The 54,539-nt window shown below is 61.0% G+C and carries 57 protein-coding genes and 1 pseudogene; 33 read left to right on the top strand and 25 right to left on the bottom strand.

Going from position 1 to position 54,539, the window contains the following annotated elements; translation table 11 throughout:
- Positions 1 to 229: 229 nt before the first annotated feature.
- The gene (locus QWJ46_RS26070) at positions 230 to 1,603 is read right to left on the bottom strand and encodes a sensor histidine kinase (RefSeq protein WP_302754888.1); all 1,374 of its coding nucleotides are present in this window, start codon (positions 1,601 to 1,603) and stop codon (positions 230 to 232) included.
- 213 nt (positions 1,604 to 1,816) lie between these two features.
- Here QWJ46_RS26070 and QWJ46_RS26065 point away from each other — a divergent pair, with 213 nt between their 5' ends.
- The 6 genes from QWJ46_RS26065 to QWJ46_RS26040 all read left to right on the top strand — a co-directional run bounded on the left by QWJ46_RS26065 (position 1,817) and on the right by QWJ46_RS26040 (position 8,085).
- On the top strand, positions 1,817 to 2,698 hold the full coding sequence (locus tag QWJ46_RS26065; RefSeq protein ID WP_302754886.1) for a Crp/Fnr family transcriptional regulator: 882 nt from the start codon (positions 1,817 to 1,819) through the stop codon (positions 2,696 to 2,698).
- A 349-nt stretch (positions 2,699 to 3,047) separates the two neighbouring features.
- The gene (locus QWJ46_RS26060; RefSeq protein WP_302754884.1) at positions 3,048 to 3,806 is read left to right on the top strand and encodes a FadR/GntR family transcriptional regulator; all 759 of its coding nucleotides are present in this window, start codon (positions 3,048 to 3,050) and stop codon (positions 3,804 to 3,806) included.
- Positions 3,807 to 3,830: 24 nt separating this feature from the next.
- Entirely contained in the window at positions 3,831 to 4,805 is a 975-nt protein-coding gene (locus QWJ46_RS26055; RefSeq protein ID WP_302754883.1) for a sialic acid TRAP transporter substrate-binding protein SiaP, read from the top strand.
- Between the two features lie 252 nt (positions 4,806 to 5,057).
- Positions 5,058 to 5,630 carry a TRAP transporter small permease gene (locus tag QWJ46_RS26050; RefSeq protein ID WP_184459938.1) on the top strand — a complete coding sequence of 191 codons (573 nt, stop codon included), beginning with the start codon at positions 5,058 to 5,060 and terminating at the stop codon, positions 5,628 to 5,630.
- Between the two features lie 4 nt (positions 5,631 to 5,634).
- The gene (locus QWJ46_RS26045) at positions 5,635 to 7,041 is read left to right on the top strand and encodes a TRAP transporter large permease (RefSeq protein WP_302754879.1); all 1,407 of its coding nucleotides are present in this window, start codon (positions 5,635 to 5,637) and stop codon (positions 7,039 to 7,041) included.
- Positions 7,042 to 7,050: 9 nt separating this feature from the next.
- Positions 7,051 to 8,085, top strand: a complete 1,035-nt coding sequence (locus tag QWJ46_RS26040; RefSeq protein WP_302754877.1) for an L-idonate 5-dehydrogenase — start codon at positions 7,051 to 7,053, stop codon at positions 8,083 to 8,085.
- Between the two features lie 67 nt (positions 8,086 to 8,152).
- Here QWJ46_RS26040 and QWJ46_RS26035 read toward each other — a convergent pair whose 3' ends face one another.
- From QWJ46_RS26035 to QWJ46_RS26020, 4 genes are all read right to left on the bottom strand, one after another.
- Positions 8,153 to 8,566: a curlin gene (locus tag QWJ46_RS26035; protein WP_302754875.1), complete on the bottom strand. Its 414-nt coding sequence runs from the start codon at positions 8,564 to 8,566 to the stop codon at positions 8,153 to 8,155.
- A 170-nt stretch (positions 8,567 to 8,736) separates the two neighbouring features.
- On the bottom strand, positions 8,737 to 9,135 hold the full coding sequence (csgH, locus tag QWJ46_RS26030) for a curli-like amyloid fiber formation chaperone CsgH (protein WP_302754874.1): 399 nt from the start codon (positions 9,133 to 9,135) through the stop codon (positions 8,737 to 8,739).
- Between the two features lie 62 nt (positions 9,136 to 9,197).
- Entirely contained in the window at positions 9,198 to 9,635 is a 438-nt protein-coding gene (locus QWJ46_RS26025) for a curlin (RefSeq protein ID WP_302754871.1), read from the bottom strand.
- 213 nt (positions 9,636 to 9,848) lie between these two features.
- Complete coding sequence (locus tag QWJ46_RS26020; protein WP_302754869.1) at positions 9,849 to 10,742, bottom strand: alpha/beta fold hydrolase; 894 nt, start codon at positions 10,740 to 10,742, stop codon at positions 9,849 to 9,851.
- 300 nt (positions 10,743 to 11,042) lie between these two features.
- On the opposite strand from QWJ46_RS26020, the gene QWJ46_RS26015 reads away from it, so the two are divergent.
- The 3 genes from QWJ46_RS26015 to QWJ46_RS26005 all read left to right on the top strand — a co-directional run bounded on the left by QWJ46_RS26015 (position 11,043) and on the right by QWJ46_RS26005 (position 14,052).
- Positions 11,043 to 11,447 carry a hypothetical protein gene (locus QWJ46_RS26015; protein ID WP_302754866.1) on the top strand — a complete coding sequence of 135 codons (405 nt, stop codon included), beginning with the start codon at positions 11,043 to 11,045 and terminating at the stop codon, positions 11,445 to 11,447.
- A 778-nt stretch (positions 11,448 to 12,225) separates the two neighbouring features.
- The gene (locus QWJ46_RS26010) at positions 12,226 to 13,206 is read left to right on the top strand and encodes an alpha/beta fold hydrolase (protein WP_302754864.1); all 981 of its coding nucleotides are present in this window, start codon (positions 12,226 to 12,228) and stop codon (positions 13,204 to 13,206) included.
- Between the two features lie 159 nt (positions 13,207 to 13,365).
- On the top strand, positions 13,366 to 14,052 hold the full coding sequence (locus QWJ46_RS26005; RefSeq protein WP_302754862.1) for a gamma-glutamylcyclotransferase: 687 nt from the start codon (positions 13,366 to 13,368) through the stop codon (positions 14,050 to 14,052).
- A gap of 52 nt (positions 14,053 to 14,104) precedes the next feature.
- Here the strand turns inward: QWJ46_RS26005 and QWJ46_RS26000 are convergent, their stop codons facing one another.
- From QWJ46_RS26000 to QWJ46_RS25985, 4 genes are all read right to left on the bottom strand, one after another.
- Positions 14,105 to 15,004, bottom strand: a complete 900-nt coding sequence (locus tag QWJ46_RS26000) for a LysR family transcriptional regulator (protein WP_302754860.1) — start codon at positions 15,002 to 15,004, stop codon at positions 14,105 to 14,107.
- A gap of 145 nt (positions 15,005 to 15,149) precedes the next feature.
- Positions 15,150 to 16,496: an FAD-binding oxidoreductase gene (locus QWJ46_RS25995; protein WP_302754858.1), complete on the bottom strand. Its 1,347-nt coding sequence runs from the start codon at positions 16,494 to 16,496 to the stop codon at positions 15,150 to 15,152.
- Positions 16,497 to 16,498: 2 nt separating this feature from the next.
- The gene (locus tag QWJ46_RS25990; protein ID WP_184459926.1) at positions 16,499 to 17,386 is read right to left on the bottom strand and encodes a dihydrodipicolinate synthase family protein; all 888 of its coding nucleotides are present in this window, start codon (positions 17,384 to 17,386) and stop codon (positions 16,499 to 16,501) included.
- 67 nt (positions 17,387 to 17,453) lie between these two features.
- Positions 17,454 to 18,149: a GntR family transcriptional regulator gene (locus tag QWJ46_RS25985; RefSeq protein WP_302754856.1), complete on the bottom strand. Its 696-nt coding sequence runs from the start codon at positions 18,147 to 18,149 to the stop codon at positions 17,454 to 17,456.
- A 219-nt stretch (positions 18,150 to 18,368) separates the two neighbouring features.
- On the opposite strand from QWJ46_RS25985, the gene QWJ46_RS25980 reads away from it, so the two are divergent.
- Positions 18,369 to 18,569, top strand: a complete 201-nt coding sequence (locus QWJ46_RS25980; RefSeq protein WP_184459924.1) for a hypothetical protein — start codon at positions 18,369 to 18,371, stop codon at positions 18,567 to 18,569.
- A 108-nt stretch (positions 18,570 to 18,677) separates the two neighbouring features.
- Here QWJ46_RS25980 and QWJ46_RS25975 read toward each other — a convergent pair whose 3' ends face one another.
- A complete protein-coding gene (locus tag QWJ46_RS25975) occupies positions 18,678 to 19,979 on the bottom strand; it encodes a GGDEF domain-containing protein (protein ID WP_302754852.1) in 1,302 nt (433 codons plus the stop codon).
- Between the two features lie 152 nt (positions 19,980 to 20,131).
- On the opposite strand from QWJ46_RS25975, the gene QWJ46_RS25970 reads away from it, so the two are divergent.
- The 3 genes from QWJ46_RS25970 (at position 20,132) to QWJ46_RS25960 (ending at position 22,469) form a co-directional block, all read left to right on the top strand.
- Positions 20,132 to 21,820 carry a sensor histidine kinase gene (locus tag QWJ46_RS25970; protein WP_302754850.1) on the top strand — a complete coding sequence of 563 codons (1,689 nt, stop codon included), beginning with the start codon at positions 20,132 to 20,134 and terminating at the stop codon, positions 21,818 to 21,820.
- A 2-nt stretch (positions 21,821 to 21,822) separates the two neighbouring features.
- On the top strand, positions 21,823 to 22,179 hold the full coding sequence (locus QWJ46_RS25965) for a response regulator (RefSeq protein ID WP_302754848.1): 357 nt from the start codon (positions 21,823 to 21,825) through the stop codon (positions 22,177 to 22,179).
- A gap of 104 nt (positions 22,180 to 22,283) precedes the next feature.
- Positions 22,284 to 22,469: a hypothetical protein gene (locus tag QWJ46_RS25960; RefSeq protein WP_302754847.1), complete on the top strand. Its 186-nt coding sequence runs from the start codon at positions 22,284 to 22,286 to the stop codon at positions 22,467 to 22,469.
- A 40-nt stretch (positions 22,470 to 22,509) separates the two neighbouring features.
- Here the strand turns inward: QWJ46_RS25960 and QWJ46_RS25955 are convergent, their stop codons facing one another.
- The 4 genes from QWJ46_RS25955 to QWJ46_RS25940 form a co-directional block, all read right to left on the bottom strand.
- Positions 22,510 to 23,028, bottom strand: coding sequence for a hypothetical protein (locus tag QWJ46_RS25955; RefSeq protein WP_302754845.1), 519 nt, complete (start codon positions 23,026 to 23,028; stop codon positions 22,510 to 22,512).
- A gap of 74 nt (positions 23,029 to 23,102) precedes the next feature.
- On the bottom strand, positions 23,103 to 23,645 hold the full coding sequence (locus QWJ46_RS25950) for a GXWXG domain-containing protein (RefSeq protein WP_302754943.1): 543 nt from the start codon (positions 23,643 to 23,645) through the stop codon (positions 23,103 to 23,105).
- Positions 23,645 to 24,142 carry a metallophosphoesterase family protein gene (locus tag QWJ46_RS25945; protein WP_184459918.1) on the bottom strand — a complete coding sequence of 166 codons (498 nt, stop codon included), beginning with the start codon at positions 24,140 to 24,142 and terminating at the stop codon, positions 23,645 to 23,647. Before QWJ46_RS25945 ends, QWJ46_RS25950 begins: the two co-directional genes overlap by 1 nt.
- Before the next feature lie 47 nt (positions 24,143 to 24,189).
- A complete protein-coding gene (locus tag QWJ46_RS25940) occupies positions 24,190 to 25,011 on the bottom strand; it encodes a DUF1206 domain-containing protein (RefSeq protein ID WP_302754843.1) in 822 nt (273 codons plus the stop codon).
- 97 nt (positions 25,012 to 25,108) lie between these two features.
- Between QWJ46_RS25940 and QWJ46_RS25935 the strand changes: the two genes are divergently transcribed.
- Complete coding sequence (locus QWJ46_RS25935) at positions 25,109 to 25,582, top strand: NUDIX domain-containing protein (RefSeq protein ID WP_302754842.1); 474 nt, start codon at positions 25,109 to 25,111, stop codon at positions 25,580 to 25,582.
- 103 nt (positions 25,583 to 25,685) lie between these two features.
- Here the strand turns inward: QWJ46_RS25935 and QWJ46_RS25930 are convergent, their stop codons facing one another.
- On the bottom strand, positions 25,686 to 26,684 hold the full coding sequence (locus tag QWJ46_RS25930) for a LacI family DNA-binding transcriptional regulator (protein WP_184459915.1): 999 nt from the start codon (positions 26,682 to 26,684) through the stop codon (positions 25,686 to 25,688).
- A gap of 444 nt (positions 26,685 to 27,128) precedes the next feature.
- Between QWJ46_RS25930 and denD the strand changes: the two genes are divergently transcribed.
- From denD to QWJ46_RS25900, 6 genes are all read left to right on the top strand, one after another.
- A complete protein-coding gene (denD, locus tag QWJ46_RS25925) occupies positions 27,129 to 28,115 on the top strand; it encodes a D-erythronate dehydrogenase (protein ID WP_302754840.1) in 987 nt (328 codons plus the stop codon).
- Positions 28,112 to 28,885 (top strand): SDR family oxidoreductase, encoded by a 774-nt coding sequence (locus tag QWJ46_RS25920; RefSeq protein WP_302754837.1) that lies wholly within the window; start codon positions 28,112 to 28,114, stop codon positions 28,883 to 28,885. Before denD ends, QWJ46_RS25920 begins: the two co-directional genes overlap by 4 nt.
- A 65-nt stretch (positions 28,886 to 28,950) precedes the next feature.
- The gene (locus tag QWJ46_RS25915) at positions 28,951 to 30,018 is read left to right on the top strand and encodes an ABC transporter ATP-binding protein (protein ID WP_302754835.1); all 1,068 of its coding nucleotides are present in this window, start codon (positions 28,951 to 28,953) and stop codon (positions 30,016 to 30,018) included.
- A 191-nt stretch (positions 30,019 to 30,209) separates the two neighbouring features.
- Positions 30,210 to 31,514, top strand: coding sequence for an ABC transporter substrate-binding protein (locus tag QWJ46_RS25910; RefSeq protein ID WP_064807389.1), 1,305 nt, complete (start codon positions 30,210 to 30,212; stop codon positions 31,512 to 31,514).
- Positions 31,515 to 31,698: 184 nt separating this feature from the next.
- Entirely contained in the window at positions 31,699 to 32,625 is a 927-nt protein-coding gene (locus QWJ46_RS25905; RefSeq protein WP_302754832.1) for a carbohydrate ABC transporter permease, read from the top strand.
- 10 nt (positions 32,626 to 32,635) lie between these two features.
- Positions 32,636 to 33,535 carry a carbohydrate ABC transporter permease gene (locus QWJ46_RS25900; protein ID WP_302754829.1) on the top strand — a complete coding sequence of 300 codons (900 nt, stop codon included), beginning with the start codon at positions 32,636 to 32,638 and terminating at the stop codon, positions 33,533 to 33,535.
- 170 nt (positions 33,536 to 33,705) lie between these two features.
- On the opposite strand, the gene QWJ46_RS25895 is transcribed toward QWJ46_RS25900, so the two are convergent.
- From QWJ46_RS25895 to QWJ46_RS25865, 7 genes are all read right to left on the bottom strand, one after another.
- A complete protein-coding gene (locus QWJ46_RS25895; protein ID WP_302754827.1) occupies positions 33,706 to 34,752 on the bottom strand; it encodes a hypothetical protein in 1,047 nt (348 codons plus the stop codon).
- The gene (locus QWJ46_RS25890; protein WP_184459908.1) at positions 34,749 to 35,510 is read right to left on the bottom strand and encodes an ATP-binding cassette domain-containing protein; all 762 of its coding nucleotides are present in this window, start codon (positions 35,508 to 35,510) and stop codon (positions 34,749 to 34,751) included. The genes QWJ46_RS25895 and QWJ46_RS25890 overlap by 4 nt, the downstream gene beginning before the upstream one ends.
- 1 nt (position 35,511) lies before the next feature.
- The gene (locus tag QWJ46_RS25885; RefSeq protein ID WP_184459907.1) at positions 35,512 to 36,534 is read right to left on the bottom strand and encodes an ABC transporter permease; all 1,023 of its coding nucleotides are present in this window, start codon (positions 36,532 to 36,534) and stop codon (positions 35,512 to 35,514) included.
- A 69-nt stretch (positions 36,535 to 36,603) separates the two neighbouring features.
- Positions 36,604 to 37,545: a substrate-binding domain-containing protein gene (locus tag QWJ46_RS25880; protein WP_184459906.1), complete on the bottom strand. Its 942-nt coding sequence runs from the start codon at positions 37,543 to 37,545 to the stop codon at positions 36,604 to 36,606.
- 95 nt (positions 37,546 to 37,640) lie between these two features.
- The gene (locus QWJ46_RS25875) at positions 37,641 to 38,477 is read right to left on the bottom strand and encodes a 3-methyl-2-oxobutanoate hydroxymethyltransferase (RefSeq protein WP_302754823.1); all 837 of its coding nucleotides are present in this window, start codon (positions 38,475 to 38,477) and stop codon (positions 37,641 to 37,643) included.
- The gene (locus QWJ46_RS25870) at positions 38,474 to 38,785 is read right to left on the bottom strand and encodes a MocE family 2Fe-2S type ferredoxin (protein ID WP_184459904.1); all 312 of its coding nucleotides are present in this window, start codon (positions 38,783 to 38,785) and stop codon (positions 38,474 to 38,476) included. The genes QWJ46_RS25875 and QWJ46_RS25870 overlap by 4 nt, the downstream gene beginning before the upstream one ends.
- 46 nt (positions 38,786 to 38,831) lie before the next feature.
- Positions 38,832 to 39,977: a fatty acid desaturase family protein gene (locus tag QWJ46_RS25865; protein ID WP_302754821.1), complete on the bottom strand. Its 1,146-nt coding sequence runs from the start codon at positions 39,975 to 39,977 to the stop codon at positions 38,832 to 38,834.
- A 426-nt stretch (positions 39,978 to 40,403) separates the two neighbouring features.
- Here QWJ46_RS25865 and QWJ46_RS25860 point away from each other — a divergent pair, with 426 nt between their 5' ends.
- Positions 40,404 to 41,429: a LacI family DNA-binding transcriptional regulator gene (locus QWJ46_RS25860; protein ID WP_302754819.1), complete on the top strand. Its 1,026-nt coding sequence runs from the start codon at positions 40,404 to 40,406 to the stop codon at positions 41,427 to 41,429.
- 77 nt (positions 41,430 to 41,506) lie between these two features.
- Here QWJ46_RS25860 and QWJ46_RS25855 read toward each other — a convergent pair whose 3' ends face one another.
- Positions 41,507 to 41,995: a 2,4'-dihydroxyacetophenone dioxygenase family protein gene (locus QWJ46_RS25855; RefSeq protein ID WP_184459901.1), complete on the bottom strand. Its 489-nt coding sequence runs from the start codon at positions 41,993 to 41,995 to the stop codon at positions 41,507 to 41,509.
- A 15-nt stretch (positions 41,996 to 42,010) separates the two neighbouring features.
- Positions 42,011 to 42,715 (bottom strand): SDR family NAD(P)-dependent oxidoreductase, encoded by a 705-nt coding sequence (locus tag QWJ46_RS25850; protein WP_302754816.1) that lies wholly within the window; start codon positions 42,713 to 42,715, stop codon positions 42,011 to 42,013.
- Between the two features lie 334 nt (positions 42,716 to 43,049).
- Between QWJ46_RS25850 and QWJ46_RS25845 the strand changes: the two genes are divergently transcribed.
- The 12 genes and pseudogenes from QWJ46_RS25845 (at position 43,050) to QWJ46_RS25790 (ending at position 53,311) form a co-directional block, all read left to right on the top strand.
- Positions 43,050 to 43,964 carry a metal ABC transporter substrate-binding protein gene (locus QWJ46_RS25845; protein ID WP_184459899.1) on the top strand — a complete coding sequence of 305 codons (915 nt, stop codon included), beginning with the start codon at positions 43,050 to 43,052 and terminating at the stop codon, positions 43,962 to 43,964.
- Between the two features lie 62 nt (positions 43,965 to 44,026).
- Complete coding sequence (locus QWJ46_RS25840) at positions 44,027 to 44,932, top strand: manganese/iron ABC transporter ATP-binding protein (RefSeq protein WP_302754814.1); 906 nt, start codon at positions 44,027 to 44,029, stop codon at positions 44,930 to 44,932.
- The gene (gene sitC / locus QWJ46_RS25835; RefSeq protein WP_302754811.1) at positions 44,929 to 45,789 is read left to right on the top strand and encodes an iron/manganese ABC transporter permease subunit SitC; all 861 of its coding nucleotides are present in this window, start codon (positions 44,929 to 44,931) and stop codon (positions 45,787 to 45,789) included. The genes QWJ46_RS25840 and sitC overlap by 4 nt, the downstream gene beginning before the upstream one ends.
- Positions 45,786 to 46,631, top strand: coding sequence for a metal ABC transporter permease (locus QWJ46_RS25830; protein ID WP_302754808.1), 846 nt, complete (start codon positions 45,786 to 45,788; stop codon positions 46,629 to 46,631). Before sitC ends, QWJ46_RS25830 begins: the two co-directional genes overlap by 4 nt.
- A gap of 355 nt (positions 46,632 to 46,986) precedes the next feature.
- Positions 46,987 to 47,871, top strand: a complete 885-nt coding sequence (locus QWJ46_RS25825) for a dihydrodipicolinate synthase family protein (RefSeq protein WP_302754806.1) — start codon at positions 46,987 to 46,989, stop codon at positions 47,869 to 47,871.
- Positions 47,872 to 47,878: 7 nt separating this feature from the next.
- Complete coding sequence (locus QWJ46_RS25820) at positions 47,879 to 48,556, top strand: GntR family transcriptional regulator (protein ID WP_302754805.1); 678 nt, start codon at positions 47,879 to 47,881, stop codon at positions 48,554 to 48,556.
- 54 nt (positions 48,557 to 48,610) lie between these two features.
- Positions 48,611 to 49,939, top strand: a complete 1,329-nt coding sequence (locus QWJ46_RS25815) for an ABC transporter substrate-binding protein (protein WP_064807397.1) — start codon at positions 48,611 to 48,613, stop codon at positions 49,937 to 49,939.
- Complete coding sequence (locus tag QWJ46_RS25810; protein ID WP_064807399.1) at positions 49,939 to 50,877, top strand: carbohydrate ABC transporter permease; 939 nt, start codon at positions 49,939 to 49,941, stop codon at positions 50,875 to 50,877. Before QWJ46_RS25815 ends, QWJ46_RS25810 begins: the two co-directional genes overlap by 1 nt.
- The gene (locus QWJ46_RS25805; protein ID WP_302754799.1) at positions 50,877 to 51,692 is read left to right on the top strand and encodes a carbohydrate ABC transporter permease; all 816 of its coding nucleotides are present in this window, start codon (positions 50,877 to 50,879) and stop codon (positions 51,690 to 51,692) included. The genes QWJ46_RS25810 and QWJ46_RS25805 overlap by 1 nt, the downstream gene beginning before the upstream one ends.
- A gap of 18 nt (positions 51,693 to 51,710) precedes the next feature.
- Positions 51,711 to 52,700, top strand: coding sequence for a sugar kinase (locus QWJ46_RS25800; protein WP_302754798.1), 990 nt, complete (start codon positions 51,711 to 51,713; stop codon positions 52,698 to 52,700).
- A gap of 92 nt (positions 52,701 to 52,792) precedes the next feature.
- A complete protein-coding gene (locus QWJ46_RS25795) occupies positions 52,793 to 53,032 on the top strand; it encodes a type II toxin-antitoxin system ParD family antitoxin (RefSeq protein ID WP_302754797.1) in 240 nt (79 codons plus the stop codon).
- Positions 53,029 to 53,311: pseudogene (locus tag QWJ46_RS25790) on the top strand (type II toxin-antitoxin system RelE/ParE family toxin). Before QWJ46_RS25795 ends, QWJ46_RS25790 begins: the two are co-directional and overlap by 4 nt.
- Positions 53,312 to 53,811: 500 nt before the next feature.
- Here the strand turns inward: QWJ46_RS25790 and QWJ46_RS25785 are convergent.
- Positions 53,812 to 54,060, bottom strand: a complete 249-nt coding sequence (locus QWJ46_RS25785; protein WP_302754796.1) for a hypothetical protein — start codon at positions 54,058 to 54,060, stop codon at positions 53,812 to 53,814.
- Positions 54,061 to 54,539: the final 479 nt, after the last annotated feature.

Below are 54,539 nucleotides of genomic sequence, written 5' to 3'. Positions count from 1 at the left end.
GCCGGACGACTTTCGGTGGATCTCCGGCTCTCGATCGTCTGCTTCGCATGGTCAGCGCTTCGGCTTACCGATTGCCAAGCGCATGACGAGGATCGGGAAAGCGGATCCTGCTTCTAGTCATGCCTTTCGCAGATACGATCAGGAGTGCCGATTAGCAAGGCGCCGGATCGGCAGGCCGGTCAAACGTTCGTATTCCCGCCCGGCACATCCTTCAAGAGCAAAAACTCCATCACCCCTCCCTCGGCAAGCGGATCACGAACCCCGTACCGGGCGCCCGATCCTCGATATTCATCTCCGCCTTCAGCTGCTGCACGAGCGCGCGCACGATCTTCATTCCCAGGCTTTTCCCATCGTTTTCGAAGGACAGCACTTCCGCTGGCAGACCCCGTCCGTCGTCGGCGACCTCGAGGCGGATCTCATCGCCAATATCGCGGGCGCTGACCGCGACGGCGCCGGAGACGTCGGGATAGGCGTGCTTGAAGGCGTTGGTCACCAGCTCGTTGACGAGGAGAGCGATCTGGATCGCCCGGTCGGCATCGACCATGCATGGATCAGCGTCGACGGAGACCGCGTGGCGGGAGGTCGATTGCTGCAGGCGCTGGCAGAGGCTGAATAGGAAATCCGCCAGATCTACCGTTTCGATATCCGGCTGACGCCATAATTGATCGTGCACCTGGGCGATGGTTCCGACACGCGCTTCGGCATCGCGAAGCGCCTGTCCGACCTCCTCCTGTTTGGTCGAACGGGCCTGCATGGCAAGCATGGCCGCGACGAGGCCCAGACTGTTCTTGACGCGATGGCTCATCTCTCGCAGCATGATCTGCTGGTGTTCCTCGGCAAAATGACGCTCCGTATCGTCCCGAAGCACTTTGAGGTACCCGGCGCGCTGGGAGCGAAGCGGCATAGTCAAGCCGCTGCCCCAGAATGTCGAGCCGTCCTTGCGTAAGTGAAACCGCTCGTTCTCGGCGCGGCCACGCTCGGCGGCCGCCTTCATCTCGCGTTCCAGTGCGCCCTCGTTGCGGTCCTCGGGAACGAAGAGAATGCGGGCGTCGCAACCGAGAATCTCGTCTTCCTCATACCCGAAGATTCGGCAGGCGCCGGTGTTCCAGCTGATGATCTGCCCATCCCGGTCGAAAGCGAAGATCGCATAGTCGATCGCGCTTTTGAGAATAAGCTGGAGACGCTCTTCGCCGGCGCGCCGAGTTTCGTCCTCATGAAGCATCTGCGTTCGGTCGCGGACGATTTTCAGAAGGCCGTAGGTCTCGCCGGCATCGTTGCGAAGCGGCATCATCAGTCCCGACGCCCAGAACGAACTGCCGTCCTTTCTCACATGCCAGCGATTGTCGTCGGCGCGTCCAGTGGTCAAGGCAAGCCTGATCTCCTTGAGCATCGCCCCGGCAAGCTGATCCTCGAACGTAAAGATGGCGGCACTGCTCTGTCCGATGATTTCGGGCGGCGAATAGCCGAAGAGATTTTCCGCGCCGGCGCTCCACGTCACGACAGTGCCGTCGCGATCCATCGCAAAGATTGCATAGTCCCGGGCGCTCTCAACGATGTGCCGATAGATTTCCGCCTCGTCGCTCGAAAGGGGATATTGATCCATGCCTTCGCCCTCATGGAATTGCCGCCAGCTACATTAGCACTTACTACAGTAACTTCTCAACCGAGTGCGCTTGCGTACAAAAGTGGCCTACGGAACCTTCTGTCGATAATAGGAGTTTATGGCCAGGTGCCTTGCAATCGCCCATCCCCGGGTTCATAGTTTTGGTAGGTCGAGCGGGCCTTGTGACGCTGGCGGCCGGAAGACAGTGTCCTCTTGCCAAACAAGGGCAGAGCGATGCGAGCGTTCGAAAGCGAAAATCTCATTCTGTCGCAGTTGGCGGATCCGGAGCTGGTGGCTCTGGAGCGCATACTGGAACCGCTTCTTCTTCCACGCGGTTTCGCGCTCGTCCATTTGGGCATGCCGGTCAGCCATTATTATTTCCTGGAAACCGGCATTGCTTCCATGATGGCGACGAGTCCCGAGGGCAGGAAAGCCGAGATCGGCGTGCTCGGCAGGGACGGAATGTCGCCGCCGGCCCTGACGGTGGACGCGGAGCAGTTTTCATTCGACGTCATGATGCAGGTTGGCGGTCACGGGCGCCGTGTGGAAGCCGGGGCGCTCGCATGCTTCCTCGCCGCCCGCCCCGCCATCCGCCAGCTGCTTTCGCATTTCCTCCATACGTTTTTCGCGCAGGTCGCCAACACCGCGCTGTCCAACGCCGTTCACAAAATCGACGTTCGCCTGGCGAAATGGCTTCTGATGTGCCATGACCGCCTCGATGGTGAAGAGATTGAAATCACTCATGAGTACATGGCCACGATGCTGGGAGTCCGCCGCTCCAGCGTCACGGATGCCTTACACATCCTTGAAGGTAAGCATCTCATTTATTCCACCCGCGGCCTGGTAATCATCCGCAACCGCGCATCCCTCGAAGCCTTCGCAGCAGACGCCTACAATGTCCCCGGCGTAACCGGCCGCGACTGGCCGGTGATTGACCGGCCGTCTCTGGCACTGAGGCACGTCACGCACCGTGGTCGACGATCTCTCAAGCGTCACTTTCCCGGCAGATCAGTTTCGGTCGCCGCAGCCGCCGGAAGGCTATCCTGCGACCCCTCTCTATCGGACGCGCGCAAAGGAGTTGTGGGCGCCTGTTGAACATGAATGCCGAGTCCGAGCGCGCCGATGGCCACCATAAAAGCGCCGGCGACGGCGGCGACCGATCGTCGTCCGTCCTGCTTGATCATTCCGAAAGCAAGAGCAATTCCGAGAAGGCCGCCCCTCCCGATACTGCAAAAAGCCAGAGATAATTCGTCACCATGCTCCCCCAATGTCGGGCCTCCGAATCCCTGAGGATGGTGAAGGTTCCCACGGTTGCCGACGCCGAGGGACCGCCGGCTGGAATTTCATGCGACGCATTGACGCACAACTGACGCAGTGGTACGTATCAAATTGGTCAGGCCAGTTGACCAGCTGCGCTTGAGGAGAAGCCGCCGGGGAGGCCAGAATGTTTTCGCCCGTTGAATCGCGCCGTCTCTACAGACAGGTAGCGGATCAGATTCGTTCGATGATTGCCGGCGGCGAGCTTGTCGTCGGTCAGAAGCTGCCGGCCGAGCGCGATCTTGCGGAGCAACTGTCGGTCTCACGCCCGACGGTGCGCGAGGCGCTCATCGTCCTGGAGGTCGAGGGCCTCGTCAACATCCGCATGGGCTCCGGCATCTATGTGGTGCGCCGGCAGGGCATCAGCATGGCGACAAGCGAAAGCGAGCCGGTGGAGGGGCCTTTCGAATTGCTGCAGGCGCGCGCCATTATCGAATGCGCCATAGCCGAAGAGGCGGCAACCCGGGCCAGACCTGAAGACATCGCCGTACTCGACGAGGCGCTGATGCGCATGAGCGGCGGCGTCAATGATGCGGGCACCGTGCTCGCCGCCGACCGCGCCTTTCACACCGGAATTGCCGCCATTGTCGGCAATGCAACGTTGACCCGCGTGACGGGCGAGATGTTCGACATGCGCATGACCCCTTATTTCGCCAGGCTCGCCAGCCATTTCGAGGGGCCGACGACATGGCGCAGAGCCGTGGACGAGCACCAGGCGATCCGTAATGCGATCGCCGCCGGCGATGCGGCGGGCGCGAAGGCTGCAATGCGCAGCCATCTCATCCTATCGCAGAAAAGATTTTCCGAGAGCTTCGGGGAGGAGTTCTCGGGAGAGGAGGAACGCGGCCGTGACAAGGCGGCCGCGAAAGGAACCACCAAGACTTAAACCCGAGCTCGGGAGGAGAGAGCAATGAAGATGAGACTGGCAACGATACTGTGCACCGCAGCCGCGATCATGGCGACGACGGCGGTCGCGCATGCGCAGACGGTATTGAAATGGGCGCATGTCTACGAAACCTCGGAGCCGTTCCACACGGATTCCGTCTGGGCCGCGGAAGAAATCGCCAAGCGCACCGACGGACGCTACAAGATCGAGGTCTATCCGGCCTCGCAGCTCGGCAAGGAAGCCGATATCAACCAGGGCCTCAAGCTCGGGACGGTCGACATCATCATTTCCGGATCGAGCTTTGCCGCACGCGACTACAAGCCGATCGGCGTCACCTACTTTCCCTATATCTTTCGCAATCCCGATCATCTGATCGCCTATACCAAGAGCGATGTCTTCAAGCGTCTCGCCAAAGGTTACGAAGACAAGACCGGCAACCACATCGCCGCCGTCAGCTATTACGGCACGCGCCATACGACCTCGAACAAGCCGATCGCCAAATGCGCGGACATGCAGGGCCTGAAGATCCGCGTGCCCGACGTTCCCGCCTATCTGGCGATGCCGCGCGCCTGCGGCGCCAACACCACGCCGATCGCCTTTGCCGAAGTCTATCTCGCTCTGCAGAACGGCACGGTCGAGGCGCAGGAAAACCCGCTGACGACGATCGAGGCGAAGAAGTTCTACGAGGTCCAGAAGAACATCATCCTCACCGGCCACATCGTCGACCACCTGAACACCGTGATCTCAAAGCAGCTGTGGGCGAAGCTTTCCGACGAGGACAAGGAGATCTTCGGTGAAGTGATGCAGCAGGCCGCCGAGCGCACGACCAAGACGATCGCCGGCAAGGAGAACAGCCTCGTTGCGACCTTCAAGGAAAAGGGCCTCAACGTCACCGAGGTCGACAAGAGCGATTTCGAGAAGAACGTGATGGAAAAGGTGAAATTTGAGGACTTCGGCTACGAGAAGGCCGATTGGGAAGCGATCCGGGCGATTCAGTAAAGGTCGCTCACTGCCTTCTTTGTGCCCCTCACCCTAACCCTCTCCCCGCGCGCGGGGAGAGGGGACGTGCCCTGCGAGAGCAAGCGGGGAACGGAGAGGTCGAGGCATGTCCCTTCTCCCCGCGAGCGGGGAGAAGGTGGCGGCAGCCGGATGAGGGCCGTGCCGCCGAGCAACGAACGAGATCCGTCGACACATAAAGGTCGCGCAGCCCAAGCGCCGCTCCCTTCTTCTCCAACCGCAACAAGGCCGATCATGTCGCAAGAAATTCACACGCCAATCACGGCCGAAGAAATCGGTCACGAATTCGAAGGGCATGCGCCGACCGCGAACGTCTCGGACTATGCCGTCGAGGACTGGATTACGCTGATCGTCTTCTGGCTGATGGCGGGCTGCGTCTTCCTGCAGTTCTTCACGCGTTATGTGCTGAATGACAGCTATGCCTGGACCGAGGAAATCGCCATCAACTGCCTGATCGGCGTCGTCTTTCTCGGCGCCGTCATGTGCGTGCGCACCTCGCGGCATATCCAGGTGGATGTGTTCTATCACTATATGCCGGCAGGGCTGGCGCGCGTGCTCGCAACCTTCGTCGATATCGTCCGCATCGGTTTCTTCGCCTATGGCTGCTATTTGATGTGGCGTTACGTCGACATCGTCGCCGACGAACAGATGGTCACCATCGACCTGCCGCGCAACATCGTCTTTTACTCCGTTCTCGTCGCCTTCGTGCTGATGCTGATCCGTGCGGTCATCGTCTTCATCGCCAATATGCGCCGCGGCTACTCCGTCCTGGAGCGCCCGGAAGAATTCCAATCCGTCGAAGGATGACCCGATGCTGCTGCTTCTTGGCTCGTTTCTGCTGCTGATGCTGGTCGGCGTGCCCGTCGCCATCTCGATGGCCGTCGCCTCCGTGCTTTACATCGTCCTTTACGGCGTGGCGCCAGACATCATCGTCGCCCAGCGCATGATCGCCGGCGTCGAGAGTTTTCCGCTGCTCGCCGTGCCCTTCTTCATACTGGCCGGCAATCTGATGAATTCCGCCGGCGTTACGGGCCGTATCTATTCCTTCGCGGTCGCTCTCGTCGGCTGGATGAAGGGCGGGCTGGCGCAAGTCAACATCATCGGCTCCGTCATCTTCTCGGGCATGTCCGGCACCGCGCTCGCCGATGCCGCCGGCATCGGCACGATCGAGATCAAGGCGATGAAGGACCATGGCTATCCGGTCGAAGCGGCCGTCGGCGTCACGGCCGCCTCGGCGACACTCGGGCCGATCTTCCCGCCGTCGCTGCCCTTCGTCATCTACGGCATGATGGCGAACGTCTCGATCGGCGCACTCTTCATGGCCGGTATCCTGCCCGGCATTGTCATGACGCTGCTGATGATGATCACCGTCGCCGCCTTCGCCTATCGCAAACGCTGGGGCTCCGACGCGCCGTTCAATGTGCGCGAGCTCCTGTCGGCCGGCATGGAAATCCTCGTCGTCCTGATGGTGCCTGTGGCGATTTATCTGATGATGCGCGCTGGCGTCTCGATGAATGCAGCGGCGGGCATTGCCCTTCTCGTGCTTCTGGCGCTCGACTGGTATTTCGGCTTCTCCGCCGTCATGGCGCTGATGACTCCCGTCATTCTGATCGGCGGCATGACGATGGGCTGGTTCACGCCGACAGAGGCAGCGGTCGCGGCTGTGCTCTGGTCGCTCTTCCTCGGCCTCGTGCGCTACCGCACGATGACGCTCTCGACACTCGCCAAGGCGAGCTTCGATACGATCGAAACGACGGCGTCGGTGCTCTTCATCGTCACCGCCGCATCGGTCTTCGCGTGGCTCTTGACGGTCAGCCAGGCCGCGCAGCTGCTCTCTGATGCAATCCTTTCGATCACCGACAATAAATGGGTGTTCCTGATCCTGGTGAACCTGCTGATGCTCTTCGTCGGCTGCTTCCTGGATACGATCGCGGCGATCACCATCCTCGTGCCGATCCTTCTGCCGATTGTCGCGAAGTTCGGCATCGATCCCGTTCAGTTCGGCCTGATCATGACCTTGAACCTGATGATCGGCTTGCTTCACCCGCCGCTCGGCATGGTGTTGTTCGTGCTGTCGCGGGTCGCGAAGCTTTCGGTCGAACGCACGACGATGGCGATCGTGCCCTGGCTGGTGCCGCTGTTCCTGGCGCTGATCCTGATCACCTTCATTCCCGCCGTATCGCTCTGGCTGCCGCAGCAGCTCGGACTGTTGAGATAGGAGGATAGGATGCAGACGCGGCTGGCGCGGCTTTATCAAAAAGGCGATCTCCGAGTCGAAATGGACACAGTTCCGGCTCCCGGTCCAGGCGAGGTGCTTCTCAAGATGGCGGCCGCCGGCATCTGCGGCTCTGACCTGCATTATTATCAGGACGGCGGCTTCGGGCCGGTCAGGGTGCGGGAGCCGATCATCCCCGGCCACGAGGCCTCGGGCAGGGTGAATCAGGCAGGCGAGGCGGTTGCGATCAAAGCCGGCACGCTGGTCGCGGTCAATCCGAGCCAGCCCTGCGGCCATTGCGAATATTGCGTGAAGGGGCTGCCGATCCATTGCCTCGATATGCGCTTCATGGGCAGCGCCATGCGCCTGCCGCATGAGCAGGGCATGTTCCGGGAATGGCTGGTGGTGCCGGCCCGCCAATGTTTCGAAATGGGAGCCGAGACGACCGCCGCGGAAGCTGCCTGCAGCGAGCCGCTCGCCGTCTGCCTGCATGCCGCATCGCGCGCCGGCGATATCTCGGGCAAACGCGTCCTCGTTACCGGCGCCGGCCCCATCGGTTGCCTGATGGTTGCCGCCGCCCGTCATCATGGCGGGGCCGAGATCGTGGCGACCGATCTTGCCGATGCGGCGCTCGCAAGGGCCAAAACGATGGGCGCCAGCCGCACGATCAATGTTTCCCGGGATGCGGCATCACTTGCCGAATTCGAGGCGGGGAAAGGCTATTTCGATCTCGTCTTCGAATGCTCGGCCGCCGCACCCGCGATCCGCAGCGCGATCGCCGCCATTCGGCCGCGCGGCACGATCGTGCAGGTCGGCGTCACGGGCGAGATCCCGGTCCCGCTCAACGCCATTGTCGGCAAGGAGCTGCATATCCACGGCACGCAGCGGTTCCACGAGGAATTCATCACTGCCGCCAAGCTGATCGCAAGCCGCAAGATCGATGTGCGGCCGATCATCAGCCACAGCTTACCCTTGGAAGAAGCCGCCGCCGCCTTCACCCTTGCCGGCGACCGTGCGGCCGCCTGTAAGGTACAGCTTACATTTTAGGGGCTTAATACTCGCCTTAGAGATTCCGTATGGGCGCTGACTGGTCGCGCCCGGCTTGTGAACTGCCTTACCAGCCATAGCTGAAGGTAGCACCACTGCCGTTATCCCCATCCTGCACGACGTCGGTTTCAGTATTTCGCCCATACTGGAAAATGCCATAGGCATTGTTGTTGCCGTTCTGCCGCAAGGTCGCGGAATGACCATTGCCCCGTTGCCTGACGAAGCCGAGGTTGCCGCGGCCAGCCTGAGCGATACCAGCCGCGTTACCCCGACCCAGCTGCCGGATGTCAGCGTCTTTCAGACCTCGGTAGAGCGAATAGACGCGCAGGCCGGTTGAAAAAAGTCCGGCATCCTGGGCATTGTCCGGTGCGAGGTTGAACGAGATCCGGCCGCCGGCATAGGCTGGCGCAGACAAGGCTACTTGGCCGAGGCTCCCGGCAAGAAGGGTGACGGTAAGGATCTTAAATACGTTGCGGGTCATTCTGATCTCCATTTCCGGCTGCCTCAGCCGATGATCAACTTTCACATCTTGCAGCTGAACCCAGTGGGAATTGCCCGTTCAGTTGTCGTTCAGTCGTTTCGGCCTGATTGAATGCGAAAGGGCGCCGGAAACGGCGCCCTTTCAGGAAAACTCTAGAATGTGGTGACCGATCAGTTGCCGCCAATCTGCTTCGCGCAGCTGAAACTCTCATCCCCGACGACGACGTCCAGCGTGGCTTTGTATTTGGCTCCTTTCGAGTCGAGCGAGACCGAACCAAGGATTGCCGCATGTCCCTCGACGGCTTCAAAATCGCCACTCTGGTTGATCGTGGAGCTTCCGCCGTCTCCCACTTTTTCGACATGGAAGGTATAAGTCCCGCCGACATGCTTGTCGGCGTGGACGAGCGCGTCCAGTCTCACCATACCTGCCCCCGGGGTTGCTTTGATTTCGCAAAGCTGCACCCGGTCAGGTTGGTTGGCTGTCGTCATGGCGGAAACCGCGCCGACGGGAAGCAGGACCAGCGCGAGAATCGTCATCGCGCGGCGCGGATGTTTGATGTTATTTGGCATGGTCGATTCCCCTGGTGGTCTGCTGTGCGATCCTGACCTGTTTCACGGCATCCTGCAGCCGCTTACGGGCAGGCCTGAACGAAAGCGGCGACATTGCCGTTGCCGCCCTGGCTGACATTGGCGCTGCAGCCGTGGCCGACCTGGACGCCGGCCGCGATGTTGCCATTGCCATCCTGGGTAAGGATGGTCGTATGGCTGGAGCCGAATTGGCCAATGCCCGCTACGTTGCGGTTGCCGCGCTGATAGGTGGCGCCATAGTTATCGTTGCCTTCCTGACCGACAGCCGAAAGATTGTGGCGGCCATATTGACGGCCGAGAATCCGGTTGTAGCCACCGTTCTGGTAGGTTCTGATCCGGTTTCCGTATCCTTCCTGTGCCCCACCGGCAGAGTTCGACCAGCCATATTGTTCGATACGAACATCATTGGCCATGGCGGGGGCTGCGGCGGTAATGCCGACGAGAGCGACGAGTGCGGTTGCAATGATAGACGTGCGGATCATGAATATGTCTCCTCAGGCGGATAGGACCGCGGTTGAACGTCTTTCTTCTAGACGCTCCCTTCGGAACGGAAGCTGAAGGCACCATTCAGTCCGGGTTCATTCGCGGAGATCGGCGCGGTGTCCGCCATGGGTGATGAACGGCCGCCACGTCTTTCAGAGAGATTGTGCGCCGCATCCCGCTCGAGAGTTGAGGCGAGGGATAGGAGCGCCCACTCACGCGACACCAGCCAAAGGCTGCCGCTTAGAAGATTGCTGTACTCGCTCCCTCGCAAGGTCGCTCAGCATCTGTCGGGCTACGGCTGGCACAACATGATGTGGAAGGTGGCCGACGCCGTCGATCACCCTGATCATCGGCCTCGGATGCTTCTGCCGAAGGCCATCGATATGCCAGGCCGGCTGAACTATGCGATCCTCCGAACCGAACAGGACGTGTAATGGAAGATTGCCGGGCAGCTTCGGCAGAAGTTCCATGTCTTTGTTGAAGGCCCGCAGCTCGTTAGCCATTGTTTCAATTGCGCCCGGCTTGACCATATGAGCGGCCGGCAACACCGACAGCTGGGGAGGCAACGTGTTTGGAAAGGATGACGACCGGAGACCACGGTCGAGAAAAAACGCTGCCCATCGGCTGATTACATGCTGGCGGATCAAGGATCCTACCACCGGGGCAACGGACGCCCGGAGGATGGGCAGCGGTTTCGGTGGGACGGGCCTGCAGCACGGCGAAATCAGAAGCAATCCGTTCACCAGCTCCGGCCGGCGCGCTGCCAGATGAAGTGCCGGCGCGTTGCCGATAGAGTGGGCTACGATCAAGACACAATGCAGGTCCATTGCATCGATTAGGCGCTCGAGCCAAAAGGATTGGCCTATCGGTCCTCGTTCAGCAAGAGGAAGAGGGCTGCTGAAACCGTAGCCCGGGCGATCGGGGGCCACCATTCGGAACGGGCTCTGAGCAAACGGAAGCAGAACCTCTTCAGCCAGGCTCCCACAGCCATGGAGGACAAGGACCGGTCTTGCGTTCAAGTCGCCGCTCTCCAGAACATGCACCTGGTGCTTGTCAATCTGGTAAATAGTGCCGATCCGGGGGCGAAATGCCTGCTGCTTCAACATGATCCAACAAACGCCCGCGGTTGGTTCTCGGTTCCGCGACGCTTGTGGCTTAGTTCAACCGACCTCTTCTACCCGGAGCGTGCCTGCGGCAAGCCGCCGTAACAAGTTCCCTTGAAACGTGCCATCCGGGTTAACCTGGTTCGCCCGCCGGCAATGTTGTCTAGTGTCGCCACGCTTCCCGGCAATATTTCTATTGTAACATCGGCAACAGTGCTGGACGCCCCAAAGATCTTCTGATGTGCTCGTTCTCAGAAGCTTGAAAACATGCTAAGTTTCGTCGGCAACAGAGGGGGAAAACCAATGCCACGCATCGCAAATCTTTACTTCAAGACCGCCATCATCTTCCTGATCGCCGGCATCTCGGTCGGCCTTCACATGTCGATCTCAGGGAATCACGCACCGACCGGGGCCCATGCCCACGCCAACCTGCTCGGCTGGGTCACCATGGCGCTCTTCGGCGTTTACCACGCGCTCAATCCAGACAAGGCCGAGAAGCGCCTGGCGATGATCCAGTACGCCGTCTACACCTTCGGTGTCGCGTTGCTGATCCCGTCCCTTTATCTGCTGCTTTCCGGAAACACGGCGATGGAACCGATTGTCGCCATTTCCTCGCTCATCGCCTTCGCCGGCGTGCTGATGTTCGCGGTCATCATCTTCTCCGGCAGCGAGGCTTCGAGTCCGGCCGGCGTCTCCCGGGCGCGCTGATCCAATCGGGAAAGAGCGACTATCTCGGTTGCCAAGTTGCGTGTTCGAATTTTCTTAGCGCATCTCGTGCTTTTGCACTGAGATTGATCAGGAGTTTCGGGCCTGGCTTGGCAACGTTGATCGACGCGGTCAAATGCGGATCGTGCCAGGTTGCGAACGTCTTGGATTCAGCCGATCGCTGTCACATCGGCTCCACGAGAGTGGAGATCCGCTAGAATGCTCTGAGGCCCGTTCAGCAATCCCATCGACAGGATGGATGAACGCGTTCGCGCCTGCCGGCAGGCCTGCGATCCGTCCGATCGGATGGGCGCGCAGTTTGTTCATATCGATAAGCTCGGTTAGTGAGACGATGCCCTTGGCGTAATTTCCTCGCCAAGCTTGGCTATCTCTTTGCTTTTTCGAACGTTGTGGAGCTCATCGAAATAGGCACAGATCGGTCCGATGCGGCGGTGAAGATCAAGCAGATAGGTTATTGCAGCGGCGTCGACAGAATTGACCATCTCCATGGTCACTGTTTTTGCATGGCCTGCACTTCGCCGTCGGCGGCGGGCGTCTTCACGTCCTCGCTAATCAGCAACAGCTTCAGCAAAAACAAATGGCCGCCTAACTGGACGGGACACGTCAGGCCCGGGCCCAGGTCTTCCCATTATTTCATGGGAGGCAATAAATTCGAAATTATTCTCGCAATTGTGGATGTGTGGGTCCGACGGCAATATCGCCGCTGTCAGACGAACACTGTGTCGCCTGAACTTTTCAATGACGAAATCGCAGAACGGAGATGACCCAGCCTCGCTATTCCATAACCCGCCGAGACGCGCTGTTGTCCATCGGCGCCGCAGCAGCGGCCATGGCCATTTCACCCTCTCTCAGTTTCGCAGCCAATGCGGCTCCCATCATCAACCTGATCGAAGGATCCAAGAACATGCCAAATGTAACCACCAAAGACGGCGTCGAAATCTTCTACAAGGACTGGGGCCCTAAGGATGCCCAGCCGATCATGTTCCACCACGGATGGCCGCTGTCGTCCGACGACTGGGACGCGCAGATGCTGTTTTTTCTGTCGAAAGGTTTTCGCGTCGTCGCCCATGACCGCCGCGGCCATGGCCGATCCGCCCAGGTGGCCGACGGTCACGATATGGACCATTACGCAGCCGATGCCTTTGCCGTCGTCGAGGCGCTCGGCCTGAAGAATGTCGTCCATATCGGCCATTCCACCGGTGGCGGTGAGGTCGCCCGTTATGTGGCCAAGCATGGCGAGCCTGCCGGCCGCGTCGCCAAGGCGGTTCTCGTTTCGGCCGTGCCGCCGCTGATGCTCAAGACCGAGGCCAATCCCGAAGGCCTGCCGATGGAAGTGTTCGACGGTTTCCGCTCCGCACTTGCCGCCAACCGCGCGCAGTTCTTCCGCGACGTTCCAGCCGGTCCGTTCTATGGGTTCAATCGAGATGGCGCCAAGGCGCAGAAAGGCGTGGTCCAGAACTGGTGGCGTCAGGGCATGATGGGCGGCGCCAAGGCCCATTATGACGGCATCAAGGCCTTCTCCGAAACCGACCAGACGGAGGACCTGAAGGCGATCAGCGTTCCCACTCTCGTCTTGCATGGTGAAGACGACCAGATCGTTCCGATTGCGGACTCGGCGCTGAAGTCGGTGAAGCTTCTGAAGAACGGTTCGCTGAAGACCTACCCCGGCTTCTCGCATGGCATGCTGACCGTCAATGCCGATGTGCTGAACGCCGACCTTCTCGCCTTCGTGAAGGCTTGAGCGGTCCTGGCGACGAGTGCGGCCTCCCACGCACCCGTCGCCTCACCAACCATAAGATCCACAAGCGCTCGGCGCGATGGTCTCCCGGCTGCTATCTCGTCGAAACGGTTTCCCAACATGCGAAAAATACCCATTGCCAAGACAGGGGTACCTATTGCCATGCACCTGACCCCCGACCTCGTAGCCAAAACCTTCAAGCTAGTCGAGGACGAGGGCCCAGAGCCTAACCGGACGCCGATCTCGTCTCAGCAACTCGATGAACTCGTCAGCAGAGTCGAGCAGGAGGCCGGGGACAAGGAGATATGGGTGTTCGCCTATGGATCCTTGATGTGGAACCCGGGCTTTGAAGTGGCAACAAGTGAAGAGGCCGTTGCATACGGGTGGCATCGTGCGTTCTCGTTGAGGATAGAACGGCTGAGGGCCACCTCCGATGCGCCGGGTCTGATGTTGGCGCTTCGGCCGGGAGGGAGTTGCTCTGGCCTCGTCCTGAAGCTCCCCTGCGCGACGAAAAGGCAGGATCTGTGTACGCTTGTGGCGCGCGAAATCCGATATGCCGAGGTGTGCGACATGGTGCGATGGGTTTTGGTCAAGACGACGACGGGTACACGCCGCGCACTCACATTTTGGGCGAGCACGAAGCGATCACGGCTCACGGAGAAGATACCGCTCGATGACGCCGCAGTGTTGATCGCTCAGGCATGCGGGCCGGCGGGATCCTGCGCGGAATACCTGCATCGGACGGTCTTGGATCTGGCGGACCGGAACATCTTCGATCGAAACCTGTGGCAGCTGCAGCAAATGGTCGCCACAAGACTACGGGCCCTTTCACAGAACGGTTCGATCTGAGAGAAGGTGCACGGCTCTCCTGAAGATCCGTGATGATGCGCGGCGGCGTATGTCAATCCAGCATGACCATCTGCGCTGAGACTTGCTCTTCGAAGAATTTCGAGAATGAAGCGATGCGAGGTGGAAGCACTTGGTACGGCGGGTAAAACAGCGTCAGCCACAGGTCCGGCGGCGCCCATCTCTTGAAGACGTGGACGAGACGACCGCTCCTGATGTGATCGGCGATGTTGAATCCCGGGAGCAGCGCGACACCTGCACCGTCGGCGGCGATGTCGGCCAGTACCTCGCCACTGTTGGCGCTGAAGGCCCGGCCTGCCGAAATCGTGATGCTTGAGCCGCCGTCGGACAATACCCAGCTCTCGCGCCGGCTCTCGCCACTATAGGCGAGGCAGTCGTCTGGCTTTAGTTCGCTGGGATGTCGCATATCGGCGAAACGGCTCCCTGGGGCCGCGACCAGGATACGCGGCACTACCCTGATCTTTCTCCAGATCGTGTACTTGTCCGAGGGCTGTGATGAGATGCGGATCGCCAGATCGTAGTCGTCATCGACGATATTCACCAAACCGTCGGACAAGGAGACCTCGAAGCTCATCTTCGGATAGCGTTCCTTGAAACCTGACAGGATCGGCGGCAGCACGGTCTTGCCGAACCATGTCGGCGCACTGATCCGCAGCCGGCCTTCGTCCGCCTTGTGTGCATTCATCACATCCCGTCGCGCTTCTTCCAACGTCTTCATCGCTGGCTGGATCTGCGCGGCAAAGATTGCGCCATCAGTCGTCAGCGAGACCTGCCTCGTCGTGCGCACGAATAGCTGCACGCCAAGTTCCGCCTCGAGTGCTGCGATCGCGCGCGTGACGGCCGCCGGCGTCATGTCCAACTCGCGGGCGACCTGGGCGAAATTTCGCTTCTCGGCCGCGAGCAGGAAGGTTCTGAGGGCTTTGTAATCGTTCATGCCATTGTTTCAGGATTTGCAATTCAATCGAGAGGAATATTGCAATACCGGATGGCGATCAACGGGTGAAGTTTTGAGACGATCGCTGCCTTTATTGGGGGACCAGTCATGAACCCGCGCCGCCATCAAGTGACTAGGCCACCACTCATTCCGCCCCCGCACGCCATTCGCGATAGGCGAGATGGATCTTCGCGCCGATCGTTGTCAGCGGCTGCGGCGGCAGTGATACCGGCGCCGCGAGGCGACTGTAGACGCGGCCGAGTTCGGAGTCGTGCCCCAGCACGCGTTCGGCCGCGGCGATGCCGGCGGCGGTGGAGTTGGATGCGCCGAGGCCGTTGCAGCCGCAGGCGGCGAAAACACCGCACTCGACTTCTCCGAAGGCCGGCACATGATTGTGCGTCAGCGCCATCGCGCCGCCCCAGCGGTATTGCATGCCGATACCGGCAAGATCAGGAAAGCGATGGGCGAATTTGCCGTCATGAAGGCGGCCGGCGCTGCGGAGGGCGCCATCGCTGATTGCGATGCCGGGATTGTAGCTGTAGCGCGACCGCACCAGGATGCGGTCGCCGCCCGCAGTGTTGATGCGCCGCACCGTCGTCCCCATCGGCAGGGCAGGGGTGGCCGCCCATTTCCTTTGGCCGCCGAGCCTTGCCGGATCGAATTCCCGCGTCATGGACGCGTAGGTGAAGACATGGAGGAGGCGTCTGCGGAAGAAGCCGAAGCTTTCGGCGTGGCCGTTATTGGCCATGATGATCTTCGCCGCCCGCACCGATCCCTTCGGCGTCTTCACCAGCCAGCCGTCGCCGGAGCGTTCGAAGGAGAGAGCAGGCGTCTGCTCGAACAGCCGCACCGTCTCCTTCAGACAGTCCGCCATTCCGCTTATATAGGCGGCCGGCTGGATGATGACCGTCCCCGGCGAGAACAGGCCGGAGGTAAAGGCCTTCGATCCGGTCACGGCCTCGATTTCATCGCGTTTGAGCAGTCGATGCGGCTCGCCCATCTTCGAAAGCTGCTGCGAGTAAGCGTGCAGATGTTTGTCGCCTTTCGCGCTCATCGCAATGCTGTAGCGGCCGCACGGATCGAACAGATCCTTTCCCCAGCCGTTCTCGGCAGCCAGTTCGGTGGCAAGAGTGATGGCCGAACGCTGCAGGAGCACGGAATCGCGGAACCTGCCTTCCGACTCGCCGCTGAAATCGTCCGAGGAGACCTCATGCGGCAGGTCGATGATGAAGCCGGAATTGGCGCCGGCCGGACCTTCGCCGACGATGCCGGCTTCGAGAATCGTCACCCGGAGGGTCGGATCGAGCCGCGAGAGGCGGTGGCCTGCGGAGAGACCGGCAAAACCGCCGCCGATGATCGCGACATCGACGCTGATCGCTTCGCTCAAGACCGGCCGCGATGTGCGCGGGGCAAGTGTGGCCACCCATCCCGATATGCCCGCACGTTTGGGAAGCCTGGATGCGACGAAGACGTTCTTAGCGGTCCGGCTCACGGTCAAATCGCCTCCCGCTCCATGAGCGCTTCAAGGGAGCGGCGCAGCGCGGGAAGCTTCTCGGGAGCCAGCGCGCGCAACGGCTTGCGCGGACCGCCCGCGCCATAGCCGATGAGATCGGCGGCAGCGTAGACGGACTGCACGTAATCGCCTTCCCAGATCAGCCCCATTGCCGGTTCCAGGATCTTCCAGAGCGCGCGCACCTCATCCCATTTGCGCTCGGCCGCCGCCGCCACGAGAGCGACGCAGGTTTTCGGAGCGAAATTCGCGCCGCCCCAGATCAGGCCGTCGCATCCGGCATAAAGCGCGTAGGGCACGAGCGGATCGGCGCCGTTCATCACGAAACGGCCGGTGCGAATGAGCGCCGCTTGCTTGCTGAGGTCGCCGCCGCTGTCCTTGACGGCGCAGAAGCCGGGAATCTCGTTCAGCCTGTCGAGGAGCTCCGGCGTGATGGCGACGCCCACCGCCTGGGGCACGTTGTAGCCGATGACGGGAAGACCTGATCTGGCGACCTCGGTGTAGAAATCGAGAATACCCTGATCGTCGGTCGGGCCTTCGAAGAAAGGCGGAAGCACCATGACGCCTTCGGCGCCGGCATCGCGGGCGCGTGCCGTCCGCTCTACGACGTCTTCGACGAGGAGCGCCGAGGTCTGGGCGATCACCTTGGCGCGGCCGTTGACGATCCGGGCGCCGCGGCGGATCAGTTCCTCGGATTCCGCCTTGGAGAGATAGACATGCATGCCGGTGCCGGAGCTGAACAGGAAGCTTCTGACCCCGGCGGCAAGATAGCGCTCGACATTGTCTTCAAGCCTGCTGTAGTCGATGCGGCCGGCATCGTCGAACGGCGTGGTGATTGCGAGGTTCAGTCCCGGAAACGGAAATGCGGTCACTGGATGAAATCCCTTACACTGGAGCGAGCCGGATTGGCTTGAGCTGCGTATCTTGTTTCTGGCCGGCCTAGAGGGTCGGCGCTTCCATTCCCTCGGGGGCCGCGTACATGGCCATGTTGCGCCGGGAAAGTTCGAGATGGAGCCGCGCCAGCTCACCAGAGGCTTCGGCATCGCGCCGCTCGATCACCTCGATCATCTCGTCATGCTGCTGCGCCGCCAGTTCGAGCTCTTCCTGCATGCGCGGTGTGTTCGGATGTTTGTAGAAGATCTTGCCGATACGGGCATGGTCGATCTGCAGGCGACGCAGGCTCGGGACCACATAGACGTTATGGGCCATCTCGCCCACCTGCCGGTGGAACCGGTCGTTCTGGAACACCCGGTCTTCGACGTCGCAATCATCCACCGCTTTGCGGAAGGCGCGCTGGATTTCCTTCAGAGCTTCGAGCTCCGCTTTCGTTCCGTTCTCGGCTGCGAGCTTGTTTGCGGTGATGTAGATCATCGGCGCAAGCAGGAAGAAATCGCGCAGCGACTGGTAGCTCATGGAACTGACGCGGGCGGCGCGGTTTGTCTCGAGCTCGATATAACCCTCGCCAGCCATCTGTCGCATCAGCTCGCGCACCGGCGGGCGGGAAAGCCCGAACTCTTCGCTCAAGGCTACTTCATCAAGCACGGCTCCCGGAGGCAGCTCCATCGTCAGAATGCGTCTGCGCAAAGCGAGCTCAAGGCTGCCCTTGCGATCCGGACCTGCGGTCTCTGTGTTCATGTCGACAGCCACCATAATTCTTAACGTAGACATTAAGTAGACAAATCCAAAACGTCAAGGGACGGCGATTGGAAGGGATGTCCTGAAGCTGCGCGATGAGGTTCGCAAAGTGGGAGCGCGATGCTGCGCGGAAACAAAACGGCGGCTGTGTTGTTACTGATAGGAACGCGCAGGAGCGTTTGCCTTGCGAAGGAAAGTAGCCGTAACGGGAGCAAGACGATGGACACAGCAACACATTGGGCGCTTCTCCTCGGCATATTGACCTTGGCGAGCTGGTTAGCCGGAGGCTTCGCGGCGGTGCTTGGAAACGTGGAGCTTGGCCATCATGGGCAAAAGACAGCCGAATATCTGACATTCGGTCTGAGCGTCACCGGCTTCATCTCCGCCGTCGCGATGGTATTGATCCTGGTGATCCGATGACATCGATCACCCGAGTGCCCATAGATCCAACCTTCCCGCAATCGTCGATCTTGGCTGCGAGCTGGATGATCGTTCGGGAGAAGGAGCTCTGACCGATCTGCCTATCCGCTACCCCTGTCGTCGCGCGGCGGCCTGCCCGGCAGCGGCAGGCGGACGACGAAAGATCGAGACCTGGTTGCGTCCGGCTTCCTTGGCGCGATAAAGCGCCATATCGGCTTCGTGCTGGAGATTGGCCAACGAAACATCCGTATCGACAGCCGACTTAAACGCCACGCCGACGCTCAGCGTCACCGAGGGCCCGACGCTGGAGGCCGGGTTTGGCAGAGCGGCCGCTTCCACGCTCTCGCGTATTCGCCTGGCAACCGCGACGGCCTCTTCTTCATCGACATCCGGAAGCACGATGAGAAACTCCTCGCCGCCATGTCGCGAGACGAGATCGCGATCGGCGCGCACGCAGCTCTGGATGATGCCGGCAACCTTGACGAGGCAGCGATCGCCTTCGCTATGGCCAAGCCGATCGTTCAGCGCCTTGAAGTGATCGATGTCGCACATCAGCATGGCTGCGACGACGCCGGTTTCGCGGCCGTTGCGCCAGAGGCCCTCGAGCGTTTCCATCATCCAACGGCGGTTGGCGATTCCGGTCAGCGGGTCGGTTCTGGCCAGCCGCTCCAATCGGGCGTTCGCGTCGGCAAGCTCCGCGACACGGCGCTGATCCCTGCAGTCCAGGAGAAATGTCTTCTGCGCCAGGATATTCATCGTTCGCCTGGCGACCACCGTCGCGATGATCCCACAGGAAAAGAACAGGGTCGCGGCGACGACACTGCCCGCTTCCAAAAGCGGGTTGTGCCATTGAAGGATGAAGTACAGACATAGGGCATAACAGGCGATTGCGGTCGTCCAGGCCAGCGGCACGCTGAAGATGGTGATTGCGCTCGTCGCGACGAACAACATGATGCTTAGATGCCGCTCGTAAAATTCGCCGCCGGCAAAAACGCCGACGAGCCCGACCGAGAGGAGAATAAGGAACATTCCCACAAGCAGCGACGCCCGCTGAACGGCCGCCGGGCGCGGCTTGTTCCAAACGACTGCGGTCAAAATTGCCGCCGGCGGCAAAAGGCAGGCGGGAGCAATCATCGACAGAACGATCTGCCGGGGAAGCAGGAGCGCGTTCAGCGCCAGCGTCAGAACATCGACAAATGCGACCCAAATCATCCAGGAGCGGATGACCTTCGCCGTCTGCCGCCACAGCCTTTCGTCAAAACGGCGGCGCAGCTCGCCTGTCAGGCGGATATCGCGGGTTCGGCCCGATAAAAGACGTTCGACCTCATCTGCCATTGCGCCAGTCAACGGCCGTGGCGGCAAAGACCCGGCTGGCGAGGTTTCAGAGGAAGTGCTTTTGGCATCACTCATCTTGGATTTAACTAGACGCGATGCAAAGCTCGGCAAGGCTTACCCACCCGCATCGGGATTCGTATGTTGATATTTTGTAAACAAGATTGCGCGCGCGGTCTGGGCCGGATCGTCTCGATCATGCTACCAACCCTTTTCCGAGAGGGGACAGTATGAGGCTCAAACTGGTTGCAGTTGCGGTCGCGGCGCTGGCGCCGGTGGTTGCGATGCTCTTCTACAACGAGATCGCGCTCCGCCACCAGCGCAACGAGGAAGTGCGCACCTCCGCGGCACAGGCGGCGAGGCAAGCCTCGTCAGAGGTCGAACGGATTATTGAGGGCCTGCACGCCCTTCTCGTCTCCGTGTCATCAATGCCTTCCGTCCGGCACCTCGACGTCCAGGCTTGCAACGACGCCCTGAAATCGGTTGCCGAAAACATTCCCAACATCCGCACCATCTTCGTCGCCGGGCTCGATGGGCGGCCGATCTGCGGAAGCATGGCTTTTCCTGCGGGCGTGGTATTTTCCGACCGCGATTACTTCCGGCAGACTTTGGAAACCAAGGACTTTTCCGTCGGCACCTATACGCAGAGTCGCCTTTCCGACCGCCCGGTGCTGCCGCTCGCGATACCCCTGATGGACGGCGATATCATCAAGGCCATCATCGTCAGCGGAATCCGGCTGGACTGGCTGCAGAACCGCATCACCGAGCGCGGCGTTGCTCCCGGTAATGCGGTGACCATCGCCGACGGCAAGGGAACCATCGTCGCGCACGTTCCCTCTCCCGATCAGTTCGTCGGTACGATCTTACCCGAAGAATACCAGCAGCTGATCCACGCCGAACAGCCTGATGTCATCGAGACCACCAGCCAGGACGGAACAGCGCGCATCCTCGGTTATCGCCCGATAGCCTTGCCTTCCAACCCCCTCTATGTCAGCGCCGGCTTCTCGAAAACGGAGGTCTTCGCGCCGATCGAACGGGCGACGCTGATGAATACGCTCGCCATCATCGGCGGTGCGCTTTTCGCCTTCGTCGCCGCGATCTTTATCGGTAACCGCTTCATCCTGATACCGATCTCCAGGATCGCGGATGTGATGGAAAGTTGGCGCAGCGGTCAGACGACGGCGCGGACCGGCATGAAGGGACCGGACGAGCTGGGGCTCGTCGGCGCAACCTTCGATCGGCTGCTCGACGAACTCGAAGACCGCAGGCGCCAAAATCAGCAGGCGGAGGAGGAGCGGAGCCTGCTCGTCCGCGAGCTTGCGCATCGCGTCAAGAATGGCTTCACGCTCGTGCAGGCGATTGCCAGACAAACCTTCTCACGGTCCGATCCGGAGAGATACAATTCCTTCGCCGAGAGGCTCGCAGCCCTCGCCGGTACCTATGACCTCATCCTGTCGCGGGAGGGGTCGGCTTCGCCCATTCGCGATATCCTCTCCGCCGCCCTGCGGGCGCATGTCGCCTCGCAAGCCGAGCGCATTCGTCTCGATGGACCGGACGTGGTTCTTCCGGCGGACACCGCCCTGCCGCTCTCGCTGGTGATTCATGAGCTGGCGACCAACGCAACCAAGTATGGAAGCCTCGGCAGCGAAAATGGAACAGTCACCATCGAATGGAAGCATGAGGATGGACGTGTCCTCCTTCTGTGGACGGAAGCCGGCGGACCGCCGGTCTCGACGCCGACAAAAAAGGGCTTCGGCTCGGTGCTCATAGAACGTGCCTTCCCGTCGAAGGCGCAGGCGCGATCCCGCGTGGACTACCAGACCGAAGGCCTCATCTTCGAAGTAATATTTTCGATCGGGGAACCGGTTGCCAGAGGCGAAGTTGACCCTCTGAGCCGGGACGTAAAGCATACGAGCTAGAGATGAAAACCAAGGTGGTCGTGGTCGAGGACGAGGCTCTGCTGCTGATGATGGCGGTCGCCATCGTCGAGGAGGCAGGCTTTGAAGCGCTCGAGGCACGCAATGCCGACGAGGCGCTCATGCTCTTCGAAAGAGTGCCCGGCATCCGGATCCTGTTTACAGATATCGACATGCCGGGCAGCATGGATGGTTTGATGCTCGCAAGGGCCGTCCGCGATCGCTGGCCGCCCGTGGAAATCATCATCGTCTCCGGCATGAAGCAGCCGGACGCGGGCGCTTTACCCGAGCGCGGCGTCTTCTTCTCCAAACCCTATGATACCAGGCAGCTTACCAACGCGCTCGTCAGCATGGCCGCCTAGGGCTCCGGCCCCGGCACCGGCTGCGCGACTGGAAATGGTGCGGGCGATGATGCATCCTTTTGGAATCTCGTGCGTTTTCCCTGCTTCAACAGCAGGAGACCACCATGTCCAAACGCGAACTCATCGATACAGGCACCGACAAGCGCTACGTCCGCCGCGACGATCAGGGTCGTTTCACCGAGTCAGCAGACGTCGGCCGCTCGCTCTCGGCAGACAAGCGGCGTCGGGCAAAAAATGATGCGAAGCCCGGAGAAGGCGACCGCGGCGACCATCACGCCAAAAGGCACTGAATTCGAGCCGTCGCTCCGCTGAGCGCAGCGGCCCGACCGGCTATCTTTCTGCCATGGAAGGCCGCTGCAAATCGATGCGGCTGGTTACGACCGGCTGGCCGGAAGCAGGATCCTGATCGACGGTCTGCAGTCGAAGCTTGTTCTGCCCGATTTTTTCGATCAGCAACGTCGCATCTCGGTCGCCGTTGACCAGCCGCGCCCAGGTCACACGCAGATTGAGAGCGGCGCCCTTCCTGCTCCCTGCAAGCTTCGACGGCAGTCCTGAGGGTCCGACATATTTACCGGTATAACGCTCTCCGGCGGCATTTACGGTCGCCGAGAAGGTCCTGGTGAAAACCGCAAGGCCGCGACATTTCCCGTTCATCGAGACGGCAGATGTGCCTGCGTCAGATCGAAGGGTGCAGGAGACTTTGAGATTCGGCCCGCCTATCTTGGTGAGCACCATCCCGGTTCCGCTCCAGTCCCCGCCTAAGGACTGTAGAAATCCCGCCTCCGACGCTGTTGCCTTGGCCGGCAAGCAGCAGAGCGAGAGCAAAGTCGCGATCAGAGCAGCACGCATGAAATCCCCCGGGTTGCATGCCATAACACCCGAGCGGAGCACATTGTTCCCCGCGTGCAATCATTGCCCTCGCCTCATTCACTCCGTCGCCGCGATGCGACCTCGATCCTCCGGAGCTTGAAGAAATAACGGCGGGCATCGCCGTCGACGCACATCATACCAGCGAGCTCGTCGTCTCCCGTCCTGCGGAAATAGTCGGCGATTGGCTGCCTGTCGTAGATCATAGCGGCTGTGGTGAGGTCATCGACGGTCTGAAGCTTCAGCGACGCGGTCCTATCCCGCGCCCGGAGCGCCTTCTGCAGATAGGAGAACCAGCTCCGGGCGATCCGAGTGCGGCCGAACGGCGCCGCCTTGATGGCCAGGCTGATCGGAAAAATGCCGGGGTCGATCGCCACCAGCCGATCCGACCGCCACTGAAAGAGGAGGGCGTCCGCGCGCATGTCGGCGTGAAACCGCTTGCCGAACCAGCCGAGGTTCTCGAGAACGCCGTCGAGCGGGTGGCCCGATGGGATGCCCGCACCTCGCCACAGGCCGAGCATCTCGATCGGCTGGACCGGTGCCAGCGAAGAGAACCAGGCCGTCATTTCGTTCTGTCGCTTAGCACTTTTCAGCGGCATCATGACCCCGGCTTCGTCGACAACAGGGCTTGCAGCGACACCGGCCTGAGGCCCTGCGCATCGACGCCGACATCGTACTGGCGGGGCAGGGGCTTGAGGCGGCCGTGGGAATGTCCGTGCAGATTGATCGACTTCTTGCCCATCTTGTTCCAGGTGCGGAACGGGTAATGGCACAGGATCAGCAGATGATCGTCCAGCGTCATCTCGCTGTAGTGCTGAACGCTTGCCCATCCCGTCGCCTCTGTCGTCGTCGGAGGATCATTATTCCCGATGATGAGGTGCTTCCGCCCGTTCAGCATCGAAAGGAGCTGGTCGCAGTCCCCACCGCGGAACGACATGAAGTCGCCGAGATGCCAGATATCGTCCTGCGGGCTAATGATCTCGTTCCAGTTCTGGATCAGGGTCACGTCGTGGGACGTCATGTCGGGAAAGGGGCGTCGGTCGATGCGAAGGACGCGGGGATCTGCAAAATGGGTATCGCCGGTAAAATAGATCATCTGACGGAGATGGCGCAGCCCGCCTGCTTGGGAAGCCGCCGTTTTTGCTAATGGCCAGGTGTGGGGATCGAATGTTTCACGTCGTCAAGGGACGGGCTGTGCACGATGCGATAGCGCGCTTCGACGAGGTTATAGATCCCAAAGGCCGCCAGGCCGATCGCGACGGCGATATAGAGGATCGCGCCGAAAGGAAGCCGTCTCACCCATTCGAGCGCGTCCGCCATGCTGCCTGCCTGCTCAGGGTCAACACGAAAACCTGCATAGGCAAAGAATATTCCGGTGATCACAAAGACGACGCCGCGGGCGACGAGACCGTAGACGCAGACCGAGGTCACCACGCCGCTGGCGTCGGCGAGCCTGAGATAGCGCTCGAATTTCCTGGTGATGCCCTTGGCTGCCGTCACGACCCCGCCGATGATGAAACCGAGACCGACGGCTACGGCAAGATAGGCTCCGAACGGCTGCGACATGATCCATTCTGCCAACCCTTTCTCACCCGATTGCTGGCTCCCGCCGCCGCTGAAGAGTGCATGACCCAGTGCGTAACCGGCAAGGCCGAGATAGATGACGGCGCTGCCGAAGAAGACCGTCCGGATGGCGACGGCCTTGGCGTCGCGGCCATGGCCGTCGCTGTCGGCGAGCGACTGCGCCAGTCGCCAGGCGACGAAACCGAGAAGTCCGATGCCGATGAGCCCAACCCAGACGCGGCCGAAGGGCTGTCCGAGAAGCGTCGAAAGCGCCGACTTCGTCTCCGGCTTTCCCCCGGCGACGCCGGAAAAAAGGGCGAGGCCCGCCACGAGGAGGAACACGACACCGCGCGCCACATAGCCGCTCTTGGCAAGCAGGTCGAAACGAAACCCTTTGGGCATGATATTCTCCGTGTGACTGTGTGGCTGTCAGCTCTAACGCGCCACCGCGAGGAAAGTTGTCATCGAGGAAAGACCATGATCATTGAGGGAGTTGCCGATGCCGGTGCGTAGCGCCGGGCTTCTCATCTACCGCCTTTGCGAGACGAGGCCGGAGGTCCTGCTCGTCCATCCCGGCGGTCCCTTCTGGGCGAAGAAGGACGAGGGCGCCTGGTCTATCCCGAAGGGATTGATCGAAGCCGGCGAAGACGAACTGTCGGCAGCGATCCGGGAGGCGCAGGAGGAGCTCGGCGTCGAAATTAAGGGAAGCTTCGCCCGGCTCGGAGAATATCGCCAGCCCGGCGGAAAAGTAGTGGTCGTCTGGTCGGTGGAGGCGGACGCCGCTCTTGATGTCGAGAAGGTACGGAGTTCGGAGTTTCAGATCGAATGGCCGCCTCGATCGGGTCGGATCCAAAGTTTTCCCGAGGTCGACCGCGCTGGGTGGTTTGCGATTGCAGAGGCTGAGATCAAGATCCTCAAGGGCCAGGCCGCAATGCTTGCCGATCTCGTTACGCAGGTCGGTCGAGACCAGTGAACCGCAGTCTTGGCCATCATTCTGCTTCGACAAGCCGAGGCTGCAAAACTGCAAATGGATGCACGGGCCAGCGTGCTCGAGGGACGCCGACGGAATTTGAGCCTCAATCGACTCCGGTGATCTCCGGAGTGAAGGCGATAATCTTTTCGGATACCTGACTTCCGTCGCCGCTGCTCGCAGCGAGCAGAAGCGCGGCGGCCACTTCGCCCATCTGACGCCGTGGCGAGATCGAGGTTGCTATCCTGACGGGAAGGGCGCTGGCGACATCCAGCCCATTGAATCCGGCGATCAGGATTTCCGCAGGGCTGGAAATGCCGAGTTCCAGGCACGCGAAGACGCCGCCCGTTGCCATGTCATCATTGGAATAATAGATGCAATCGAGATCCCTGGTTTCCGCAAGCATCGACATCGACAGCCGCTTGCCGTGCGCCACCGAGGAATAGGCGGCGTTGAACCGCTCGTCCACGAAAGAAAGGCCGTTTTCGCGCAGCACTTTCTCGAAGCCGGCTTTCCGCTTGCCGGCGCGCAGATCCCTGTCGATCGCGCTGCCGATATAGCCGAATCGCCGCCGGCCAGCGGCCAACAGCGCTTTTGCCATCTCTTCTCCGGCCTTGCCATGCGAAAGACCGACGTTGAAATCGATGGGCGTGCCGTCGAGGTCCATCAGCTGGATGACGGGGATCGCGGCATTCTGCAACATTCTCACCGTTTCTGCCGGCTGATCGAGACCCGTCACGATGATGGCGGCAGGGCGCCAGGAGAGCATGTCGCGGATGATCTCGCGTTCCTTCGCCATATCGTAATCGGAGATGCCGAACACCGCCTGCATGCCTGATCCCCGCAGCCCGGCGGAAATGCCCGCCAGCATTTCGGGAAAGACGATGTTGGACATGCTGGGAACGACGACGGCGACGAGGTTGGTGCGCTGCGACGACAGTGAGAGCGCCAGCCGGTTGCCGACGTAGTTTAGCCGCTCGGCCTGCTGAAGCACTTTTTCGCGGGTCTCCTTGGAGACGTCGGCGGCGCCGCGAAGGGCGCGCGATGCCGTCATCTTGCTGACGCCTGCCGCAGCGGCAACCTCTTCCAGTGTGGATTTACGCATCGCACCGACCCCATCGTCGAACTGCCTCGCCAGCGGGCAACGTCAGACTCATAGGCTCTTTTCCAAAAAAGGAAAACACTCGCTACTTGACACGCGCGGTAAAAATAGGCGTTGTTACCGATACCGGTATCGATACCAGTCATCGGAAACGGGAGAAAAGCCGTGCAGGAGACAGGGAAAGCCATGGCCATCGAATTGGAGTCGATGGGCGCACAGGCAGCGCTTCGGAGGGTCCGACATCTGATTAACGTTCGATACCGATCATCTGCGGATCAGGAAAGGTGACTTGACCCGCAGGTTGCAAACCTATCTGAATTCGATCGGGCATATGCCGATCGGGCTGGTTCCAGATCGCGTCGCGAGCCGGCCAGGGAGTGACCACAAGGACAACACGAGTAGCGCGATCTTGACCGAAGAGACCGGCCGACGGGAGGAAGAGCCGATATGCATGTGATGATCTTGGGAGCAGCGGGCATGGTCGGCCGTAAGCTGGTCGAGAAGATTGCGCGCGAGCCGCTCGCTTTCGGCCGACCCATCACCCGTCTGACGCTGGCAGATGCTTTTCAGCCGCCGGTGCCGGAGACGCTCCAGTCCGTCTCCACGACGCAGACAGTCGACCTTGCCGCCGCCGGCGTAGCTGACAGGCTGATCGAAAGCCGGCCGGATCTGATCTTTCACCTGGCCGCCATCGTGTCGGGTGAGGCGGAGGCAGATTTCGACAAGGGTTACGCCGTCAACCTCGATGGCACGCGCGCTCTCTTCGATGCGATCCGCCAGCTCGGCCTCAAGAGCACCTATGTGCCGCGCGTCGTCTTTGCATCCTCGATCGCCGTCTTCGGCACGCCGTTCCCGGAGGTCATTCCGGATGAATTCTTTACCACGCCGCTGACGAGCTACGGCACCCAGAAGGCAATTGCCGAACTGCTGCTTGCCGATTATTCCCGCCGCGGCATCTTCGATGGCATCGGCATCCGGTTGCCGACCATCTGCGTGCGCCCCGGTGCGCCGAACAAGGCGGCCTCCGGTTTCTTCTCCAATATGCTGCGCGAGCCGCTGGTCGGTAAAGAAGCGATATTGCCGGTCAGCGACAACGTCCGGCACTGGTTTGCCAGTCCGCGCGCGGCCGTCGGCTTCTTCGTCCATGCCGCGACGATCGATACGGCGAGGATCGGCGCGCGGCGCAACCTGACCATGCCGGGCCTTTCCGCGCTGGTCTCCGAAGAGATCGACGCTCTGCGGCGGGTGGCCGGCGACAAGGCGGTCGCCCTCATCAAACGCGTGCCTGATCCTGTGATCGAACGCATCGTTGCCGGTTGGCCGACTCAGTTCGATGCGACGAGAGCCTCTTCGCTCGGCTTCACGGCAGAAACGAGCTTCGACGAAATTCTGCAGGTGCATATCGAGGATGAACTCGGCGGGAGGATTGCGTGAGCATATCGGCGAGCGGAGAAGCAAGGATCGCGCTTGTCACCGGCGGTGGCACCGGCGTCGGGCGTGCCATATCGAGGGGACTCGGCGCCGCAGGCTACAGGGTCGTGATTTCAGGGCGGCGGGCCGATGTGCTTGAAAAGGCAGCGAGCGAGCTTGGCAGCGAAACGGCGGCTGAGTTTTTCGCGGTTCCCGCCGATGTCGGCGATCCCGCTTCGGTGCGGGCTCTGTTCGATTCAATTGCGGAAAAATACGGACGGCTCGATCTCTTGGTCAACAACGCCGGCGTCACGGTTCCGGGGGTGCCGCTCGAAGAGGTTTCCTTCGAGCAGTGGAGCGCCATCGTCGCCGCCAATCTAACCGGCGCCTTCCTCTGCACCCAGCAGGCCTTCCGTCTGATGAAGAGCCAGAACCCGCGGGGCGGCCGCATCATCAACAACGGCTCGGTCTCGGCCACCACGCCGCGCCCGAATTCGGCGCCCTATACGGCGACCAAGCACGCCGTAACAGGGCTGACGAAATCCACCGCCCTCGACGGGCGCGAATTCGACATCGCCTGCGGCCAGATCGATATCGGCAATGCCGCAAGCGACATGACGACAAGGATTGCTGCTGGCGTGCTGCAGGCCAACGGCAGCATCGCGGCGGAGGCGACGATCGACCCGGCCCATATTGCCGACGCGGTCGTCTACATGGCCGGCCTGCCGCTCAGTGCCAACGTGCTGACCATGACTGTCATGGCGACGAAAATGCCCTTCGTCGGGCGTGGGTGAGGGGGCGGGCTGCCGCCGGCTGAAAACTACATATATGCAGTGCTCATGATCTGGGAGGAGGGAGTATGGCAAACGTTCAATTCGCGGATGTCCGGAAATCATTCGGCGCGCATCCCGTCATCAAGGGGGTGGACATCGATATCGCCGACGGCGAATTCGTCATCCTCGTCGGCCCCTCCGGCTGCGGCAAGTCCACGCTTCTGCGGATGCTGGCAGGGCTCGAGAATATTTCCGGCGGCGAGATCAAGATCGGCGGGCGCGTCGTCAACACGCTGCCGCCGAAGGACCGCGACATTGCCATGGTGTTCCAGAATTATGCGCTCTACCCGCATATGACCGTGGAGCAGAACATGGGCTTCTCGCTCATGCTCAACAAATCGCCGAAGGCAGAAGCCGAAAAGCGGGTGAAATATGCCGCCGGCATCCTTGGCCTCGACAAGCTTCTCGACCGTTATCCGCGCCAGCTTTCCGGTGGTCAGCGCCAGCGCGTCGCCATGGGACGGGCGATCGTGCGCAATCCGGAAGTCTTCCTGTTCGACGAGCCGCTCTCCAACCTCGATGCGAAACTGCGCGTCGCCATGCGCGCCGAGATCAAGGAACTGCACCAGCGCCTGAAGACGACGACCGTCTACGTCACGCACGACCAGATCGAGGCGATGACGATGGCCGACAAGATCGTCGTCATGCATGACGGCATCGTCGAGCAGATCGGCACACCGCTCGAGCTTTACGACCGCCCTGCCAATCTCTTCGTCGGCGGCTTCATCGGCTCCCCGGCGATGAACATGATCCACGGCAGGCTCGATGCGGATAATCCCAGTCAGTTCGTCGCCGCCAACGGTACGCGGCTGCCCGTCGCCAATCCGCCGGCAAGCGCCATCGGCCGCGATCTCGTCTACGGGCTGCGCCCCGAATATATCTCGCTCGATCCCAACGGACTGCCGGCCGAGATCGTGGTGATCGAGCCGACCGGCTACGAGACCCATCTGACCGTCCGCCTCGGCGGCAGCGATGTCAGCTGCGTCTTCCGCGAGCGTGTCGATGCCCGCCCGGGCGAAGCCATCCGGGTGGCGATCGACGCCAAGCATGTGCATCTCTTCGACGCCCAAGGCGGCATAAGATTGACCGACTGACGCCATCCGGCGGGATAAGGGAGAGGAGGAGTCTCCCGTTCCGCCGGGGCGCAAGCATTCGAGGGGTGAGCCCCCATGGGAGCGCAAACCTCCTTGGGGAGCTTGCGCCCCCGGGATGCCAGGCCGCCGTTCACCAAGCGGGAGGTGAATGCCGGAGAATTGCTCCCGCTGTTTCAATGAGGAGGAATCTCATGACGATCAAGAGACGTGAATTTCTTGCTGCATCGGCAGCCGTTGCCGGTGTCGCCGGCCTCGGCATCAAGCCGTCCTTTGCGCAGGCCGAACCGACCTACACGCCGGAAAGCGGCGCCAGCCTGCGTCTGTTGCGCTGGACGCCTTTCGTGAAGGGCGATGAGGAGGCCTGGCTCGCCAATACCAAGAAGTTCACTGAAGCCACCGGCGTGGAAGTGCGCATCGACAAGGAGAGCTGGGAGGACATCCGTCCGAAAGCCGCCGTTGCGGCCAATGTCGGCTCCGGTCCTGACCTCATCATGTGCTGGTTCGACGACGCGCACCAATATCCGGACAAGCTGGTCGATCTCACGGAACTCGGCAACTATCTCGGCAACAAGTATGAAGGCTGGTACGACGGCCTGAAGGGTTATGCCACCCGTGACGACAAGTTCATCGCCATGCCGCTGACGACGATCGGCAATGCCGTCGTCTATCGCGACAGCCATGTGAAGGCTGCCGGCTTCAACGAATTCCCGAACGATACCGCAGGCTTCCTCGAGCTTTGCAAGGCGATGAAGGCAAAGGGCACGCCCGCCGGCTTCCCGCACGGCAAGGCCGTTGGCGACGGCAACAACTATGCCCATTGGCTGCTCTGGAGCCATGGCGGCAAAATGGTCGACGAAAGCGGCACGGTGACGATCAACAGCCCGGAAACGCTCGCCTCGATCAACTATGCCAAGGAACTCTACGCGACCTTCATTCCGGGCACGGAAAGCTGGCTGGATGTCAACAACAACCGCGCCTTCCTCGCCGGCCAGGTATCGCTGATCGCCAACGGCGTCTCGGTCTATTACACGGCCAAGAACGATCCGAAGCTCGCCGAGATCGCCAAGGACATCCGCACGACGAACTTCCCGATCGGACCGGTCGGCAAGAGCGTCGAGCTTTTCCAGACGAGCTCGCTGCTGCTCTTCAAGCACAGCAAATATCCGGAAGCGGCCAAGGCCTACATCAAGTTCATGATGGAAGCTGATCAGATGAATGCCTGGATCCAGGGCTCCAGCGCCTATTGCTGCCAGCCGCTCAAGGCCTTCGCCAAGAACCCGGTCTGGACCGCCGATCCGGTTCACGCGCCCTATGCGCGCGCCTCGGAAAAGCTGCGCCCGAACGGCTATGCCGGTCCGCTCGGCTACGCCTCGGCGGCAACCATGGCCGACTATGTGCTGGTCGACATGTATGCCGCCGCCGTCACGGGCCAGAAATCGCCCGAGGACGCGATGAAGGAAGCCGAACGCCGGGCGAACCGCTACTACCGCGTCTGATCCGGAGCCGGAACCTGCGGCATGCCCGATATCCGGCATGCCGCAAGCCTCTAAAGCGCGTCACATCAGATTTGATCCATGCGCCGCGCTTTAGTTCCTTGTTTTTATGCATGTCGTTGCCCCGGAACCCCTGCACACCTCCGGGCGACATGCATCAGGACTGAATGCAATCTGGAGACAACCAATGTCGACCTTGAACTCAGGGGATGAGCGCGGCCCCTCGCTGATGCAGAACAACAACGTGCTCGGCTTCCTCTTCATGCTGCCGGCTGCCGTGTTCCTCGTCTGCTTCCTCACCTATCCCTTGGGGCTCGGCGTCTGGCTTGGTTTTACCGACACGCGGATCGGCCGGGACGGCATCTTCATCGGCCTGGAGAACTACCAGTTCCTGGCCGATGATTCGGTTTTCTGGCTGTCGGTCTTCAACACCATCCTTTACACGGTCATCGCCTCGGCGTTGAAATTCGCACTCGGTCTCTGGCTGGCGCTGCTTCTGAACCAGCACCTTCCGTTCAAATCCTTCTTCCGCGCGATCGTGCTGTTGCCCTGGGTGGTGCCGACGGTGCTTTCGGCACTGGCTTTCTGGTGGATCTACGATTCCCAGTTCTCGATCATCTCATGGTCGCTGATGAAGCTCGGGCTGATCAGCGCGCCGATCAACTTCCTCGGTGATCCCACAAATGCACGCATATCGGTCATCGTCGCCAATGTCTGGCGCGGCATCCCCTTCGTGGCGATCTCGCTGCTTGCCGGCCTGCAGACAATTCCGGCCTCGCTGCAAGAAGCTGCCTCGCTCGACGGCGCGACGAGCTGGCAGCGCTTCCGCTATGTCACACTGCCGATGCTGACGCCGATCATCGCCGTCGTCATGACCTTCTCGGTGCTCTTCACCTTCACGGATTTCCAGCTGATCTACGTGCTGACAAAGGGCGGGCCGGTCAACGCCACGCATCTGATGGCGACACTCTCCTTCCAGCGCGGCATTCCGGGTGGCCAGCTCGGCGAGGGGGCGGCCATCGCGGTCGCCATGATACCCTTCCTGCTCGGCGCCATCATGTTCAGCTTCTTCGGTCTGCAGCGCCGCAAATGGCAGCAGGGCGGACAGGATTAAGGAGGAAACTATGTCGACCAATCTCAAAACGGCCGATGAGGTCCTGACCGACAATGCCGAGGGCATGAGCTATCTGAACCGTCTGCCGCGGCGCGTGGTGATGCTCTATCTGCCAATGGCCGTCTTCGTTTTCGTGCTGCTCTTTCCCTTCTACTGGATGGCGATCACCGCCGTAAAACCGAACGAGCAGCTGACGGATTACAACAACTACAGTCCCTTCTGGGTGGTCGGCCCGACGCTCGACCACATCAAATACCTGTTCCTCGAGACATCCTATCCCGGCTGGCTGTGGAACACGATGCTGGTGGCTGTGGGATCGACGGCGCTGTCGCTGGTGGCCTCGGTGTTCGGCGCTTATGCGATCGAGCGCATCCGCTTCACCGGCTCCCGACAGATCGGCCTCGTCATCTTTCTCGCCTATCTCATTCCGCCGTCTATCCTCTTCATCCCGCTCGCCTTCATCGTCTTCAAGCTTGGGATCTACGACTCGCGCCTGGCGCTGATCTTCACCTATCCGACCTTCCTCATTCCCTTCTGCACCTGGCTGCTAATGGGTTATTTCCGCTCGATCCCGTTCGAACTGGAGGAGAGCGCGCTGGTGGACGGCGCCAACCGCTGGCAGATCCTGGTCAAGATCATCCTGCCGCTTGCGGTCCCGGGCCTGATCTCGGCGGGCATTTTCGCTTTCACGCTCTCCTGGAACGAGTTCATCTACGCGCTGACATTCATCCAATCCTCGGAGAACAAGACCATTCCGGTCGGCGTTCTGACCGAACTGGTGCGCGGCGACGTCTTCGAATGGGGATCGCTGATGGCGGGTGCGTTGTTCGGCTCCCTGCCGGTCGTCGTCCTCTATTCCTTCTTCGTCGACTACTACGTCTCCTCGATGACGGGCGCGGTGAAGGAGTAGCACGCGGACCGGGCTTATCAGCAAGACAAGTCATTTCTCTCCGGCGGACGCTGCCGCCGGACGATCCAATAACGAGGCGGCAAATATGTGGGACCGGCGCAGTCCAATGCGCTGACCGAGCCGCACGTGTTTTCAGGGAGGGACCAGCCCACCGATCTTGCACGTTCGCCTCAGTCGAGAAAGTGCTTGCGAAAGGCAAGGTGCCGGAACCCTCCACGATCGCCGCACACTTCGATGGCATGGTCCACTATGCGAACATCCTTGACCCGCTCCTCCGAAGGCCAGCGGATGGCGCCTATGGCATGCCTGACTTCGGTTTCCCCATCCTGAACCAGGGTGAGGGCACCCGGACCCGAAAGGTCGTCTTCGCTGGAGTGGCTGAGCAAGACTGCCGCTGCACTCTCCTCGACACCCAAACAGCCAAAGTGGCGGCCCGACCAGGGAGGATAATCGCGGCCGCCGTTGGAATGCCAAAGGACCGTCATTGGCAAGCGTCGGGCATTCCGGAGAGACAGGAACAGATCGCCCTCAACCGGCCGCGTCACCGCCGTCCAGCCCAAGCTGTGCTCTCGGGCTTCGATGCCGGTGACGACGTCTTCATGTCGCGGGTTCCACGGAAACCGGGTGAGATCGACCCACCCGTCGGTTCCGGGAAACCGGTCGGGCATCGTTGATCGCTCCGGGTAGCGCAGGCCGGAACGCCCGCGCGCGGGATCGGCTTCGGGCGGTGCCGGTGGCGTCTCCCAGGCCAATTTGGGCGAGCAACTGATCAATCCGCCCCGGGGTAGCGACACATTGGCATGGTTCGAAATGGCAATGCGGCCACTGCCGCCTGTGAAGACATGGCGCTGGTAGACGAACGGGTGCCCGTCTTCGACCTCTAGTTCCTTGCTGACGATGGCGCCGTAGACGGTGCGTAGTAGCCTCGCCCGGAGCCACGAGCCCCCCTGTTCGACAACGTTCCAGGGCGAATTGGCCGTCCAGCCATGAAGCGGCGACCCCACTTCGCTGCCCGCGAACGGGGCGCAGAAGAAATCGCCGCCGAGCGTCGCAAGATGCGGCGGTGTGCCAGGCGGCATTACCTCCCCGGTGCCGACCCAGGGCGCGCGGTGCAATGGAGCAATCTCGTGCCCCTCATCCTCCACCGTGAAGCCGTCGAGGAGACCGGTTCGTGCATCGAAGCCGAAGCGGATTCCCTTGGCGCCGATCTCGATCATGCCGCCATATGTTCGCCGGTGATGATGTTTTCTACCTCCTGGATCGATGAGGTAGCAGGGCTTAGATCGTCGGCGACGACGCTGCCGCGCCGCATCACCACCATGCGGTCCACCACCTGGAAGACATGATGGATGTTATGCGCGATGAAAATGCAGGAGTGGCCGGTGTCGCGCGCCTCGCGCACGAAGCGCAGTACCCCTTGGGTTTCAGCCACGCCGAGATTATTGGTTGGTTCGTCAAGCACGATCAGGTCGCTGTCGAAATACATGGCGCGCGCGATGGCCACGGCCTGCCGTTCCCCCCCGGAAAGCGATCCGATCGGCGTGGTGGGCGGAATGTTCTTGGATATGCCGACGCGCTTCAGCAGATCGGCGGCAACCGCGTTCATCCGCTCCTGGTCCAGCCGGTCAAGGAAGCGGGGGCCTGTTCTGAGCTCCCGTCCGAGAAAGAGGTTCCGAGCGATGGAAAGCTGCGGGACCAGCGCGGAGTCCTGATAGATGGTCTCGATGCCACTAACGATCGCATCATTGGTACTACGCAACCGCACTTCGCGGCCCTTGATGAATATCTGGCCGGAGGTGTAGGGAACCGCGCCCGACAGAACCTTGATCAGGGTGGACTTGCCCGCGCCGTTATCGCCGAGAAGCCCGACGATCTCGCCCCTCCTTATCGTGAGGTTCACGTCGCGCAAAGCGTGGACCCGGCCATAAAATTTCTCGATATGCCGCATTTCGACCAGAGTTTCGGTACCGCTCATCTCAGATCCCCGTATTATGCCGGCGTTCGAGGCCGGCATGGAGCGCCATCATCGCCAGGATGATCGCACCGATGAAGATGTTGTAGGCGAGACCGGGCACCCCGATCAGCACGATCCCGTTGCGCATAAGTCGCAGGATCAGCACGCCGATCATGGTCCCGAGGATCGTCCCGCGGCCGCCGGTCAACACTGTGCCGCCGATCACAACCATCGCGATGACCTCGAGCTCATAGCCCGTTCCGGCATTCGGGTTGGCGGCCGAGACCCGGATCGACGAGACGATGCCGGCAAAGGCCGCCATCGCCGCCGACAGCATGAACAGGATCACCTTGACCCTGGCAGTCGGCACGCCGCGGTTTCGAGCGGCATTGGGATTCCCGCCTGTCGCCTGAATCCAGTTACCGAACCGTGTGCGGGTCAAGACGTAGTGGAGCGCCAATGCCAGCGCCACGAACCAGATCAGGCTCATGAAGACACGCAGGTTTCCGATATAGAAGTCGCCGACCAGCAATTGCGCCAACCATTGTTCGCCGGCGTTCCAGGTGCGCTGCGGAAAGCCTGCCGTCAGCCACAAGGCCGTGCCGCGGATGACCAGCAGCGTTCCCAGCGTCACCAGGAATGAAGGGATAGCGAGACGGGTGACAAAGAGGCCGTTGAAAAGGCCGATCGCCAGAGCGACAGCCATTCCCGCAAGGAACGCGAGCGGCAGGGGAAGCAGGTCCGCGTTGAACAATGTCCACATCACCACGGGGGCAAAGCCGAAGACGGAGCCGACCGAAAGGTCAAATTCCCCAGCGGTCATCAGAAGCGTCATCGCCAGGGCGATGAGGCCGAGTTCGACGGTGAAAGTGAGGGCATTGCCGATGTTGATCAGCGACAGAAAGGCGGGGTTGATCGCCGTGAAGACAACCAGCATCGCGATCAGAAGGACGAAAGGCCCGAATTCCGGATAGGCGATAAAGGCCCTGACAAGGCTCGGTCTTTCAGGTGACGGGGTGAGAGCATCGCTGCTTTGCTCGATCATGGTGCGCACTCGCTTTGGGGCTGGAACGGGCATCCGCGGTAAAGTACCGCGGATGCCGAGATGGCATGCTTATTTGCCGCCCATGATCTTGGCGTAGAAAGGCGCCTTGTCGGCTTCGTAGAGTGCACCGGTGATGATGTCGAAGTTGATGGGAATACCGCTCGCTTCAGACATCAGCGCCGAAAGGCACATGTAGGACGTCGCCAATGGATCCTGCCACATGCCGGCATTCACATATCCTTCGCTGACCTCTGAGGTCGTATCTAATGAGTTGCCCCATCCCACCACCGGAATCTCGCCCTTGGCAATGCCGGCCTGATCCCAGACGCGTTTGATCGAACCGGTTACGAGATCGCCGAGACCGATGACGGCATTGATCTTTTTGCGGTTGGCGGTGACGTAGTCGGTCATCCGGTTGATGGCCTCCGCCTGGTCGTAGGAGGCGTCCTGGATTTCCCAGGTAATCCCGAGCGGCTTGAAGACTTCGTCGGCACCCGCCGATTCCTCTTCGCCGTAGCCTGCGCCCGGAACTTCGAGCGGCATCCAGACGAAATCGCCCTTCTTCACCAGCTTATGGTCGACCAGATACTGCGCCCAGGTGCGGCCGACGACCTTGAGATCGACGCCGACATAGGCTCTCCAGGCCGGCGCCGGGTCCTTGGTGTTGAAGTTGATGACCGGAATGTTCGCCCGGTTGGCCTCGTTGACAACGTCCACCAAAGTGCCAGGCCCCGGGCTCGTCGTGCAGATACCGTTAGCGCCGGCGGCAATGGCGGCGCGGATGGCTTCCTGATGGCTCGGTACGTCATTCGAATGGAACGAGGTGTTCACCTTCACACCGGTATCGGCAGCGAATTTCTCGGCTCCCTGAAGAAAGTAGGTCCAGACCGGATCGGTCGGCGAGCCGTGCGAAATCCAGTAAAAGGTTTTGTTCGGGGCACCCTGCGCCACTGCAACTGCTGGCATCAGCGCCAATGCGGCCACCGCGCCCAGAAAAGTTCGTCTCAGCATGTCCTGTCTCCTCCCGTTGGTGGCCGGTCTCTATACTCCTTCCGGCCGGTGAAATCTGTGGTGTTACGAGCGACGTGTTGGCTCGGTCGGCCTCCTCATTGCCGATCGACCCCGTCGATGAATTTCTCCAGTTCGCGCGGATCCATGCGGATCAGATGGCGGTCCTGCGGGAAAGTGCCGTCGGCGACATCCGCGGCATATTCGCTGAAAGCCGCGACCCGCTCGCGTTGCAGCCGCGCATATTCCGCACCGAAATCGCGATAGGCCCGGGCGTGGCGCGGAACATGACCTTCGGTGTAGCCCAGTATGTCGTTGGCGAAGAGATATTGCGCGTCGCAACCCGGCCCGGCGCCCATCGACCATAGCAGGATTCCGACTCGCTTGCTGATCTCGGCCGCAACCTCCGCAGGCACGACCTCGATTTCGACCGCGAAGGCACCGGCGCTCTCATAGGCCTTGACTTCCTCGAAGAGCCGCAGCGCCGCCTCGGCAGTCTTTCCGACCGCTTTGAAGCCACCGCTCCACGTGGCGCGGGTAGGAACCAGCCCGACGTGACCAACGACGGGGAAATATTCACGGGAGAGCTTTTCGACCGTCCTCCGCGAGCCCGAACAGTAGACTGCGTCGGCGCCCCGGTTCAGCGCATTGCCGCACCAGCGGAGATAATCGTCCGAGGTACCCATCTCGAGATGGGTCTGCCCAGTCATCGAAAAGACCGTCGGGGCAACCGCGCGGTAGCGCGGATCAAGGACGATCTCGGCCGGCACGGAAGCGATGTCGATCCCCGCTGCTTCGGCGGCTGCCGCCTCATCGAGGCTGAAATAGCGCAGCATGGTCAACTGGCGCCGACCTTTCCAGGCGCGCAGGTCCGCCACCGTAGGCAAACGGCGTGATGTGACACCCCGGTTCACATGTCTCGTAACCTCTGTCATTCAACCAACACCAGGACTTGCCCGTGCTCGCGACGGACAGAATAGGTTCGCAGGTTCTCGCAGGCAGGCGAGCGCTTGGCCTCTCCTGTGCGATAGTCGAATTGGCCATTGTGTTTCGGACACTCGATCACATAGTCGAGCACCAGTCCGTCTGAGAGCTCCACCTGTTCGTGAGTACAGAGCCCATCGGTGCAAAAGAATTCGTCGTCAGGGCTCCGAAAGATAGCAAAGCTCCGTCCGCCATGGACCCAGCCCAAAACGTCTTCCTTGTCGATCTCGTCTTCGGCGCAGGCAGCTACCCAGGGCATATCATCCTCGTCTCGATGTTGATTGGAAATCTCTGATGGCGCGCGATCATGCTGGGGATCTTTCCGGCACCGCCGCATGCAGCTCTTCGCGATAAGGTTTGGCCCCTTGCGGCAAGGTACGCTTGAGGTAATAGCCGGGCTCTCGCCTCTGCCGCATGATCGCCTGAAACATCTCGCGATAACCGTCCCAGATCGAGGTGTTGGCGGGCGGCAGGTCGTGCTTGATCGCCTCGTGCAGCCTTGCCAACGCATGGTAAGGCACCATCGGGAACATGTGGTGCTCGACGTGATAGCCCATGTTCCAATAAATGAAGCGACTGATCGGGTTCATATAGACGGTGCGCGAGTTAAGCCGATGGTCGAGCACATCCTGCGCAAGCCCACCGTGCTGCAGGAGCCCGGTCATCACCATATGCCAGCAGCCATAGATGCGCGGACCGCCGATCAGCATAAGTGGGATCGTGGCCTTCCAGCCTGCGCCGACCATAAGCATGCCGATCGAACTCAGCACAGCGGCGGCGTAGATTGCCATATGCACCCGCGCCCAGAACACTGCTTTCGGCCATTCGCTTTTGGGCACATAGTCCTTCTCGTCTGGCGAAAGGGTCCCGGCCGCATTACGAGCGAGGGTCCTGAGGTTTTGCCAGACCTCGACCACGCCGGTATAGGCAAGCGCTTTCAGCGTCAGCGCAATCGGATGCATCCAGGCGATCTCGGGATCGCGACCGACGATGATCGTATCGGTATGGTGGCGGGCGTGGCTCCAGCGCCAATTCACCGGATTGCGCGCCACCTGGAACGAAGAGATGTGGTAAAGCACGTCGTTCATCCAGCGGGTGCGGAAGGCGGTGCCGTGGCCGCATTCGTGCCAGCGCGCATCGCAGGCCGAGCCATACATCACCCCATAGGCAAACCAGAACGGCACCGCCCACCAGCTACCCCAGAACCAGATGCCGCCAGCGGCAAAAGCCACGTGGAGAATGGCCCATAGGATCGTGTCGCGGATCGCCGGCTGATCGCTGCGCTGCATTAATTCTTTCATCAGCTTGCGCGGCACTTCGGTATGGTACCATTCGGCCGCAGCAAGGCCGGCCTCAACGGCTCGCAGAGAGGAAGGCCCGGTCAAGCTGTAATCGCGAGGGGGTACTGGATCCGGCCCAACCCTTTCGACATCGGTGGAATGAACGCTCATGCGATCGCCTCTGGCTTTGAGGACAAATGGCAGGTGCGGAAGACGGCTCGACCGGTGTCACGCGCGCAGGTTTCATGTGTGCTGCCTCGCTCCGAACCCGTCACCCCTTTGTTCCTCCAGACGTTATTTGCCCATCATGTCGAGCAGCGAACCCGCGGCGATTACCTTCAAGCCGTGATGCAGCTGCTGATACCGAGCCTGGCGCGTGGGTTGGACGTCCGCAACTCGATATCACATCAAATTACATCAGAAGATTCTTGGTTCTTATGATACCGGTGGCAGCAGGTTTCCAAAAAAAGTAAGATTTTTACGCAGGTTATGAGTTCGTATCGGGAGAACCTTCGATGATGTAATTTAGTCGTGTCTGCTGATGTGATGATGGATTTTGCAGTATGCGGCATCTTCGGTGGAAGCCTGAGGGAGATCATGAAGAAAGCGACGATTACGGATATCGCTCGAAAGTCCGGTCTCTCGACTGCAACGGTCGATCGGGCACTGAACGACCGCGGAGGCGTCAGTGCAGCCAATCGCCAGAGGGTGCTTCGCGCAGCAAAGGAACTGGGCTATCTCCCGAGCGAGGGAATGCTCGCGTTGCCTTCCCGCCCGGCGCATCTGGAGTTCTTCATTCCGTTCGGGCACAACTCGTTCATGCAGGATGTCGCCAGGAAGATCACAGCCTTCGCATCGTCCCTGCCGCTCGTGGCGTCGTGCAATGTCACGGCGCTCGACGGCATTGATCCCGACGCGCTCGTGACGGCGCTCGAAGATCTTCCGCTCCAAACCAATGGCGTCGGGGTAATTACCGTAGACCATCCCAAAACGCGGCACGCAATCCGGCGCCTGTGCGAATCCGGCGTCCGCGTCGTCACCATCGTGACGGACGTTCTCTCGACCCCACGCTCCGCTTTCGTCGGCGTCGATAACCTGGTGGCGGGCCGAACCGCGGCGCTGATTATGGGGCTCATGTCACGGAGGGCGACGGGATCGATAGGCCTCTTTCTCGGATCGCGAACGCTCCATGGGCACCAACAGCGGGAATATGGATTCCGGACCCTGCTGGAGGAGCAGTTCAAGTATCTGACGATCCTTCCTGCAATCGAAACCCGTGACGAGAACAAGCTGTCCCGGCCGGCGATGGAACGGATACTACGCGACACCGCTGATCTCGTCGGCGTCTATTGTGTCGGCGCAGGCAGGGCTGGCATCGCCGAAGTCCTGCAAGCGGCGACAGGAACAAGACGTCCCTTCGTGATCATGCATGACCTCACCGACGCCACGCGGACATGGCTGGCCGAAGATCTGATCGACGTCGTGATCGACCAGAATGCGCGCCTGATCGGCGAGCAGGTGGTCATAAGGCTTCTCGGTTCGATCGCAGCAAGCACGCCGACCTTATCTTTGAAGAACATCGAGCCACGGATCATCTTTCGCGAGAATATCCCGCTCGTGTAGCGCGGAAAGTGCTTGCATAAGCGGCATCCCTTCGCGCCGTTTTCGGCGGCGGGAGTGGTGAGGATTTCACCCTCGCCCTATCGGACGAACTGCTTCACGAAATCGGCGCCGAGGCCGACCTTCTGATAATGGGCGGCGCACATGTCGATCTTGGTGAAGACATCCTCGAAGCCGGTGTGATCGCCGTTTTCGTCGACATAGTACATACAGCCTGAAATGTTGAAGAAGGTGATCATCTCCTCGACATCGTCAGGCACGGTCAGCGTATGGGTCTCGCCCGGCGGTTCGAAGACGTAGGATCCTTCGGTGGCGATCCAATCATGTTCGAGGTAGCGCCAGCGGCCCTTGATGACATAGCCGTGGACTGGTCCGGGGTGCCGATGACGGCTGAGAATGCCGGCGCGCCGCACCCGCAGGAGATTGCACCACCCGCCCTGCAGCGTGTTCAGCATCAGCGGGCGGAACCAGACGTCGGGGGCCTGGGGAACCCAGAGCCGTTCATCTTCGGGAACCGCCGCGACGACGATCTCGGGCGGCGACATAGGGTGGACAGATTGATAGGCCATGGATCCTCTCTCTTTTCAAGCTGCGGCATAGCCGCCGTCGACAGGCAGGATGACGCCGGTCATGAAGCCGGCCGCTTCCGAGCACAGGAAGACGATGGGGCCGGCGACGTCTTCTGGCTTGCCCCAGCGGCGCATCGGCGTGCGCTGCAGGATGGGCTCTGCTCGGCTCGCGTCTTCGTAGAGGGGACGGGTCAGCTCGGTGGCGATCCAGCCGGGCGCCACCGCGTTGACCCTGATCTTGTCCGCCGCCCAGGCGACGGCCAGCGATTTGGTGAGCTGTGCGATGCCGCCCTTGCTGGCGGTGTAGGCAGGCACGGCAGGTCCGCCGAAGAAGGACAGCATGGAAGCGGTATTGACGATCGCGCCGCCCTCTCGCGCCAGCAGCGGCTTGGCCGCGACGCAAACTCGCATCGTGCCCGAGAGATTGACGTCGATGACCTCCGCGAAGGTGGCGGGATCGAATTCCGCGCCTCCGCGCCGGATGAGGCCGGCGCAGTTGACGAGCGCATCGAGCCTGTCGAAGGAAGCGATCAGCCTCTCGACGGCGGCCTGCTCGCGCACGTCGAGCACGACGCCGGCAAGTCCTTCCCTCTTCGGCATGGCATCGATTTCGGCGGCATCGATCCCGGTCGCCGTCACACAATAGCCTGCGTCCCGAAGCGCCAAGGCGGCCGCAAGACCGATGCCGCGACCGCCACCCGTCACTAGTGCATGTTTCATACGCCAACCTCTTTGCTCAGACATGCCCGAACCTCTTTTCTCACGGGAATAGGCGCTACCGCGTCATATCCCCGACGCGGCTGCATTGGCATATCATGGGGCTCGCATCTCGATCCGCAAAAAGTCCGCGCGCATGAGGATCGAGCCGCGTCACTGCCAATTTAAAACCATCCTATAGGCGGCGTCGCAATCATTTGCATCCGACTGCGAAATCTTTATTGCAATTCATTCGCAATTGCAGAATATGGAGAGACTGGAGTCATCTCTTTGCAGCGTCACGGGGAAGGCTCGAACCGCCAACTGCAATTAACTCTTAATAGCACCGGAGATATTCATGCTCGATAAGGTAAGACAGTCGATCCTGACGGGGATGATAGGAGCGGCGTTTGCGGCCGTGCTGACAGTCGTTCCGGCATCAGCGCAGGAAAAATTCAAGGCGGTGACGACATTCACCGTCATCGCCGACATTGCCAAGAACGTTGCGGGTGACGCGGCCGTCGTCGAATCCATTACCAAGCCCGGCGCCGAGATCCACAATTACCAGCCGACGCCGGGCGATATCCAGCGCGCCCAGGGTGCGCAGCTCGTCCTGTGGAACGGCCTCAATCTGGAGCGCTGGTTCGAGAAGTTCTTCCAGAATCTGAAGGACGTGCCTGAAGTGGTGGTCTCGACAGGCGTCGAGCCGATGGGCATTGCCGAAGGACCTTATCAGGGCAAGCCGAACCCGCACGCCTGGATGTCGCCGGCGGCGGCACTGATCTATGTCAACAATATCCGCGATGCCTTCGTGAAGTACGATCCTGCCAATGCCGCAATCTACAAGGCGAATGCCGAGGCTTACAAGGAGAAGATCAAGGCGACCGTCGAGCCCATCAAGGCACGGCTTGCTGCCGTACCCGAGGCCAAGCGCTGGCTGGTATCGAGCGAAGGCGCCTTCTCCTATCTTGCCCGCGACTTCGGTTTGAAGGAGCTCTACCTTTGGCCCATCAATGCCGATCAGCAGGGAACGCCGCAGCAGGTGCGCAAGGTGATTGACGCCGTCCGGAAAAACGGCATCACCGTCGTCTTCTCCGAGAGCACGATCTCGTCCAAGCCCGCCGAACAGGTGGCGCGTGAGACAGGCGCCAAATATGGCGGCGTTCTCTACGTCGATTCGCTGAGCGAGGCCGATGGTCCGGTTCCGACCTATCTCGATCTCCTCAAGGTCACGTCGGAAGCCATCGCCAAGGGCCTGGCGTCCTCGTCCTGATCTGGCGACAGGGACCTCGCCCGCGGGCGGGGTCTAATTCATGTGTTCATGGGGGTGTTTCGATGAGTGTTCAACTCGGCCGGCAGAAGCAGGCCGCCTCCGGCTTCGAGGGGAGCGGGATTCTGGTGGACGGCGCGACCGTCACCTACCGCAACGGTCATACGGCACTGCGGGACGCGAGTTTCGTCACCCCCACCGGCACGATCACCGCATTGGTCGGCGTCAACGGCTCGGGAAAATCGACCCTCTTCAAGTCGATCATGGGCTTCATCCGCCTTGCCAAGGGCGATATCCGGGTGCTCGGCATGCCGGTCAAGGACGCGCTGCGCAAGAACCTCGTTGCCTATGTGCCGCAGTCGGAAGAGGTCGACTGGAACTTCCCCGTTCTGGTCGAGGACGTCGTGATGATGGGCCGTTACGGACATATGGGCATGATGCGTATTCCCAGGGCCGCCGACCATCAGGCGGTGTCGGCGGCACTTGCCCGCGTCAACATGAGCGAATTCCGCAAGCGGCAGATCGGCGAGCTTTCCGGCGGCCAGAAGAAGCGGGTCTTCCTCGCCCGCGCGCTGGCGCAGGACGGAAAAGTCATCCTGCTCGACGAGCCATTTACCGGCGTGGACGTCAAGACCGAGGAACAGATCATTAAGCTGCTTCGCGAACTTCGAGATGAGGGCCGGGTTATGCTTGTTTCGACGCATAATCTTGGCTCCGTGCCGGAATTCTGCGACCGGACGATCCTGATCAAGGGCACGGTGCTCGCCTACGGGCCGACTTTCGAGACCTTCACCCAGGAAAACCTGGAGAAGGCCTTCGGCGGTGTGCTGCGCCATTTCGTGCTGAACGAAGCCCCAAGCGCCAGACCGACATCCATCGGCCTGATCAGCGACGACGAACGGCCCCTCGTGTTTCGCGAAGGCAAGGCGACGACAGGCGCATCGGATGGCGAAGGCGGAGACTGGGAATGACGGCCGTTCTCACCGAGCCCTTCACCTACAACTACATGCTGAACGCCATGTGGGTATCGGCCCTCGTCGGCGGCGTCTGTGCCTTTCTTTCCTGTTACCTGATACTGAAGGGCTGGTCGCTGATCGGCGATGCGCTCTCCCATGCGATCGTCCCCGGTGTAGCCGGCGCCTATATGCTCGGGCTTCCCTTCTCGATCGGCGCTTTCTTCTCCGGCGGACTTGCCGCCGCCGCCATGCTTTTCCTCAACCAGCGCACCAAGCTGAAGGAAGACGCCATCATCGGCCTGATCTTTTCCTCCTTCTTCGGGCTCGGCCTGTTCATGGTGTCGCTGAAGCCGACCGCCGTGAACATCCAGACGATCGTGCTCGGCAACATTCTCGCCATCACGCCCGAGGATACGCTGCAGCTTGCCATCATCGGCTTCGTGTCGCTGGCCATCCTGCTCGTCAAGTGGAAGGATCTGATGGTCACCTTCTTCGACGAGAGTCATGCCCGCTCGATCGGCCTCAACCCGACCGTGCTCAAGATCATGTTCTTCACGCTGCTTTCCGCCTCCACCGTCGCAGCGTTGCAGACGGTCGGCGCGTTCCTCGTCATCTGCATGGTGGTGACGCCGGGCGCGACCGCCTATCTGCTGACCGACCGTTTTCCGCGGCTCCTGCTCATCGCGGTGGCGATCGGCTCGATCACCAGCTTCGCAGGCGCCTATGCGAGCTACTTCCTCGATGGGGCGACCGGCGGCATCATCGTCGTGCTGCAGACGGCAATCTTCCTGCTTGCCTTCGTCTTCGCCCCCAAGCACGGAATGCTCGCCGCACGCAGGAGGGCCGGGCAGGCCCTGGAGGCCGGACGATGACGATCATCGAAACGCTGCTTTCGCCTTTCCAGTTCGAATTCATGGTCCATGCGCTTGTCATTTCGGTGCTCGTCGCCGTGCCGATGGCGCTTCTGTCCAGCTTCGTGGTGCTGAAGGGCTGGTCGCTGATGGGCGACGCGATCAGCCACGCAATCTTTCCCGGCGTCGTCATTGCCTATATCGTCGGCTTTCCCTATGCCGTCGGCGCCTTCGCCGCCGGCATGTTCTGCGCCATCACCACCGGCTTCCTCAAAGAAAACAGCCGCATCAAGGAAGACACGGTGATGGGCACGGTCTTCTCCGGCATGTTCGGGCTCGGCCTTGTGCTCTACGTCAAAATCCCAACCGACGTGCATCTCGACCATATCCTGTTCGGCGACATGCTCGGCGTCTCGTGGGGCGATATTGCGCAGGCGACCGTGGTCGCCGCGGTCACGGCGGGCATTCTCGGCATCAAGTGGAAGGACTTCCTGCTGCACGCTTTCGACCCGACGCAGGCAAAGGCGGTGGGGCTGAGAATCGGTCTCCTGCATTACGGCCTGCTCGCGCTCATCTCGCTGACCATCGTGGGCGCCCTGCAGGCGGTCGGCATCATTCTTTCGATCGCCATGCTGATCGCGCCGGGCGCCATCGCCTTCCTGCTGACCCGAAAGTTCAGCACCATGCTCGTCCTATCGATCGCCATCGCCGTCACCGGCTCCTTCACGGGCGTCTACCTGTCCTTCTTCATCGACAGCGCACCCGCACCGACCATCGTGCTCGTGCTCTCAATCATTTTCGTACTCGCCTTCGTCCATGCCATGCGCCAGGCGGCCCGGAGCGACGCCGCGGAGCCGGTCTAGCCGGCGCAAAGCATCCGGCCGTCGAAGGCGCTCTGACCTGAATGGAATTGCACCGCCACGAACCTTCTTCGGACCATCCGCGCCCGTTTGAAGCACGCCGTCGGCCTGTCGGGCTTCGGCGGGCGTCTCGATCCGGTGCTCATTCATGCGACCAGGCAAGATCCACCTTCTCGATGTTACCTAGTCCTCAAGTCGTAAAGACATCTGCCGAGGTAAATTGCAGACGCACGACCTTGCCGGCGGGCAATGTGATTCTATCTGAGTGAAGTGAAAGCCGCCAAGACACCGATGATCAGTCCTTTACAACTAACATGTCAGTCTGCTACACCTGACCCATTAGCTGGGAGGATCAAAGTTGACATCAAGATTCGGGCTTTCCGTCGCTCTCGCCACGCCGTTCGACAGCGATGGCAATATTGCGATCGAGGCGATGATCGCGCAGGCGCGGCGCTGCCTTGCCGCCGGATGCTCCAGCGTGACGCTGTTCGGGACGACGGGCGAGGGTTCCTCCATCGGGAACGGCGAACGGGAACGTACACTAGCCGCCTTTCTCGATGCCGGCATTGCGCCTGGCAACATTATTGTCGGCGTGTTGGTCGATGCCGCAGAGGATGCGGCGATGCAGGCCGGTCAGGCTCTGTCCAGGGGCGCCCGCAACATCCTTCTTGCCCCGCCCTCCTACTTCAAGAACGTCAGCGACGACGGCGTCTTCCAGTGGTTTTCCGCCGTTTTCGCCCTGCTGGGTGACGCGGCGCGGGATATCATACTCTACAATCTTCCCTCGCTCACCATGGTGCCGCTGAGTGTGTCGCTGATCGGTCGGCTGCGGACCGCCTTTCCCCATATCGTCACGGGCGTCAAGGATTCCTCCGGCGACTGGCCTTATACGGAAGCGCTTCTCGAAGCGCATAGTGATCTCATCATCCTGGTCGGCGACGAGCGGCACCTCGCAAGGGCCGTGCGGCTCGGCGGCCAGGGCGCGATCTCGGGCATGGCGAATTTCGTGCCCCGCGAACTCAAGCCGATGGCCGAGGAGGGCAGGGATGATAACCGCGTTGCCGATTTCGTCCTTGAATTGCTGAAACATCCTGTCGTTCCGGCCGTGAAGGCGATGGTCGCGCGCACGACGTCGGAGGAGACATGGATCGCGGTCCGTCCGCCGCTTACTTCGATATCTGGCGAAACGCGGGCGCAGCTCGCTCTGGCATTCGATAATCTTTTCCGCTCGAAAGCCGCATAGGTCGGGCATGTTTCTGGAGACGGCGATGGACGGAACGGAGGAGCAGCCGACACTGCGGGAAAAGGCGTATGCGAGCTTCACGCGCCACCTCCTTGCACGTGACGTGCGTCCCGGCCAGTTCGTGTCCCAGCGCCGCCTCGTGGAACTGACGGGGCTGCCGCTCGGCGCCATCCGCGAACTCATCCCCAGGCTCGAAGCCGAAGGGCTGATCAAGACGGTGCCGCAGCGGGGGTTGCAGATCGCTCATATCGATCTCAACCTCATCCGCGAGGCCTTCCAGCTGCGCGTGTTCCTGGAGAAGGAAGCCGTGGCCCTCTTCACCCGATCCGCGTCGGATGAGACGATCGCAAAGCTCTTGAAGCAGCACCGCGATATCGCCGACGCCATCCGCAGCGGCGACGGCTCGCACGAATTGGAGCTGCGCGCGCAGGCTGTCGACTGGGGCATGCACGATGCCTTTATCGACGCCCTTGGCAATACTATCATTTCGAACGCCTACCGCGTGAACTCGATCAAGATGCGCCTGATCAGCCAGGACCGCTTTCGCATCGACGGTCACGTCGGACCCGTCATGGGCGAGCACCTGAAGGTGCTCGAGGCGATCGAACGACGTTCGGCGGAGGACGCCGTCAACAGCCTTGTCGCACACATCAACGGTGCAAGGGATCGTGCGCTGAGGATATAATCGAGAATGAACAGCCGGAGATGAGGAGATCGCCGGCAAAAGGAGGAGGATTACATGTCATCATTCTTCAACCCGACGAGGCGCGGCTTTCTGGCCGGCACGGCTGCTCTTGGGGCCAGCAGCATGCTCGGTATGCGGCCGGCCGCCGCCGCGGTCGACTGGAAGCGCTTTGCCGGCACCACGCTTGAGGTCAATCTGGTCAAGAGCCCGCGCAGCGAAATCCTGACCAAGTATTTGTCCGAGTTCGAAGAGCTCACCGGCATCAAGGTCAATGCCGAAGCAACGCCCGAACAGCAGCAACGCCAGAAGACGACCATCGAGCTGAGCTCCGGAAAACCGAGCTTCGACGTCGTGCACCTGAGCTACCACGTCCAAAAGCGGCAGTTCGAGAAAGGTGGCTGGCTTGCCGATATCAGCGGCTTCCTCAAGGACGCTTCGCTGACCGATCCCTCCTTGGTGGAAAGCGATTTCGCCGAAGCAGGCCTCGCTTTCGCCAAGGATGCCGACGGCGTTCTGCGTTCGCTGCCTTTCTCCGTCGATTACTGGATCATCTACTGGAACAAGGCGCTGTTCGAGAAGAAGGGGCTTGCCTACCCCACGAGCTTCGAAGAACTGGCAAGTGCCGCAGAAGCGCTGACCGATCCCTCGACCAATACCTACGGCTTCGTCGCCCGCGGCCTGAAGAACGCCAACACCCCGGTCTGGACGACGTTGCTGCTCGGCTATGGCTCGAGCCCGCTCGGCCCGGACGGCAAGCTGCGCACGACATCGCAGGAAGCGATCGACGCGGCCAAGCTTTATCAGAGGCTGATGACCAAGACCGCTCCTCCCGGCGTTTCCGGCTTCAACTGGGCCGAGGCGCAGTCGGCCTTCCTGCAGGGCAAGATCGGCATGTGGCTCGATGGCGTCGGCTTCGCCCCGCCGATCGAAAATCCGGAAAAGTCGCGTGTCGTCGGCCAGGTCGGTTACGGCGTCATGCCGAAAGGACCGAAGGCGCAGGCCGCGGGCACCTTCGGCGACGGCCTCGGCGTCGTCGCGGCAAGCCAGAAAAAGGAAGCCGCCTACCTGTTCTGCCAATGGGCGATTTCGCACGATATGGGCGCACGCCTGCTGCAGGCCGGCGCCGGCGTTCCGTTCCGCCAGTCCGTGCTCGAGGATGCGAAGGTCCGCGAAGGCGTCAAGATGCCCGGCACATGGCTGGATGCCGTTGCCGGCTCCGGCAAGATCTCGCAGCTCGCCCTGCCGGTCATCATACCGGTCACCGAGTTCCGCGACATCTATGGCGTCGGTCTCACCAACATGATCGGCGGCGCCGATCCTGAAACCGAACTGAAGACGGCGACGGCACAGTTCGAACCCGTCCTGGCGAAAAGCGAGGGATAATGGCCTCGGCAGGCATCGAAACGGCCGCTATGGCCAAGGCGTCGAAAGGAAGGAGCAAACCGGATCGGTTTGCTCCCAACTACTGGCCCTTCGTCATCCCGGCGCTCATCGTCATCTCAGCCGTCATCGTCTTTCCATGGGTGTTTACGGTGTGGATGAGCGTCAACAGCTGGACGCTCGGCCAGTCGCAGGTCTTTGCGGGGCTGGACAATTATATCAGACTCGCCACCGACATGCGCTTCTGGGAGTCGCTGTGGCATACGGTGCTTTATACGGCGCTCTCCGTGCTGGTTCCCCTTTTCCTGGGGACGCTCGCCGCACTGATCTTCGATGCCCGATTCCCGCTGCGCGGCCTCATTCGAGGCATATTCGTGATGCCGATGATGGCGACCCCCGTCGCCATCGCGCTCGTCTGGACGATGATGTACCATCCGCAGCTCGGCGTGCTCAACTATCTCCTCTCCTTCGTCGGCATCGGCCCGCAGGAGTGGATCTACAATCAGCGCAGCGTCATTCCCTCGCTGGTGCTGGTCGAAAGCTGGCAGTGGACGCCGCTCGTCATGCTGATCGTGCTCGGCGGCCTGGCGGCGGTTCCGCGCGAGCCCTACGAAAGCGCTGAGATCGACGGCGCCAATGTCTGGCAGAAATTCCGCTATCTGACGCTGCCGATGATCGCGCCGTTCCTGATGATCGCGGTGATCATCCGCAGCATCGATGCGGTGAAGAGCTTCGACATCATCTATGCGATGACCCAGGGCGGTCCCGGCACGGCATCGGAAACGATCAACATCTATCTCTACAACACCGCCTTCGCCTATTACGACATCGGCTACGGCTCGGCCATGGCGGTCGTCTTCTTCATCCTCATCGTGCTGCTCTCCTTCGTCCTCATGATGATCCGGCAGCGCGTGAACTGGTCTGACGGGGAGGCACGCTGATGAAGCGCAAGACGCTCGATCGCATCGGACTGCTGTTCGTTGCGCTGGTGATGATCTCGCCGGTCGTCCTGTTTTTCCTCTGGATGATCTCGCTGTCGCTGAAATATGAGATCGACAACGGCGCCTATCCGCCGATCTTAATCCCGGAGCGTTTCGCCTGGTCGAACTATGTGAAGGTCTTCGAGGAGAACAATTTCTTCCTCTATCTCTGGAATTCGCTGCTGGTGACCGGCAGCGCCACGCTTCTGGCGCTGTTGATCGGCGTGCCGGCCGGATATGGCATCGCGCGTCTGAAGGCGGAGAAATCAGCGATGGTCATCATGATCGCGCGCATGACGCCGGGGCTGTCGTTCCTGATCCCGCTCTTCCTGCTGTTCCAATGGCTGAACTTGCTCGGCACGCTGATGCCGCAGATCATCATCCATCTCGTCGTCACCGTGCCGATCGTCGTGTGGATCATGATCGGCTATTTCGAGACGACGCCGATGGAGCTGGAAGAGGCCGCGAGCATCGACGGCGCCACACCCTGGCAGGTTTTCCGCCTGGTCGCCCTGCCGATCGCAAGGCCCGGCATCGTCGTCGCCTTTATCCTGTCGGTAATCTTTTCCTGGAACAACTTCGTCTTCGGCATCGTGCTCGCCAGCCGCGAGACACGCACGCTGCCGGTCGCCGTCTACAACATGCTGTCTTTCGAACAGGTCAGCTGGGGACCGCTCGCGGCCGCCGCATTAATCGTCACCTTGCCGGTGCTGATCTTGACGGTGTTCGCGCAGCGGCAGATCGTGGCGGGCCTGACGGCAGGCGCCGTCAAGTGAGCAGGTGAGACGGAGATTTTGACGGTTTCTTCCGCCTTCGAGCCGCCGCCAGGTCCGCCACGCCGCGTGCTCTGCATTGGCGCGGCGGTGCTCGACACCCTGTTCCGCGTGCGCTCGCTGCCCACCGGCCAGGGCAAGATCCTGCCTTACGAAATGCTGCAGATCGCCGAAGGCATGGCGTCGAGCGCGGCATTCGCCGTCGCCCGGCTTGGCGGCCATGCCAGCCTCTGGGGCGCGGTCGGCGACGATGCCACGGGCGAACGCATCCTTTCCGACCTCGGGAATGACGGCATAGACACGAGCGGCATGACGGTTGTGCAGGGCGCCCGCTCGGCCGTCTCGACGATCCTCATCGATGATGAGGGCGAGCGCCTGATCGTACCTTTCTACGACGCGCGGCTCCACAATACAGTGAGGCTGGTCACCGAGCAGGAGATGTCTGCTTTCGACGCGGTGCTTGTCGATGTCCGATGGCCGAAGCTTGCGCTGCGGGCGCTGCTTGCAGCCGGCAAGGCCGGCAAACCGGCGGTTCTCGACGGCGACGTTGCCGGCGAGGGCGTCATCGAGACGCTGGCGCCGGCCGCCAGCCACATCGTCTTCTCGCAGCCAGCTGCCGAGCGGCTTGCCGGGACGGCAGATCTCATTGAGACCGTTGGCCTGCTGAAGCGGAAATTCGAACATGCCTTCATCAGCGTTACGGCTGGCGAAAACGGCTCTCTGTGGTTCGACGATGCAAGCGGCGACATCCGTCACCTTGCCGCGCCAAAGGTGAGAGCAATCGATACACTTGCGGCGGGCGACATCTTCCACGGCGCCTTCGCGCTGGCAATCGCAGAAGGCATGCCGATCGAAGAGACGATGCGATTGTCGTCCATGGCGGCGGCTCTCAAATGCCAGGTGTTCGGCGGACGCATCGGCGCACCCACGCGAGCCGAGGCGTGCGATGCTCTACGGGATTGGAACGTCCGCGTTTCCCGGAAGGTGAGCGATATCGACTTCAATGGATGAGGCCGGACATCGTGTCCTCGCCGACCGCGAGATGCGCCTCCGCATGAGGGCCAGGCGTTGCCAAATTTTGCCATGCTGATTATCCTGGTCTCATGAGCACGATGAATATCTCGCTGCCGGACAATCTGAAGCACTTCGTCGACCAGCAGGTCGCCAGTCGAGGATATGGCACGAGCAGCGAGTATGTGCGCGAACTCATCCGTCGCGACAAGGATCGGCAGCAGTTTCGCAATCTTCTACTTGAGGGCGCGTCGTCCGAGACGACCGAACCCATTGATACCAGCTATTTCGATAGCTTGCGCGAGCGGGCAACGAAACAAAGCTCCAAGTGATCGCGAAACCTATCGTCCCCCGCCAGTCGGCTCGCGGGGAGAATGCCGTGGATTTATTATGCTCGTACGCCGGGCGCAGATAGCGGTAGGCTTCATCGATGCACTGCAATCGACCTGAACTTTGATCGCAGAGCATCCTGCATCGGGTTCACTGCGCTACTCATATGAACTCGGTCCGCCCGATCTGCGCTGTACGACGTGAAGGGTTTTCCTTATGTGATCTTCTATCTTGAACGAGCCGACCACGTCGATGTGTGGCGGGTGCTGCACGCCAAGTAGGATATTCCGGCGTGGCTGCAGAGTGCGGTTTCGGCATTGAAGCCGGGTGAGTGAGTGATGAGAAGGCGTTATTCAGCACGGCTTTTAGCGCAGGCCACTCAAGCCACGGCGTTGCCCGTTCGATTTTCCAACTTTTGTTGCTTTAAGCCGTGCAATGAAGCACAACAATATCTGGGTTGTTGCATGCCTCGGAACGTTCGTTCGTTGCTTTCTTAAACGGCTATGGCGGCCAGAGGGCCACTCCTTGATTGTCCGGCGGTAGTGAAAGCCTCGCTGAACCCTATCGCGTAAAGGCCCCACCAAGATCGTTCTTCGAGCCGGCGAGTGGCACGATCACCTTCCGGAATGCCGACTCAGAGAAGCCGAGTGCAAATTACACGCGCCTAGGTAAGAGGGGGCGGGTTTCCCAATAAATGTCCGCGCACCCTCTCCCTTCGCCAGACGGGTCCTCACCGGAGGCATGCGGTTTCCCCGCCCCACCTTGTCGCAATCATCGTGGTTTACTTGTTCCCCGGTCCTGTCGTTGTTGTTGTCGTCGAGCAATTGTTGCAGTCGGTCTTGCCGTTATCCACCTGCCCGCTCGGTCCGGTCGTTGTGGTAGTCGTTGTAGTCCCGTTATCGTTGTGTGGTGGGTTTCCGCTATGTCCCTGTTCACTGGTGGTTGTCGTCGCAGTGCCTTTAGGATCGGCAAATGCGGGAGCGGAGGCGGCGAACGCAAGCGCCGTCGTGACGATAAGAATCGTTTTCATTTTATTCCCTCCTACAGTGCTGAGCTGATTTAAGACAGGCCGTATGTTACGCATGCCGCATCTTTTGAGCGCGGCACGGCCTCCCAATGCCACGCCAAACGATACATTAGACATAACTGAAATTAAAATGCAACGCATCCAAAAGTGGTAGACTAGTGCCCGTCCATAAACCGTTTTTTCCAATCCAGGTGAGGACGATAACAAGAAACAATTCTGCCCGGAATGTCAGACCCGCACTGTTGAAGGTGTGAGTAGCCGCGGTCATCGCCTCGCGTGCCATGATCAGCGGAAACCGCGGTTTCAGGTCGAAACACAACAGCCCGCAAACCGCCTAGATGTTCCATAAGCTATCTTATGCCAGATTGCACTGTAAGGGCTATTTAGTAATGCGACAGTTGGGCCAGTTAGAGATGCGACAGTCTCGCCTCTCGACGTGCTGGTCAATACCAACGTTGGGAGCAAGGATGGCGACTTCAGCC

The organism is Rhizobium sp. CBN3 (assembly GCF_030518245.1).
Lineage (GTDB): Bacteria > Pseudomonadota > Alphaproteobacteria > Rhizobiales > Rhizobiaceae > Rhizobium > Rhizobium aethiopicum_A.
The sequence above is the reverse complement of the archived record's forward strand: the minus strand, read 5'-3'. Positions and strand labels throughout refer to the sequence as shown.

Bases quoted from the DNA above. Each gene is read 5' to 3' on its own strand.
- QWJ46_RS26070 (WP_302754888.1), bottom strand. From the start codon at position 1,603: ATGGATCAATATCCCCTTTCGAGCGACGAGGCGGAAATCTATCGGCAC.
- QWJ46_RS26060 (WP_302754884.1), top strand. From the start codon at position 3,048: ATGTTTTCGCCCGTTGAATCGCGCCGTCTCTACAGACAGGTAGCGGAT.
- QWJ46_RS26055 (WP_302754883.1), top strand. From the start codon at position 3,831: ATGAAGATGAGACTGGCAACGATACTGTGCACCGCAGCCGCGATCATG.
- QWJ46_RS26050 (WP_184459938.1), top strand. From the start codon at position 5,058: ATGTCGCAAGAAATTCACACGCCAATCACGGCCGAAGAAATCGGTCAC.
- QWJ46_RS26045 (WP_302754879.1), top strand. From the start codon at position 5,635: ATGCTGCTGCTTCTTGGCTCGTTTCTGCTGCTGATGCTGGTCGGCGTG.
- QWJ46_RS26040 (WP_302754877.1), top strand. From the start codon at position 7,051: ATGCAGACGCGGCTGGCGCGGCTTTATCAAAAAGGCGATCTCCGAGTC.
- QWJ46_RS26035 (WP_302754875.1), bottom strand. From the start codon at position 8,566: ATGACCCGCAACGTATTTAAGATCCTTACCGTCACCCTTCTTGCCGGG.
- csgH (WP_302754874.1), bottom strand. From the start codon at position 9,135: ATGCCAAATAACATCAAACATCCGCGCCGCGCGATGACGATTCTCGCG.
- QWJ46_RS26025 (WP_302754871.1), bottom strand. From the start codon at position 9,635: ATGATCCGCACGTCTATCATTGCAACCGCACTCGTCGCTCTCGTCGGC.
- QWJ46_RS26020 (WP_302754869.1), bottom strand. From the start codon at position 10,742: ATGTTGAAGCAGCAGGCATTTCGCCCCCGGATCGGCACTATTTACCAG.
- QWJ46_RS26015 (WP_302754866.1), top strand. From the start codon at position 11,043: ATGCCACGCATCGCAAATCTTTACTTCAAGACCGCCATCATCTTCCTG.
- QWJ46_RS26010 (WP_302754864.1), top strand. From the start codon at position 12,226: ATGACCCAGCCTCGCTATTCCATAACCCGCCGAGACGCGCTGTTGTCC.
- QWJ46_RS26005 (WP_302754862.1), top strand. From the start codon at position 13,366: ATGCACCTGACCCCCGACCTCGTAGCCAAAACCTTCAAGCTAGTCGAG.
- QWJ46_RS26000 (WP_302754860.1), bottom strand. From the start codon at position 15,004: ATGAACGATTACAAAGCCCTCAGAACCTTCCTGCTCGCGGCCGAGAAG.
- QWJ46_RS25985 (WP_302754856.1), bottom strand. From the start codon at position 18,149: ATGAACACAGAGACCGCAGGTCCGGATCGCAAGGGCAGCCTTGAGCTC.
- QWJ46_RS25980 (WP_184459924.1), top strand. From the start codon at position 18,369: ATGGACACAGCAACACATTGGGCGCTTCTCCTCGGCATATTGACCTTG.
- QWJ46_RS25975 (WP_302754852.1), bottom strand. From the start codon at position 19,979: ATGAGTGATGCCAAAAGCACTTCCTCTGAAACCTCGCCAGCCGGGTCT.
- QWJ46_RS25970 (WP_302754850.1), top strand. From the start codon at position 20,132: ATGAGGCTCAAACTGGTTGCAGTTGCGGTCGCGGCGCTGGCGCCGGTG.
- QWJ46_RS25965 (WP_302754848.1), top strand. From the start codon at position 21,823: ATGAAAACCAAGGTGGTCGTGGTCGAGGACGAGGCTCTGCTGCTGATG.
- QWJ46_RS25960 (WP_302754847.1), top strand. From the start codon at position 22,284: ATGTCCAAACGCGAACTCATCGATACAGGCACCGACAAGCGCTACGTC.
- QWJ46_RS25955 (WP_302754845.1), bottom strand. From the start codon at position 23,028: ATGCGTGCTGCTCTGATCGCGACTTTGCTCTCGCTCTGCTGCTTGCCG.
- QWJ46_RS25950 (WP_302754943.1), bottom strand. From the start codon at position 23,645: ATGCCGCTGAAAAGTGCTAAGCGACAGAACGAAATGACGGCCTGGTTC.
- QWJ46_RS25945 (WP_184459918.1), bottom strand. From the start codon at position 24,142: ATGATCTATTTTACCGGCGATACCCATTTTGCAGATCCCCGCGTCCTT.
- QWJ46_RS25940 (WP_302754843.1), bottom strand. From the start codon at position 25,011: ATGCCCAAAGGGTTTCGTTTCGACCTGCTTGCCAAGAGCGGCTATGTG.
- QWJ46_RS25935 (WP_302754842.1), top strand. From the start codon at position 25,109: ATGCCGGTGCGTAGCGCCGGGCTTCTCATCTACCGCCTTTGCGAGACG.
- QWJ46_RS25930 (WP_184459915.1), bottom strand. From the start codon at position 26,684: ATGCGTAAATCCACACTGGAAGAGGTTGCCGCTGCGGCAGGCGTCAGC.
- denD (WP_302754840.1), top strand. From the start codon at position 27,129: ATGCATGTGATGATCTTGGGAGCAGCGGGCATGGTCGGCCGTAAGCTG.
- QWJ46_RS25915 (WP_302754835.1), top strand. From the start codon at position 28,951: ATGGCAAACGTTCAATTCGCGGATGTCCGGAAATCATTCGGCGCGCAT.
- QWJ46_RS25910 (WP_064807389.1), top strand. From the start codon at position 30,210: ATGACGATCAAGAGACGTGAATTTCTTGCTGCATCGGCAGCCGTTGCC.
- QWJ46_RS25905 (WP_302754832.1), top strand. From the start codon at position 31,699: ATGTCGACCTTGAACTCAGGGGATGAGCGCGGCCCCTCGCTGATGCAG.
- QWJ46_RS25900 (WP_302754829.1), top strand. From the start codon at position 32,636: ATGTCGACCAATCTCAAAACGGCCGATGAGGTCCTGACCGACAATGCC.
- QWJ46_RS25895 (WP_302754827.1), bottom strand. From the start codon at position 34,752: ATGATCGAGATCGGCGCCAAGGGAATCCGCTTCGGCTTCGATGCACGA.
- QWJ46_RS25890 (WP_184459908.1), bottom strand. From the start codon at position 35,510: ATGAGCGGTACCGAAACTCTGGTCGAAATGCGGCATATCGAGAAATTT.
- QWJ46_RS25885 (WP_184459907.1), bottom strand. From the start codon at position 36,534: ATGATCGAGCAAAGCAGCGATGCTCTCACCCCGTCACCTGAAAGACCG.
- QWJ46_RS25880 (WP_184459906.1), bottom strand. From the start codon at position 37,545: ATGCTGAGACGAACTTTTCTGGGCGCGGTGGCCGCATTGGCGCTGATG.
- QWJ46_RS25875 (WP_302754823.1), bottom strand. From the start codon at position 38,477: ATGACAGAGGTTACGAGACATGTGAACCGGGGTGTCACATCACGCCGT.
- QWJ46_RS25870 (WP_184459904.1), bottom strand. From the start codon at position 38,785: ATGCCCTGGGTAGCTGCCTGCGCCGAAGACGAGATCGACAAGGAAGAC.
- QWJ46_RS25865 (WP_302754821.1), bottom strand. From the start codon at position 39,977: ATGAGCGTTCATTCCACCGATGTCGAAAGGGTTGGGCCGGATCCAGTA.
- QWJ46_RS25860 (WP_302754819.1), top strand. From the start codon at position 40,404: ATGAAGAAAGCGACGATTACGGATATCGCTCGAAAGTCCGGTCTCTCG.
- QWJ46_RS25855 (WP_184459901.1), bottom strand. From the start codon at position 41,995: ATGGCCTATCAATCTGTCCACCCTATGTCGCCGCCCGAGATCGTCGTC.
- QWJ46_RS25850 (WP_302754816.1), bottom strand. From the start codon at position 42,715: ATGAAACATGCACTAGTGACGGGTGGCGGTCGCGGCATCGGTCTTGCG.
- QWJ46_RS25845 (WP_184459899.1), top strand. From the start codon at position 43,050: ATGCTCGATAAGGTAAGACAGTCGATCCTGACGGGGATGATAGGAGCG.
- QWJ46_RS25840 (WP_302754814.1), top strand. From the start codon at position 44,027: ATGAGTGTTCAACTCGGCCGGCAGAAGCAGGCCGCCTCCGGCTTCGAG.
- sitC (WP_302754811.1), top strand. From the start codon at position 44,929: ATGACGGCCGTTCTCACCGAGCCCTTCACCTACAACTACATGCTGAAC.
- QWJ46_RS25830 (WP_302754808.1), top strand. From the start codon at position 45,786: ATGACGATCATCGAAACGCTGCTTTCGCCTTTCCAGTTCGAATTCATG.
- QWJ46_RS25820 (WP_302754805.1), top strand. From the start codon at position 47,879: ATGTTTCTGGAGACGGCGATGGACGGAACGGAGGAGCAGCCGACACTG.
- QWJ46_RS25815 (WP_064807397.1), top strand. From the start codon at position 48,611: ATGTCATCATTCTTCAACCCGACGAGGCGCGGCTTTCTGGCCGGCACG.
- QWJ46_RS25810 (WP_064807399.1), top strand. From the start codon at position 49,939: ATGGCCTCGGCAGGCATCGAAACGGCCGCTATGGCCAAGGCGTCGAAA.
- QWJ46_RS25805 (WP_302754799.1), top strand. From the start codon at position 50,877: ATGAAGCGCAAGACGCTCGATCGCATCGGACTGCTGTTCGTTGCGCTG.
- QWJ46_RS25795 (WP_302754797.1), top strand. From the start codon at position 52,793: ATGAGCACGATGAATATCTCGCTGCCGGACAATCTGAAGCACTTCGTC.
- QWJ46_RS25785 (WP_302754796.1), bottom strand. From the start codon at position 54,060: ATGAAAACGATTCTTATCGTCACGACGGCGCTTGCGTTCGCCGCCTCC.